At 52.9% G+C, this 57671-nt stretch carries 49 protein-coding genes, 6 tRNA genes and 1 pseudogene (1 of these 56 running past the window's edge); 40 read left to right on the top strand and 16 right to left on the bottom strand.

Annotated features, from left to right (window positions below):
- The first annotated feature begins 80 nt into the window (after nucleotides 1–80).
- From zipA to HB664_RS19465, 3 genes are all read left to right on the top strand, one after another.
- Entirely contained in the window at nucleotides 81–1064 is a 984-nt protein-coding gene (gene zipA, locus HB664_RS19475) for a cell division protein ZipA (RefSeq protein WP_023308727.1), read from the top strand.
- Nucleotides 1065–1133: 69 nt separating this feature from the next.
- Nucleotides 1134–3149: an NAD-dependent DNA ligase LigA gene (gene ligA, locus HB664_RS19470; protein WP_219940060.1), complete on the top strand. Its 2016-nt coding sequence runs from the start codon at nucleotides 1134–1136 to the stop codon at nucleotides 3147–3149.
- A gap of 1 nt (nucleotide 3150) precedes the next feature.
- Nucleotides 3151–3366 (top strand): DUF3820 family protein, encoded by a 216-nt coding sequence (locus tag HB664_RS19465; protein WP_003861328.1) that lies wholly within the window; start codon nucleotides 3151–3153, stop codon nucleotides 3364–3366.
- On the opposite strand, the gene HB664_RS19460 is transcribed toward HB664_RS19465, so the two are convergent.
- Nucleotides 3363–4358, bottom strand: coding sequence for a bile acid:sodium symporter family protein (locus HB664_RS19460; protein ID WP_047060698.1), 996 nt, complete (start codon nucleotides 4356–4358; stop codon nucleotides 3363–3365). The genes HB664_RS19465 and HB664_RS19460 overlap by 4 nt on opposite strands.
- Nucleotides 4359–4447: 89 nt before the next feature.
- Between HB664_RS19460 and HB664_RS19455 the strand changes: the two genes are divergently transcribed.
- Entirely contained in the window at nucleotides 4448–5383 is a 936-nt protein-coding gene (locus HB664_RS19455) for a LysR family transcriptional regulator (protein WP_033146568.1), read from the top strand.
- Here the strand turns inward: HB664_RS19455 and HB664_RS19450 are convergent.
- The 5 genes from HB664_RS19450 to HB664_RS19430 form a co-directional block, all read right to left on the bottom strand.
- A complete protein-coding gene (locus HB664_RS19450) occupies nucleotides 5380–5718 on the bottom strand; it encodes a FlxA-like family protein (protein ID WP_039263694.1) in 339 nt (112 codons plus the stop codon). The genes HB664_RS19455 and HB664_RS19450 overlap by 4 nt on opposite strands.
- A gap of 188 nt (nucleotides 5719–5906) precedes the next feature.
- A tRNA-Lys gene (locus HB664_RS19445) sits at nucleotides 5907–5982 on the bottom strand.
- A gap of 4 nt (nucleotides 5983–5986) precedes the next feature.
- Nucleotides 5987–6062, bottom strand: a tRNA-Val gene (locus HB664_RS19440).
- A gap of 29 nt (nucleotides 6063–6091) precedes the next feature.
- A tRNA-Val gene (locus HB664_RS19435) sits at nucleotides 6092–6167 on the bottom strand.
- 41 nt (nucleotides 6168–6208) lie between these two features.
- Nucleotides 6209–6284 (bottom strand) — tRNA-Val (locus tag HB664_RS19430).
- Nucleotides 6285–6542: 258 nt separating this feature from the next.
- Between HB664_RS19430 and gltX the strand changes: the two genes are divergently transcribed.
- The gene (gene gltX, locus HB664_RS19425; RefSeq protein ID WP_219940059.1) at nucleotides 6543–7958 is read left to right on the top strand and encodes a glutamate--tRNA ligase; all 1416 of its coding nucleotides are present in this window, start codon (nucleotides 6543–6545) and stop codon (nucleotides 7956–7958) included.
- A gap of 51 nt (nucleotides 7959–8009) precedes the next feature.
- On the opposite strand, the gene HB664_RS19420 is transcribed toward gltX, so the two are convergent.
- Together HB664_RS19420 and HB664_RS19415 are read right to left on the bottom strand one after the other, a co-directional pair.
- On the bottom strand, nucleotides 8010–8393 hold the full coding sequence (locus tag HB664_RS19420) for a YfeC-like transcriptional regulator (protein WP_219940058.1): 384 nt from the start codon (nucleotides 8391–8393) through the stop codon (nucleotides 8010–8012).
- A gap of 1 nt (nucleotide 8394) precedes the next feature.
- Nucleotides 8395–8757: a YfeC-like transcriptional regulator gene (locus tag HB664_RS19415; protein WP_033146143.1), complete on the bottom strand. Its 363-nt coding sequence runs from the start codon at nucleotides 8755–8757 to the stop codon at nucleotides 8395–8397.
- A 217-nt stretch (nucleotides 8758–8974) separates the two neighbouring features.
- Here HB664_RS19415 and HB664_RS19410 point away from each other — a divergent pair.
- The 3 genes from HB664_RS19410 (at nucleotide 8975) to HB664_RS19400 (ending at nucleotide 11572) form a co-directional block, all read left to right on the top strand.
- Nucleotides 8975–9050, top strand: a tRNA-Ala gene (locus tag HB664_RS19410).
- Between the two features lie 41 nt (nucleotides 9051–9091).
- A tRNA-Ala gene (locus tag HB664_RS19405) sits at nucleotides 9092–9167 on the top strand.
- 212 nt (nucleotides 9168–9379) lie between these two features.
- The gene (locus HB664_RS19400; RefSeq protein ID WP_048980092.1) at nucleotides 9380–11572 is read left to right on the top strand and encodes an EAL domain-containing protein; all 2193 of its coding nucleotides are present in this window, start codon (nucleotides 9380–9382) and stop codon (nucleotides 11570–11572) included.
- Between the two features lie 44 nt (nucleotides 11573–11616).
- Here the strand turns inward: HB664_RS19400 and HB664_RS19395 are convergent, their stop codons facing one another.
- Nucleotides 11617–12804, bottom strand: coding sequence for a NupC/NupG family nucleoside CNT transporter (locus tag HB664_RS19395; protein ID WP_008501591.1), 1188 nt, complete (start codon nucleotides 12802–12804; stop codon nucleotides 11617–11619).
- A 348-nt stretch (nucleotides 12805–13152) separates the two neighbouring features.
- On the opposite strand from HB664_RS19395, the gene HB664_RS19390 reads away from it, so the two are divergent.
- Nucleotides 13153–14391: an Nramp family divalent metal transporter gene (locus tag HB664_RS19390; protein ID WP_033146141.1), complete on the top strand. Its 1239-nt coding sequence runs from the start codon at nucleotides 13153–13155 to the stop codon at nucleotides 14389–14391.
- Nucleotides 14392–14423: 32 nt separating this feature from the next.
- On the opposite strand, the gene HB664_RS19385 is transcribed toward HB664_RS19390, so the two are convergent.
- Both HB664_RS19385 and mgrA read right to left on the bottom strand, forming a co-directional pair.
- Nucleotides 14424–14777 (bottom strand): DUF2502 domain-containing protein, encoded by a 354-nt coding sequence (locus HB664_RS19385; protein ID WP_023308717.1) that lies wholly within the window; start codon nucleotides 14775–14777, stop codon nucleotides 14424–14426.
- A gap of 127 nt (nucleotides 14778–14904) precedes the next feature.
- Nucleotides 14905–15903 (bottom strand): L-glyceraldehyde 3-phosphate reductase, encoded by a 999-nt coding sequence (mgrA, locus tag HB664_RS19380; protein ID WP_219940057.1) that lies wholly within the window; start codon nucleotides 15901–15903, stop codon nucleotides 14905–14907.
- Nucleotides 15904–16087: 184 nt separating this feature from the next.
- On the opposite strand from mgrA, the gene ipdC reads away from it, so the two are divergent.
- Complete coding sequence (gene ipdC / locus HB664_RS19375) at nucleotides 16088–17746, top strand: indolepyruvate decarboxylase (RefSeq protein ID WP_219940056.1); 1659 nt, start codon at nucleotides 16088–16090, stop codon at nucleotides 17744–17746.
- Here ipdC and HB664_RS19370 read toward each other — a convergent pair whose 3' ends face one another.
- A complete protein-coding gene (locus HB664_RS19370) occupies nucleotides 17747–18982 on the bottom strand; it encodes an ion channel protein (RefSeq protein WP_219940055.1) in 1236 nt (411 codons plus the stop codon).
- Between the two features lie 205 nt (nucleotides 18983–19187).
- On the opposite strand from HB664_RS19370, the gene glk reads away from it, so the two are divergent.
- Entirely contained in the window at nucleotides 19188–20153 is a 966-nt protein-coding gene (glk, locus tag HB664_RS19365; protein WP_219940054.1) for a glucokinase, read from the top strand.
- A 35-nt stretch (nucleotides 20154–20188) separates the two neighbouring features.
- On the opposite strand, the gene HB664_RS19360 is transcribed toward glk, so the two are convergent.
- Both HB664_RS19360 and HB664_RS19355 read right to left on the bottom strand, forming a co-directional pair.
- Nucleotides 20189–20914 (bottom strand): LytTR family DNA-binding domain-containing protein, encoded by a 726-nt coding sequence (locus HB664_RS19360; protein WP_023308712.1) that lies wholly within the window; start codon nucleotides 20912–20914, stop codon nucleotides 20189–20191.
- 3 nt (nucleotides 20915–20917) lie between these two features.
- Complete coding sequence (locus HB664_RS19355; protein WP_219940053.1) at nucleotides 20918–22624, bottom strand: sensor histidine kinase; 1707 nt, start codon at nucleotides 22622–22624, stop codon at nucleotides 20918–20920.
- 98 nt (nucleotides 22625–22722) lie between these two features.
- On the opposite strand from HB664_RS19355, the gene HB664_RS19350 reads away from it, so the two are divergent.
- Both HB664_RS19350 and alaC read left to right on the top strand, forming a co-directional pair.
- A complete protein-coding gene (locus tag HB664_RS19350) occupies nucleotides 22723–22992 on the top strand; it encodes a hypothetical protein (RefSeq protein ID WP_219940052.1) in 270 nt (89 codons plus the stop codon).
- 18 nt (nucleotides 22993–23010) lie between these two features.
- Nucleotides 23011–24249, top strand: a complete 1239-nt coding sequence (gene alaC / locus HB664_RS19345; protein WP_023308710.1) for an alanine transaminase — start codon at nucleotides 23011–23013, stop codon at nucleotides 24247–24249.
- A gap of 52 nt (nucleotides 24250–24301) precedes the next feature.
- On the opposite strand, the gene ypdK is transcribed toward alaC, so the two are convergent.
- Both ypdK and lpxP read right to left on the bottom strand, forming a co-directional pair.
- Complete coding sequence (ypdK, locus tag HB664_RS19340; RefSeq protein WP_099458937.1) at nucleotides 24302–24373, bottom strand: membrane protein YpdK; 72 nt, start codon at nucleotides 24371–24373, stop codon at nucleotides 24302–24304.
- Nucleotides 24374–24730: 357 nt separating this feature from the next.
- The gene (gene lpxP, locus HB664_RS19335; RefSeq protein WP_024907634.1) at nucleotides 24731–25651 is read right to left on the bottom strand and encodes a kdo(2)-lipid IV(A) palmitoleoyltransferase; all 921 of its coding nucleotides are present in this window, start codon (nucleotides 25649–25651) and stop codon (nucleotides 24731–24733) included.
- A gap of 12 nt (nucleotides 25652–25663) precedes the next feature.
- Here lpxP and HB664_RS19330 point away from each other — a divergent pair, with 12 nt between their 5' ends.
- The 27 genes and pseudogenes from HB664_RS19330 to HB664_RS19205 all read left to right on the top strand — a co-directional run.
- A complete protein-coding gene (locus HB664_RS19330; protein ID WP_162531704.1) occupies nucleotides 25664–25804 on the top strand; it encodes a hypothetical protein in 141 nt (46 codons plus the stop codon).
- Between the two features lie 632 nt (nucleotides 25805–26436).
- Nucleotides 26437–26934, top strand: a complete 498-nt coding sequence (tssB, locus tag HB664_RS19325; RefSeq protein ID WP_213729920.1) for a type VI secretion system contractile sheath small subunit — start codon at nucleotides 26437–26439, stop codon at nucleotides 26932–26934.
- 32 nt (nucleotides 26935–26966) lie between these two features.
- Entirely contained in the window at nucleotides 26967–28511 is a 1545-nt protein-coding gene (gene tssC, locus HB664_RS19320) for a type VI secretion system contractile sheath large subunit (protein ID WP_033146134.1), read from the top strand.
- 18 nt (nucleotides 28512–28529) lie between these two features.
- Nucleotides 28530–29867: a type VI secretion system baseplate subunit TssK gene (tssK, locus tag HB664_RS19315; RefSeq protein WP_101744635.1), complete on the top strand. Its 1338-nt coding sequence runs from the start codon at nucleotides 28530–28532 to the stop codon at nucleotides 29865–29867.
- Nucleotides 29864–30517, top strand: coding sequence for a type VI secretion system protein TssL, short form (tssL, locus tag HB664_RS19310; protein WP_143346641.1), 654 nt, complete (start codon nucleotides 29864–29866; stop codon nucleotides 30515–30517). Before tssK ends, tssL begins: the two co-directional genes overlap by 4 nt.
- Before the next feature lie 3 nt (nucleotides 30518–30520).
- Nucleotides 30521–32245, top strand: a complete 1725-nt coding sequence (locus HB664_RS19305; protein WP_172620505.1) for an OmpA family protein — start codon at nucleotides 30521–30523, stop codon at nucleotides 32243–32245.
- A 5-nt stretch (nucleotides 32246–32250) separates the two neighbouring features.
- Nucleotides 32251–32742, top strand: coding sequence for a type VI secretion system effector Hcp (gene hcp, locus HB664_RS19300; RefSeq protein WP_023325816.1), 492 nt, complete (start codon nucleotides 32251–32253; stop codon nucleotides 32740–32742).
- A 157-nt stretch (nucleotides 32743–32899) separates the two neighbouring features.
- Nucleotides 32900–35533, top strand: a complete 2634-nt coding sequence (gene tssH / locus HB664_RS19295; RefSeq protein WP_219940051.1) for a type VI secretion system ATPase TssH — start codon at nucleotides 32900–32902, stop codon at nucleotides 35531–35533.
- 25 nt (nucleotides 35534–35558) lie between these two features.
- A complete protein-coding gene (locus tag HB664_RS19290; RefSeq protein WP_126327524.1) occupies nucleotides 35559–36200 on the top strand; it encodes a hypothetical protein in 642 nt (213 codons plus the stop codon).
- 291 nt (nucleotides 36201–36491) lie between these two features.
- On the top strand, nucleotides 36492–39011 hold the full coding sequence (locus HB664_RS19285) for a type VI secretion system Vgr family protein (RefSeq protein WP_219940050.1): 2520 nt from the start codon (nucleotides 36492–36494) through the stop codon (nucleotides 39009–39011).
- A 1-nt stretch (nucleotide 39012) separates the two neighbouring features.
- Entirely contained in the window at nucleotides 39013–41019 is a 2007-nt protein-coding gene (locus tag HB664_RS19280; protein WP_219940049.1) for a lipase family protein, read from the top strand.
- Nucleotides 41012–41803, top strand: a complete 792-nt coding sequence (locus HB664_RS19275; protein ID WP_219940048.1) for a hypothetical protein — start codon at nucleotides 41012–41014, stop codon at nucleotides 41801–41803. The genes HB664_RS19280 and HB664_RS19275 overlap by 8 nt, the downstream gene beginning before the upstream one ends.
- Entirely contained in the window at nucleotides 41706–42323 is a 618-nt protein-coding gene (locus HB664_RS22900; protein WP_258235840.1) for a type VI secretion system tip protein VgrG, read from the top strand. The genes HB664_RS19275 and HB664_RS22900 overlap by 98 nt, the downstream gene beginning before the upstream one ends.
- Nucleotides 42271–42773, top strand: a pseudogene (locus tag HB664_RS22890) (DUF2345 domain-containing protein). The gene HB664_RS22900 and the pseudogene HB664_RS22890 overlap by 53 nt, the downstream one beginning before the upstream one ends.
- A 1-nt stretch (nucleotide 42774) precedes the next feature.
- Complete coding sequence (locus tag HB664_RS19265) at nucleotides 42775–44712, top strand: lipase family protein (protein WP_219940047.1); 1938 nt, start codon at nucleotides 42775–42777, stop codon at nucleotides 44710–44712.
- Nucleotides 44705–45472 (top strand): hypothetical protein, encoded by a 768-nt coding sequence (locus HB664_RS19260; RefSeq protein ID WP_219940046.1) that lies wholly within the window; start codon nucleotides 44705–44707, stop codon nucleotides 45470–45472. Before HB664_RS19265 ends, HB664_RS19260 begins: the two co-directional genes overlap by 8 nt.
- Before the next feature lie 66 nt (nucleotides 45473–45538).
- The gene (locus HB664_RS19255) at nucleotides 45539–46306 is read left to right on the top strand and encodes a hypothetical protein (RefSeq protein ID WP_219940045.1); all 768 of its coding nucleotides are present in this window, start codon (nucleotides 45539–45541) and stop codon (nucleotides 46304–46306) included.
- 2 nt (nucleotides 46307–46308) lie between these two features.
- Nucleotides 46309–46575 (top strand): PAAR domain-containing protein, encoded by a 267-nt coding sequence (locus HB664_RS19250; protein WP_143346648.1) that lies wholly within the window; start codon nucleotides 46309–46311, stop codon nucleotides 46573–46575.
- A 33-nt stretch (nucleotides 46576–46608) separates the two neighbouring features.
- Nucleotides 46609–47739 carry a hypothetical protein gene (locus HB664_RS19245; RefSeq protein WP_258235837.1) on the top strand — a complete coding sequence of 377 codons (1131 nt, stop codon included), beginning with the start codon at nucleotides 46609–46611 and terminating at the stop codon, nucleotides 47737–47739.
- 181 nt (nucleotides 47740–47920) lie between these two features.
- Nucleotides 47921–51136, top strand: coding sequence for an ImcF-related family protein (locus HB664_RS19240; protein WP_375156349.1), 3216 nt, complete (start codon nucleotides 47921–47923; stop codon nucleotides 51134–51136).
- Entirely contained in the window at nucleotides 51136–52731 is a 1596-nt protein-coding gene (gene tssA / locus HB664_RS19235; RefSeq protein ID WP_219940042.1) for a type VI secretion system protein TssA, read from the top strand. The genes HB664_RS19240 and tssA overlap by 1 nt, the downstream gene beginning before the upstream one ends.
- A 20-nt stretch (nucleotides 52732–52751) precedes the next feature.
- Entirely contained in the window at nucleotides 52752–54515 is a 1764-nt protein-coding gene (tssF, locus tag HB664_RS19230) for a type VI secretion system baseplate subunit TssF (protein ID WP_126327515.1), read from the top strand.
- A complete protein-coding gene (gene tssG / locus HB664_RS19225; RefSeq protein WP_126327514.1) occupies nucleotides 54470–55573 on the top strand; it encodes a type VI secretion system baseplate subunit TssG in 1104 nt (367 codons plus the stop codon). The genes tssF and tssG overlap by 46 nt, the downstream gene beginning before the upstream one ends.
- Nucleotides 55554–56090, top strand: coding sequence for a type VI secretion system lipoprotein TssJ (gene tssJ / locus HB664_RS19220; RefSeq protein WP_172620293.1), 537 nt, complete (start codon nucleotides 55554–55556; stop codon nucleotides 56088–56090). Before tssG ends, tssJ begins: the two co-directional genes overlap by 20 nt.
- Nucleotides 56083–56535, top strand: a complete 453-nt coding sequence (gene tssE, locus HB664_RS19215) for a type VI secretion system baseplate subunit TssE (protein WP_126327513.1) — start codon at nucleotides 56083–56085, stop codon at nucleotides 56533–56535. Before tssJ ends, tssE begins: the two co-directional genes overlap by 8 nt.
- Nucleotides 56536–56549: 14 nt before the next feature.
- The gene (locus HB664_RS19210) at nucleotides 56550–57020 is read left to right on the top strand and encodes a hypothetical protein (protein WP_143346653.1); all 471 of its coding nucleotides are present in this window, start codon (nucleotides 56550–56552) and stop codon (nucleotides 57018–57020) included.
- 103 nt (nucleotides 57021–57123) lie between these two features.
- Nucleotides 57124–57671 carry the start of a VasL domain-containing protein gene (locus tag HB664_RS19205; protein ID WP_219940041.1) on the top strand. 784 nt of this gene lie beyond the right edge of the window, so the window shows 548 of its 1332 coding nt (coding positions 1–548); the start codon lies at nucleotides 57124–57126; its stop codon lies beyond the right edge, outside the window.

Genomic DNA, 57671 nt, shown 5'->3' with positions numbered 1-57671 from the left:
GCACTTGACGTAAACGGCAAATACTCTTAGTGAGTAAATGTTTGCCGTGGTGGCAAGGTGTTAGAACAACAGAGAATATAATGATGCAGGATTTGCGTCTGATATTAATCATTGTTGGCGCGATCGCCATAATCGCTTTACTGGTACATGGTTTCTGGACCAGCCGTAAAGAGCGTTCCTCGATGTTTCGCGATCGCCCACTGAAGCGCATGAAGTCCAGTCGTGACGACGATGACAGTGAAGATGACATCGACGGCAGCGATGACGACGGCGTGGGTGAAGTTCGTGTTCATCGGGTCAATACTGCGCCCGGCGCAGGCCATGGGGAGCATGAAGCGCCTCGTCCTTCGCAGCACCAGTATCAACCGCCGTATGCTTCCGCACAGCCGCGCCAGCCAGCGCCGCAGCCTGTGGAAGAACCGGTGCGCCAGCCGCCGCAACAGCCTGTCTATCAGCAGCCTGCTGCGCCACAGCCGGTTCAACAGCAACCGGTGCAGCAGCCCGTGCAGCAACAGCCTGCTCAGCCGGTACAACAACCGCAGCAGCCTGTTCACGTACAGCCTGCGCCTCAGCCTGCTCCGGCTCCACACGTTGAGCCTGAGCCCGTTGTAGAGCCAGAGCCGGTTGTTGAAAAACCGCAGCGTAAAGAAGCGGTGATCATCATGAACGTGGCCGCGCATCACGGCAGCCATCTTAACGGTGACGTGCTGCTCAACAGTATTCAACAGGCAGGATTCAAGTTTGGCGATATGAACATTTTCCATCGCCATCTGAGCCCTGACGGTAGCGGTCCGGCGCTGTTCAGCCTGGCCAACATGGTTAACCCTGGCACCTTTGATCCGGAAATGACCGGTGATTTCGTGACCCCGGGCGTCACTATCTTTATGCAGGTGCCTTCTTACGGCGACGAACTGCAAAACTTTAAGCTGATGCTGCAGTCCGCTCAGCACATCGCTGACGAAGTCGGCGGCGTGGTGCTCGACGATCAGCGTCGAATGATGACCCCGCAGAAGCTGCGCGAGTATCAGGACCGCATCCGCGAAGTTAAGGAAGCTAACGCGTAATCGTCGCGTTTACTTCAACTCCTCCTCAACCCCCGCCTGTCGGGGGTTTTTTCTCATTGATGGTGCGATATGGACTCAATCGAACAACAACTCACTGAACTGCGAACCACGCTTCGCCATCATGAATACCTCTATCATGTTATGGACGCGCCGGAAGTCCCGGATGCGGAATATGACCGCCTGATGCGCGAGCTGCGCGAATTAGAGGCGCAGCATCCGGAGCTTATCACGCCGGATTCCCCCACCCAGCGCGTCGGCGCTGAGCCGCTGGGCGCTTTCAGCCAGGTGCGCCATGAGGTGCCGATGCTGTCGCTGGATAACGTATTTGATGAAGAGAGCTTCCTCGCGTTTAACAAGCGCGTGCAGGATCGCCTGAAAAGCAGCGACTCCCTCACCTGGTGCTGCGAGCTCAAGCTGGATGGCCTGGCGGTCAGTCTTCTCTATGAAAACGGCGTGCTGGTGCGTGCCGCAACGCGTGGCGACGGTACGACGGGCGAAGACATCACCACCAACGTGCGTACCATCCGCGCGATCCCGCTGAAGCTGCAGGGTGACAACATTCCCGCGCGTCTGGAAGTGCGCGGCGAGGTGTTCCTGCCCCAGGCGGGCTTCGAGAAAATTAACGATGAGGCGCGTCGCACCGGCGGGAAGGTGTTTGCTAACCCGCGTAATGCGGCGGCAGGCTCTCTGCGCCAGCTTGACCCGCGTATTACCGCGAAGCGACCGCTTACTTTCTTCTGCTACGGCGTCGGTATTCTGGAGGGCGGCGAGCTGCCGGATACGCACCTCGGACGCCTGCTGCAGTTTAAAGCGTGGGGCCTGCCGGTGAGCAACCGCGTTCAGCTCTGCGACTCGCCGGAAGCGGTGCTGGCGTTCTACCACAAGGTGGAAGAGGACCGTCCGACGCTCGGTTTTGATATTGATGGCGTCGTCATCAAGGTGAATTCACTGGCGCTGCAGGAGCAGCTGGGCTTTGTGGCGCGCGCGCCGCGCTGGGCGGTGGCGTTTAAGTTCCCTGCTCAGGAGCAGATGACCGTCGTTCGCGACGTGGAGTTCCAGGTCGGTCGTACGGGGGCGATTACCCCGGTCGCCCGTCTGGAGCCCGTGCAGGTTGCGGGCGTGCTGGTGAGTAACGCCACGCTGCATAACGCCGATGAAATCGAACGCCTCGGCCTGCGCATTGGTGACAAAGTGGTGATTCGCCGCGCGGGCGACGTTATCCCGCAGGTGGTTAACGTCGTGGAGTCGGAACGTCCTGCCGATACGCGCGAGATCGTCTTCCCGACCCACTGCCCGGTGTGCGGCTCCGACGTTGAGCGTGTGGAAGGTGAAGCTGTGGCGCGCTGTACGGGGGGGTTAATCTGTGGTGCGCAGCGTAAAGAATCGCTGAAGCACTTCGTCTCCCGTCGGGCGATGGACGTCGACGGCATGGGCGACAAGATTATCGATCAGCTGGTTGAGAAAGAGTATGTCCATACACCAGCGGATCTCTTCAGGCTGACGGCAGGTAAACTGACCGGTCTGGATCGCATGGGGCCAAAGTCAGCCCAGAATGTGGTTAACGCGCTGGAAGCCGCCAAAGAGACGACCTTTGCCCGCTTCCTGTACGCGCTGGGCATTCGTGAAGTGGGTGAGGCGACGGCAGCGGGCCTGGCGGCGTACTTTGGTACGCTGGAGGCGCTGGAAAAGGCAAGCATCGACGAGCTGCAGAAAGTCCCTGACGTTGGCATTGTGGTCGCCACGCACGTCTTTAACTTCTTCGCCGAAGAGAGCAACCGTGAAGTCATCGGCAAGCTGCTGGAAGAGGGCATTAAGTGGCCCGCGCCGGTAGTGGTTAACGCCGAAGAGATCGACAGCCCGTTCGCCGGTAAAACAGTAGTCCTGACCGGCAGCCTGAGCCAGCTTTCACGCGACGATGCGAAAGCGCGCCTGGTGGGGCTGGGGGCCAAAGTGGCGGGCAGCGTGTCGAAGAAAACCGACCTGGTGATCGCCGGGGAAGCGGCGGGTTCGAAGCTGGCAAAAGCCCAGGAGCTCGGCATTGCGGTTATCGATGAAGCGGAAATGATGCGTCTGTTAGGAGAGTAACGTGGAGAAAGAACAGCTCGTTGAAATAGCCAATACGGAGATGCCGTTCGGTAAATACAAGGGCCGCAGGCTGATTGATTTGCCGGAGGAGTATCTGCTGTGGTTTGCCCGTAAGGATGAATTCCCGGCAGGGCGGCTGGGCGAGCTGATGGCTATCACGTTACTGATCAAAACCGAGGGGCTGACCCAGCTGGTTCAGCCCCTGAAACGTCCTTAAGCCTTCGCGGCGCGGGTCTCTTCCTGCGCCAGCTTTTCGGTCTGGCGCTTGTAGCGACGCGCCAGCACCGCGCAGACCATCAGCTGGATCTGGTGGAAAATCATCAGCGGCAGCACCATCATCCCAATCACCGAGGTCGGGAACAGAATATTGGCCATCGGGATACCGTTCGCCAGGCTCTTTTTGGAACCGCAGAAGACAATGGTGATTTCATCCGCTTTGCTGAAGCCGCACCTGCGTGCCACAAAGACGTTTACCGCAATCACAATCGCCAGCAGAACGAGGCTGACCACCACGATAAACAGCAGCGAGCCTGCGCCCACCTTATGCCAGATCCCGTTCACAACCGCTTCGCTGAAGGCGGAATAGACCACCAGCAGAATCGACGACTGGTCGGTTTTTGAGATCCATTTCTTGTGCTTTGCCACGAACGCCCCGGTCCATGGACGGGATAGATGCCCCAGGACAAACGGCAGCAGCAGCTGCAGGCAGATTTTTCCAACCTGCTCGAGATTGCCTTCCGCGCCGTGCATGTTCATCAGCAGGCCCACCAGCAGCGGGGAAACGAAAATCCCTAACAGGCTGGATGCCGATGCCGAGCAAACCGCGGCCGCAACGTTTCCTCCGGCGAGAGAGGTAAAGGCAATGGCGGACTGCACGGTAGCCGGCAGAATACAGAGATACAGGAAACCGGTGTAGAGCGCCGGGTCGACGTTAACCGGCGCCCACCAGGCAAACAGCACCCCGAGGATTGGGAACAGAATGAACGTGCTGCACATCACCCAGAGGTGCAGACGCCAGTGGCTACCGCCGGCAATAATCGCTTCGCGCGAGAGCTTTGCGCCGTGCATAAAGAACAGCAGCGCGATGGCGGCCGTCGTCAGCCCTTCAAAAAACGGGACGAAGCCCCCGCGGGCGGGGAAGAACGAGGCCAGTAAAACGGTAACCACCAGGGTGAGCGTAAACGGATCAACAATACGAAATAGTTTCATAATGACTCCTGAAAACAGATGTCGCTATTGTGCTTTTTTCCATTTGAGAAATAAAATTGATTTATTGCATCCATTCATGAATGAAACAGATGAATTACTCCTTACGCCAGCTTCGTATTTTCGTCACCGTCGCTCACGCCCGCAGCTTTAGCCGGGCAGGGGAGATGATTGGCCTGAGCCAGTCGGCGGTCAGCCACAGCGTGAAAGAGCTTGAGAATCAGACCGGGGTGAAGTTGCTTGACCGCACAACCCGTGAAGTGGTGCTGACCGAAGCAGGGCAGCAGCTCGCCCTGCGTCTTGAACGATTGCTGGATGAGCTGAACAGCACGCTCAGAGACGTGGGGAGGCTGGGGCAGCAGCTTTCGGGGACCGTGCGCGTCGCGGCCAGTCAGACAATCTCTGCACACCTTATCCCGCAATGTATTGCCGAGGGAAGTCATCGCTACCCGGACATTGATTTTGTCCTGCATGACAGGCCGCAGCAGTGGGTGCTGGAGAGCATCCGCCAGGGAGATGTGGATTTTGGTATCGTTATCGATCCCGGCCAGGCGAGCGATCTGGCGTGCGAAAGCGTACTTTCCGAGCCCTTTTTGCTGCTCTGCCGTGACGACGACCCGCTGGCTACGTTGCCGGAAGTCAGCTGGCAGTCCCTGACGGGCGCGAACCTGGTTTTACAGGATTATGCCTCGGGCAGCCGTCCGCTGATTGATTCCGCGCTGGTGAATCAGGGCGTAAAGGCAACGATCGTGCAGGAGATTGGTCACCCGGCGACGCTTTTTCCCATGGTAGAAGCCGGCATTGGCATCAGCGTGTTGCCCGCCCTGGCGCTTCCCCTGCCGCAGGGAAGCCGGCTGGCCGTCAAGCGATTAACGCCCGTTGTTGAGCGAAAGCTGATGCTGGTGCGGCGAAAAAATCGCTCACTCTCGGGGGCGGCGCAGGCTATCTGGGAAGTGGTGCGTATCCAGGCACAACGATTAACCGAAGCCCGCATACGCGACCCACTGTTTAACGCATCAGAAGATTAGATGTAGATATCAATCTGATTATTGTCTGAAGGGTTATTCACACCTTCCACTTTGCCCAGCTTTTGATCCTGCTTCTTCTGGGCTTCTTCGGCCTGCTGGCGCTGCAGAGCGGCGAGCTGTGCCTGCAGCACTTTGAGCTGGGTCTGAATAAGTTCCTGCTGCTTTTTCTTCTCATCGGTGCTGATGGGGCTGTTCGCCAGCTCTTTTAACTGCTGAGTCAGCTTTTTGATCTTGTCGAGAATGCGGGTGATTTGCGTAGCGATATCGTTGCTGCTGGAAGTTCCACTCGCGCCGCTGGTTTGAATCTGTTGGGTTGAAGCCTGAATGGTCGTCATACTTTTTCCTCGCGTTATAAAACAGAGGTATCGGCACTAACGGGATTAGCTTGAGCAAAACTGCCATATCTGGCAGGGAGTTACATCGATACACAATCAGTATTAATGATGCGGTGAAAGTGTACTGGAAGGCGGAAGTAGACAAACTGCAGATAGCAAAAAGGCGCCTTTAGGGCGCCTTTCTACATTGGTGGGTCGTGCAGGATTCGAACCTGCGACCAATTGATTAAAAGTCAACTGCTCTACCAACTGAGCTAACGACCCGAAATGGTGGGCGATGACGGGCTCGAACCGCCGACCCCCTCCGTGTAAAGGAGATGCTCTACCAACTGAGCTAATCGCCCATTTCGGAACTGCTGCGATAAGGTGAGAATGGTGGGCGATGACGGGCTCGAACCGCCGACCCCCTCCGTGTAAAGGAGATGCTCTACCAACTGAGCTAATCGCCCAATCTCAATTCTTATCTACACTGCGGGCCTACCGAAGTAGATGGTGGGTGATGACGGGCTCGAACCGCCGACCCCCTCCGTGTAAAGGAGATGCTCTACCAACTGAGCTAATCACCCCCGCTGTGTGGAGTCGCATTATAGGGAGAGTTGAAAATGAGTCAACGCATTTTCTAAAGTTTTTATTCGTTCGTCGTAAAATTAAACAAAACGATCGCGAAACGGGCAATGACGCATGATTTCTAAACAAAAATCGCAAACTCGGTCACGATAAAGGGATCAACATTGAGGAATCCCCCCACAGTGATAGAATATTGCCCATCGTTTTTTCCCCAGGATTTGCCGATTGCCGGCATCTTTATAACGTAAGGCCATTTCATGAAAATCAAAACTCGCTTCGCGCCGAGCCCGACAGGCTATCTGCACGTCGGTGGTGCACGTACCGCTCTCTATTCCTGGCTTTTCGCACGCCACAACAAAGGTGAGTTCGTGCTGCGTATTGAAGACACCGATCTTGAGCGCTCCACGCCAGAAGCAATTGAAGCCATTATGGATGGGATGAACTGGCTGAATCTGGAATGGGATGAAGGTCCTTACTTCCAGACCAAACGCTTTGACCGCTATAACGCCGTCATTGATGAGATGCTGGTCGCGGGCACGGCGTATAAGTGCTACTGCTCTAAAGAGCGTCTGGATGAACTGCGTGAAGCGCAGATGGCGAACGGTGAAAAGCCGCGTTATGACGGCCGCTGCCGCCACGACCATAGCGAGCATGCTGCAGATGAGCCTTGCGTGGTGCGTTTTGCTAACCCGCAAGAGGGCTCGGTGATCTTTGACGACCAGATCCGTGGCCCAATTGAATTCAGCAACCAGGAGCTGGACGATCTGATCATCCGTCGTACCGACGGTTCTCCAACCTACAACTTCTGCGTTGTGGTTGACGACTGGGATATGGAAATTACTCACGTTGTCCGTGGTGAAGACCATATCAACAATACGCCACGTCAGATCAACATCCTGAAGGCGCTGAACGCCCCTGTGCCAGTTTATGCGCACGTCTCCATGATCAACGGCGATGACGGGAAAAAACTGTCTAAACGTCACGGTGCGGTAAGCGTTATGCAGTATCGCGACGACGGTTATCTGCCGGAAGCGCTGCTGAACTATCTGGTGCGTCTGGGCTGGGCCCACGGTGACCAGGAGATCTTCAGTCGCGAAGAGATGATCGAACTGTTCTCTCTGAGCTCTGTAAGCAAATCAGCGAGCGCCTTTAATACCGACAAGCTCCTGTGGCTGAACCATCACTACATCAACACCATGCAGCCAGAATATGTGGCGACGTATCTGCAGTGGCATATTGAGCAGGCAAATATTGATACCCGCACTGGCCCTGAGCTGGCGGATCTGGTGAAACTCCTCGGCGAGCGCTGCAAAACGCTGAAAGAGATTGCCGAAAGCTGCCGCTACTTCTATGAAGAGTTTGAAGAGTTCGACGCGGACGCCGCGAAGAAACACCTCCGTCCGGTTGCGCGTCAGCCGCTGGAAGTGGTGCGCGACAAGCTGGCGGCCCTTACCGAGTGGACCGCTGAGAATGTGCATCACGCCATTCAGGCGACGGCAGACGAGCTGGAAGTCGGTATGGGTAAAGTCGGTATGCCACTGCGCGTTGCGGTGACCGGGGCGGGTCAGTCTCCGACACTGGATGTGACGGTTCACGCCATCGGCAAGTCACGCAGCGTGGCGCGCATTAACAAGGCGCTGGACTTTATTGCTGAACGCGAAAATCAGCAGTAATTACGCCTCAGATAAAAAACGGCAGGTTAACCTGCCGTTTTTTTATGCCTTTTATTCCGTGAGACCGAGCCGCGTTAGAAAGCCGTGTATGCCTTCGCGTTTCAATAAGGCGTCCAGACGCCTCTGCTCTGGCTGAGTCATACTCTCCAGCGTCTCAATAATGCCCGGAGACAGGTTTGAAGAGAGTTCATTGTATGAAGCGGTGACCTCAGCGAGATGGTAAGCCGCCTGACGGTTACGGATCGCCGGAAGGCTCATAATATGTTCCTTCACGCGCGCATCAATATGAATGAGCCGCGCGCGACCACCCTTTACACCGTTGAGGCCTTCGGTTTTCCATCCCTGCTGGCGTATCCAGCGATTAACCGTTTGTCTGGCAACGCCCAAACTCTCCGCCAGCTCTTCCGTGGTCATTTTGCTGCGTAATTTTTTCATATCAGTTCTGATCGCGAATTCCTAAACGTTGCAACAATCCGGTAATCCCTTCCCGCATTAACAGCGATGTCATCTGCTTCTGCTCTTCCGGCGTCATTTCATTGGCCAGAGTCAGGAGCAGCGTGTGAAGCGAACTATCATGACTGACGCCTTCTGGCAGTTCGGACGTTTCAGTTGCCCGACGTGCGCTGCGGATAAAGTCACGGACTTTTTCGTTCACATGTACCAGGCGAGCTTTCCCGCCCTGGACGCCTGGTTTTGGTGATGTAATCCAACCCTCTTTGCGTACCCATTTATTGATGGTCTGGCGGCTATAGCCAGTGAGGAGGGCTAACTCTTCTGGCGTCATTCGTTCCTTGATCATGCAATTTCCTGAATATCAGTGGGGTTAATTAACGGCTCATTTTATAGCACCGTTTTACGTGAAAACGTGACAGGCTTAACTCCTGACTGCGAGCAGGCTCGCAAAGTGATTCATTTGCATGAATTTTCGGCGATTGAATGGCTGGGATTGATTTTGCCGTTGACACTCCGCGGTGGAATTCATATTATGCCGCCCGTCAACATGACAGCTTTACGATGGGGCTATAGCTCAGCTGGGAGAGCGCTTGCATGGCATGCAAGAGGTCAGCGGTTCGATCCCGCTTAGCTCCACCAAACTCTGAACCCAACAGAGTGCGGTCAGTAAAGTCACATGTGGGGCTATAGCTCAGCTGGGAGAGCGCTTGCATGGCATGCAAGAGGTCAGCGGTTCGATCCCGCTTAGCTCCACCAAAATTGTAAACCCTCGTCGAAAGACGAGGGTTTTTTTATGTGTTTGTAACACCCTCCACCGTATTTTGTTATCAAAAAGAAGGTATTCCCGTACCTCACCTCAATCGACATCAATAAACCAGTCTAAAAATAGACTTGAACTTGATTCGTGCAATTAATAAACCTATTATCCATCCGGTCAATAATTCTCTCGGAAAATAACGCCCAGGTTAATGAATAGAAAAACTTACAATAATGTAAAGATATTTATGATTGCTCTGGCTTTATGCCTGATTGCGGTACCTGTCTCCCGTTATCTCTCTCCCCGCGCAATTGTTAATGGTCACGACGTTTATTTAGCATGGTTACCTTTAAGCGTAATGCTGGCGGTAATTCTGCTATTTGGGCGCAGGGCTATTCTTCCCATTTTGTTAGGTTTTACTGTCACTAATTTATTCTATGTAAATTTAGCACCGCTACAATATTCAGTATTACTGTTCTGTCAGACCTTTGCGTTGTTCGCGGCGTGCGGCCTTCTGCGCATCATGCTGGGTAAGCGTTGGCGCCACTCCATCCCTAACAAGCACATCGGATTGCGGATATTCTGGCTCGGTTTTATGGTGCCAATAGGGATTAAGCTGTCGATGTATTTGGCGGGCTATTTGTTTGATTTTCCGGTGACAATTTCGACCTTTTTCGGCGAAGGGACGGTAATTTATAACGTTGTGGATATACAAAGCCTGATATGTGCGGCATTGATTTTTACCATGATGTTCTATTACCCGTTAAGAATGATAATTAATCCTCGTTATGCAATAAATTTCTGGCGACGAAGCGTGAAGCCCGTGTTTTTTCACAAGAATTCATTATATATTTTTGCCTGGCTGGTGCTATTAAGTTTCATTCTCGTCATTTTATGTGGTCCTTTTGAATCTCCCGTCATTGCGGGCTATTTGATGCCGCTGATTTTTATTCTTTTTACCTTAGCGATAAGCCGACTGACCTATGCGTTGATTTCTCTGCTGTGGGCTGTATCTGCGCTGCTGCTGTTAACCTACAACTACAACTTCCTTAACGGGGTGGAATCGGGCCATTCGCTCTCTTTTATTCTGTCAGTGCTTATCTCGTTCGCGATCTGCCTGCTTTACATGTCGCGTATTTACCAGCGCAGCGAGTGGCTTAAGCGGGGCTGGCAGGGGAGGGCGCTCACCGATCCGCTGACCGGATTGCCCAATATTCGTGCGCTGGAGGATTATCTTGAGATTCACCCGGATGCAAAAGTGAGCATTCTGCGTATGGATAACCTGGAATTTTTGAGCCGCCACTATGGGATCCTGATGCGGGTCCATTGCAAACGTACGATCGCCACGTCGCTGCAGCCTCTCCTGCAAAAAGATGAGACGCTCTTCCAGCTCCCCGGAAGCGAGCTTGTGCTGGTATTACTGGGTCCGGGAACCGCTGAGCGCCTCCAGCATATGGTTGATCGGCTGAACAGCCGTAAGATTTTCTGGAACAACACCGGGCTGGATATTGAATTCGGTGCGTCCTGGGGAATGGTCGAAAACGGCGAAAAACTGCACCACACGCTGGGGCAGCTGAGCTGGCTGGCCGAGCAATCCTGCGGAACAACAAACAACGTGCTTGCGCTCACGAATAGCCTCGAGGCGGCATCAGGGCAAACGACAGAGCGAGTCCTGATGCTGGCGCGGATTAAGCATGCCCTGGAGGCGGGCCAGTTCCATTTGTACGCGCAACCGATCCAGAAGGCGGACGGGAGCGGCTACTACGAAATTCTGGCGCGTATGGAGAGCGAGGGCGAGATCTTCACTCCTGACCGCTTTATTCCGTTGATTGCCCAGTTCAACCTCAGCCACCGGTTTGATATGTGCGTCATGGAGAAATTACTGCTGTGGCTGCGCGATCACCCTTCAACGCAGGCTGGCGCTCGTTTCTCCGTTAATCTGATGCCGCTTACGCTGATGCAAAAAGAGGTGGCGTCCGAGATTTGTGCGCTCTTTGAACGCTACGGCGTTGCGCCTCAGTCCGTCGTGATTGAGATTACCGAAGAGCAGGCCTTCTCAAATTCAGGCAGCAGCATCCACAATATTCAGCAACTGCGGGATTACGGTTTCCGGATTGCCATAGATGATTTTGGTACCGGCTACGCCAACTACGAGCGCCTCAGACGCCTGCAGGCAGACATCATTAAAATTGACGGCTGCTTTATTAAAGACATTTGTACCGATGATATGGATGCGATGATCGTGCAGTCGATGTGTAATCTGGCGAAGACGAAATCGCTGTGCGTCGTAGCGGAATACGTCGAAACACCGGCGCAGCGGGAGATGCTGCTTCGCTTCGGCGTGGATTACCTGCAGGGCTACCTGATAGGCAAACCCAAACCGCTGGAAGAATTGCGGGCATAAAAAAACCGGGAGTCAGGCTCCCGGTTTTTGTTTAACGCTAAACGTTAGAGTACCAGTGCCGCGATAGAAGCAGACAGGACGCTCACCAGCGTAGAGCCGTAAACCAGCTTCAGGCCAAAGCGAGAAACCACGTTGCCCTGTTCTTCGTTCAGACCTTTAATCGCGCCCGCGATAATCCCGATGGACGAGAAGTTCGCGAAGGAGACCAGGAACACGGACAGAATGCCTTCCGCGCGCGGAGAAAGCGTGCTGGCAATTTTCTGCAGATCCATCATCGCAACGAATTCGTTAGAAACCAGTTTGGTTGCCATGATACTGCCCACCTGCAGCGCTTCGTGAGCCGGCACACCCATCACCCAGGCAACCGGGTAGAAGATGTAGCCCAGAATACCCTGGAAGGAGATACCCAGCACCGCGGCGAACAGGGCGTTCAGCGCAGAAATCAGCGCAATGAAGCCGATCAGCATGGCGGCAACGATAATCGCTACTTTGAAGCCCGCCAGAATGTACTCACCCAGCATTTCGAAGAAGCTCTGGCCTTCGTGCAGGTTTGACATCTGAATGTTCTCTTCGCTTGCGTCAACGCGGTACGGGTTGATCAGCGACAGAACGATAAAGGTGCTGAACATGTTCAGAACCAGCGCCGCAACAACATACTTTGGCTCCAGCATGGTCATATACGCGCCCACGATAGACATGGACACGGTAGACATTGCGGTTGCCGCCATGGTGTACATGCGGTTGCGGGACATTTTGCCGAGAATATCTTTATACGCGATGAAGTTCTCAGACTGACCGAGGATCAGGGAACTGACGGCGTTGAAGGATTCCAGCTTGCCCATGCCGTTCACTTTGGATAACAGGAAGCCAATTCCACGAATAACGAACGGCAGAACGCGGATGTGCTGCAGAATACCGATCAGCGCGGAGATGAAGACGATAGGGCAGAGAACCTTCAGGAAGAAGAACGCCAGACCTTCGTCGTTCATTTTACCGAAGACAAAGTTGGTCCCTTCATTGGCGAATCCGAGCAGTTTTTCGAACATTTCGGAGAAGCCTTTCACGAAGCCGAGGCCTACGTTGGAGTTCAGGAAGAACCACGCAAGTAAAACTTCAATGACCAGCAGCTGGACAACATAACGGATACGAATTTTTTTGCGGTCTGTGCTGACCAGCAATGCAAGTGCAGTAACGACAACAAGTGCCAGGACAAAATGAAGGACGCGGTCCATATTTGCTCCAAATATGAGGCAGGTTTAATTTTCGTGCACATTCTATGTAACAAGCGAAAAGAAAACGAGATCGAGGACACACTATAGTTACATCCTGTGACGAGTCTCAAAAATAGTGATCCACAATACATTTTTGTTATGTTAGGTAAATGAGTGAAAAGTTAAGTTTGTGTGCTAGTCTTCACAAAAGCGCGCGCGATTTCAGTTTCTGTTAGATCGTCCCACTTACCCGCCCGTCTATCGTTCAAAGCTATCAGAGAAATCACTGTAAACATCACAAATGATCTTGATAATCATTCTCATTTTGATAGCATTAAACATAGCAAAGGCTATATTTCAGAGGCAGAAATGACAAACAGTCGCGTAGAGGGTAGCAGTGGCAGAGCCGCGCGCAAGTTGCGGTTCGCATTAATGGGACCTGCGTTCATCGCTGCCATTGGCTATATCGATCCAGGTAACTTTGCGACCAATATTCAGGCCGGGGCCAGCTTCGGCTATAAGCTGCTGTGGGTGGTCGTCTGGGCTAACCTGATGGCGATGCTGATTCAGATGCTCTCCGCAAAGCTGGGGATTGCCACGGGTAAAAACCTGGCGGAGCAAATTCGCGACCATTATCCGCGTCCGGCCGTCTGGCTCTACTGGGTCCAGGCGGAAATCATCGCCATGGCCACTGACCTCGCTGAATTTATCGGCGCAGCGATCGGCTTTAAGCTGATTCTGGGCGTGTCGCTGTTGCAGGGGGCGGTACTGACCGGGATTGCCACTTTCCTGATCCTGATGCTGCAGCGTCGGGGTCAAAAGCCGCTGGAGAAGGTTATCGGCGGTCTGCTGCTGTTTGTCGCGGCGGCCTATATCGTCGAGCTGATTTTCTCACAGCCGAATCTGGTGCAGCTCGGCAAAGGTATGGCAATCCCAAGCCTGCCAACCTCGGAAGCGGTGTTCCTGGCCGCCGGGGTATTGGGGGCGACTATCATGCCGCATGTGATTTACCTGCACTCCTCGCTGACTCAGCATCTCCACGGTGGGACGCGCAAAGAGCGTTACTCCGCCACCAAATGGGACGTGGCGATTGCCATGACCATCGCGGGGTTTGTCAATCTGGCGATGATGGCTACCGCAGCCGCCGCTTTCCACTTTAACGGCCACACCGGTATTGCCGATCTCGACCAGGCCTATCTCACGCTTGAGCCCTTACTGAGCCATGCTGCCGCCACGATATTTGGTCTCAGCCTGGTGGCTGCCGGTCTCTCTTCTACGGTAGTGGGCACGCTGGCAGGCCAGGTGGTGATGCAGGGGTTTGTCCGCTTCCATATTCCGCTGTGGGTTCGTCGCTCCGTCACCATGCTCCCGTCATTTATCGTGATTCTGATGGGGCTTGATCCTACGAGAATTCTGGTCATGAGCCAGGTGCTGCTGAGCTTTGGTATCGCGCTGGCGCTGGTGCCGCTGCTGATCTTTACCAGCAACAAAACCCTGATGGGCGAACTGGTTAACTCAACGCTGGTGAAACGGACCGGGTGGGCCATCGTGGTGGTGGTGGTGGCACTGAACCTGTGGCTGCTTATTGGCACCGCATTGGGACTCTAAAAGAAAAAGGAGCCGGGAGGCTCCTTTTTGCATTAATGGTGACCGTGGCCATGACCGTGGCCGCGTCCTTTCCCGCCGCGATCCCAGCCGCCGCGACGGTCGTCACGATCGTTCCAGCCTTCACGGTAGCCGCGCTCATACGCGTTGTCTTTATACCAGCCGCGGTGTCTGCCGTTATCATGTTTCCACCAGCGGTCTCCGCGCCACTCATAGTGACGGTTCCAGTAGTCACGGTCGCGCCAGTAGCCACCGTCCCAGTATCTGCCGTAGTCGTCACGATCGCCAATTTGTAATTTTACTGATGGCAACAGGGTGATTTCGCCCGCATTGGCGATCAGCGGGGCTGAAGCCAGTAATACCGCTGCAAGAATCAGTGACCTGAACATACTCTTTCTCCTTCACGATCGGGGCCCTTCTGGGGCCTGTTAACGCAATATTACGAGTTGGTAAAGCCTCGTTTCATCGCCTCAACTCCGAATTCCTGAGTGAGAGCACTTTTTGCTAAAAGTGATTCTATTTTGAGCTGTTCAGAATCGTGTCAATACGGACAAGTTCTTCCGCAGAGAAATGGCGGTTTTCCAGCATTCCCACGGCATCATCAATCTGGGCCGTTTTACTTGCCCCAATCAGCACTGACGTCACGTTCTCATGGCGTAATACCCAAGCCAGCGCCATCTGGGACAGCTTCTGGCCGCGCTCTTCCGCCATGGCGTTCAGCTTTCTTACCTTCTCCAGCTTCTCTTCGGTGATCTGGTCAGGGTTGAGAAACTGACTGCCGCTTGCCGCGCGTGAGTCTGCCGGAATGCCGTTCAGATAGCGGTTGGTCAGTTGTCCACCGGCCAGCGGCGAGAAGGGAATGCAGCCGACCCCTTTTTCCTGCAGCACGTTTAGCAGCCCCTCTTCCGGCGCACGTTCAAAAAGGGAGTATTTCGGCTGGTGGATCAGGCAGGGCGTACCGAGATCGTCAAGGATATCAATCGCCTTGCGGGCCAGTTCTGCAGGGTAGTTGGATAACCCGACATACAGGGCTTTTCCCTGGCGCACCGCATGGTCAAGCGCTTTCATGGTTTCCAGCAGCGGCGTTTGTGGGTCAGGACGGTGATGATAGAAGATATCCACATACTCCAGCCCCATGCGCTTCAGGCTCTGATCCAGGCTTGCCAGCAGATATTTGCGTGACCCCCAGTCGCCGTAAGGGCCATCCCACATGGTATAACCTGCTTTGGTAGAGATGAGCAGCTCGTCGCGCCAGGGCAGGAAATCCTCCTGCAAAATACGGCCGAAATTACGTTCGGCCGATCCCGGCGGCGGGCCATAGTTGTTGGCAAGGTCGAAATGCGTAATGCCCAGATCGAACGCGCGCTGTAAAAGTTGACGGCTGTTTTCGATAAGCGTGGTGTCGCCAAAGTTATGCCACAGCCCAAGCGAGATGGCGGGCAACCTGAGTCCGCTTTGCCCGCAGCGACGATACTCCATTGTCCGATAACGATTTTTGTCCGGCTGATAACCCATTCTCATCACCTCTGGCGCTGAAGAAAAAATCAGTGTATGCGTTTACATTAACGCGAAAAAAAGCAGCATAGCGCAGCCTTTTTTGTAAAGCATTCTTTCCATGATCTTCTTATCGCCAATTCTGGACAGTCATCACGCTTATTTAATACTCAAGGTGAGGTCAACATTAGAAGGATACCTGTTCATGCGTACCCCATACTGCGTCGCCGATTACCTGCTGGACCGTCTTACGGATTGTGGAGCCGATCATCTGTTTGGCGTGCCGGGCGACTATAACCTGCAGTTTCTCGACCATGTGATAGACAGCCCGGATATCTGTTGGGTGGGCTGTGCCAACGAGTTAAACGCCTCCTATGCCGCGGACGGATACGCCCGATGTAAGGGCTTTGCCGCGCTGCTGACGACATTTGGTGTAGGAGAATTAAGCGCCATGAACGGCATTGCGGGCAGTTACGCTGAGCACGTTCCAGTACTGCATATTGTGGGCGCGCCGGGTACGGCGTCACAGCAAAGAGGAGAGCTGCTGCACCATACGCTGGGCGACGGTGAGTTTCGTCATTTTTACCATATGAGCGAACCGATCACCGTTGCACAGGCGATCCTGACCGAACAAAACGCCTGTTACGAGATTGACCGGGTATTAACTACCATGCTCCGGGAGCGTCGTCCCGGCTATCTGATGCTGCCTGCGGATGTGGCAAAAAAAGCCGCCACGCCTCCTGTAAACGCTCTCACTCTCAAACACGCGCATGCCGATAGCGCCTGCCTGAAAGCGTTCCGGGATGCCGCTGAGAACAGGCTGGCCATGAGCAAGCGTACTGCGCTGCTGGCCGATTTCCTTGTCCTTCGCCACGGCCTGAAGCATGCCCTACAGAAGTGGGTCAAGGACGTGCCGATGGCACACGCCACCATGCTGATGGGTAAAGGCATATTTGACGAGCGTCACGCCGGTTTTTACGGCACCTACAGCGGTTCGGCGAGCGCCGGTGCGGTAAAAGAGGCGATTGAAGGGGCAGACACGGTGCTGTGCATCGGGACGCGATTTACCGATACCCTGACCGCCGGCTTCACGCATCAGCTAACCCCGTCACAAACAATTGAAGTTCAGCCTCATGCCTCACGCGTCGGTGACGTCTGGTTTACCGGCATCCCCATGCTTCAGGCAATCGAAACGCTGGTAGAGCTGTGTAAACAGCACGTGCACGATGCGCCGGCACCGTCGTCTCAAAGCGCGATGGAATATCCGCAGCCGGATGGCTCGCTGACGCAGGAGAATTTCTGGAAAACGTTGCAGACGTTTATCCGCCCTGGAGACATCATCCTTGCGGATCAAGGCACCTCGGCCTTCGGCGCGATCGACCTTCGTCTGCCGGCTGATGTGAATTTTATCGTCCAGCCGCTGTGGGGATCGATCGGCTATACCCTGGCCGCAGCGTTTGGCGCGCAAACCGCCTGCCCGAACCGGCGCGTGATTGTGCTGACGGGGGATGGCGCGGCGCAGCTCACCATCCAGGAGCTTGGCTCGATGCTGCGGGATAAACAACACCCGATCATTCTGGTCCTTAACAACGAAGGGTACACGGTGGAAAGAGCGATCCACGGGCCGGAACAGCGATATAACGACATTGCGCTATGGAACTGGACGCAAATCCCGCAGGCCCTGAGCCTTGATCCTCAGGCCCAGTGCTGGCGGGTCAGTGAAGCGGAGCAGCTGGCGGATGTCCTTGAGAAAGTGGCGCACCACGAGCGGCTCTCGCTGATTGAGGTGATGCTGCCGAAAGCCGATATCCCGCCGCTGCTGGGGGCGATTACTAAAGCGCTGGAAGCGCGCAATAGCGCCTGATTACTTGTCGTTTCGCCAGGCCATCATCATCGGTTTGCCCGCCAGCAGGAGCCAGGCGGGCAACATCACGATACAGAGCAGGGGGAAAAGCGTCGAATCGGGTACCACTACCGCCGCCATAAATAGGCTGAGCCAGGCGTCACGCGTAACCACCAGAACCAGCCCCAGAATAGAGCAGGAGATGGTAATGGCGGCAGGCACCGCATCGACGTGTTCGTGCAGCATCAGCCCCAGCGCTACGCCGACAAAGACCACCGGGAAGATGCGTCCTCCGCGGAAACCGCAGGCTGCAGCCACCACCAGCGCGGCCAGCTTAATCACGGCAAACAGAAAATAGTCGGAGACGCTAAACACCTGGCTGAAGGCCAGCTGCTGCATCTCGTCCAGACCTTTGAACAACGTCACCGTCCCGCCGATTGCCCCTAAAATACCGAGGATCAAACCACCAGCCCCCAGAACTAACACCGGGTGTTTGAGTTTATGCATCAGCCGGTGCAGGCGAGGAAGGCACCATACCGCCACCATTCCCAGCGCGATGGCGATCGCGACGACGATGGCGCCGCTGAAAATATCGGCTATCTGCATCTGGCCGTAGTGGGGGAGAGAGAGTGAGAAGTGGGGATGGAAAAACAGGCTGGTCGTCAGCGCGCCAGCGGCTGCTGCCATCAGCGGCGCAAAGAGTTTATCCCACAGCGGGACGTCGTTATTGCTGCTGAGCGTCTGAGAAAAGATCAGTGCGGCAGCGACGGGCGTGCCGAAAAGTGCCCCGATGGTGCCTGCGGAGGCGAGGATGGTCCAGTCCAGCGCGCCGACGCGGGGCAAAATGCGTGAACCGAGGAAAACCGCCAGGCCAATATTCACCGCCATAATCGGATGCTCCGGCCCCAGGCTGACGCCGCCGGCCAGACCGATAATCAACGCAATGAGCAGCCCGGGCAGTGCCGAAGGGGGAACCGGGGCGCCAATCAGCGGTTCCTGCGCCGGATCGGGGCCGGCATGGCCGGGACTGAAACGGATCACCAGGCCTACCGCAATACCGGTCAACGTCAGCATCACAACGATCCAGGCAGGGGAATCAGCATTGACCCCCAGTTTTGTCGGAAGCGCTGTCCATAACATGGCTTGCAGCACCGACGCGACTTTCATCACGACAATGAGCACCAGACTTGAGGCCACGCCAATAATTAGCGCCGGAATTGCCAGCAACAGCATGGTTCTGGCTCGCGGGTGGAGCATGATGATTTCCTTGTACAAAACGGTATTACGTTACTTTGCACATTAAGCTTTATGGCAATAGTGCAAAAGGTGCTGAAACGGTAAAGTTATTCTGTGACGAAGATCGATAATCCATGGGCATTCACCTTATGGCCGTTGTTGTTATCACGCCTTGAATTTACAGTGTCCCAAAGATTTATTCTGACTTTAGCGGAGCAGTAGAAGAATGACAAAGTATGCTTTGGTAGGTGATGTGGGCGGCACGAACGCGCGCCTCGCATTGTGCGATGTTAGTAGCGGTGAGATTTCCCGGGCGAAAACCTATTCCGGGCTGGATTATCCAAGCCTTGAGGCTGTTGTCCGCGTCTATCTGGAAGAGCATCAGGTGAGCGTTGAAGACGGCTGCATCGCGATAGCCTGCCCGATAACAGGCGACTGGGTCGCAATGACCAACCATACCTGGGCATTCTCTATCGCCGAGATGAAAAAAAACCTCGGTTTTTCACATCTTGAAATCATCAATGACTTCACCGCGGTGTCCATGGCGATCCCAATGCTGAAGCCAGAGCATCTGATCCAGTTTGGCGGCGCTGAACCGGTCAAAGGCAAGCCGATTGCGGTGTATGGGGCCGGTACCGGCCTCGGCGTGTCGCATCTGGTGCATGTTGCTCAGCGCTGGGTGAGCCTGCCGGGTGAAGGCGGCCACGTAGACTTTGCGCCAAACAGCGAAGAAGAGGGCATTATCCTCGAAGAGTTACGCGCTGAGATCGGCCACGTCTCCGCCGAGCGCGTTCTTTCAGGTCCGGGGCTGGTGAATCTGTACCGCGCGATTGTGAAATCAGACGGTCGTCTGCCGGAAAACCTGCAGCCGAAAGACGTCACCGAACGCGCGCTGGCGGACAGCTGCATTGACTGCCGTCGTGCCCTGTCGCTGTTCTGCGTGATCATGGGACGTTTCGGCGGCAACCTGGCGCTGACGCTGGGCACCTTCGGTGGAGTCTATATCGCGGGCGGGATCGTACCGCGCTTCCTCGACTTCTTTAAAGCCTCGGGCTTCCGCGGCGGGTTTGAAGATAAAGGGCGTTTCAGAAGTTACGTGCAGGACATTCCGGTTTATCTGATCGTGCATGATAACCCGGGACTGCTGGGTTCCGGGGCCCATCTGCGTCAGGTTCTCGGTCAAATCCTCTGATGCAGAGCCCTCTCCCGCGGGAGAGGGCGTTTTCTTTACAGGTGCATCAGCTGACGAAACTCTTTCACCTTGCTGCGGCTTACCGGCACCTGAAAATCCAGATCCTTCAGACGCAAAATGTAGGTGTTGTTAAACCACGGTTCGATCTCGCGGATTTTGTTTAAATTTACGCAAAACGACCGGTGGCAGCGGAAAAAGTGGGCAGCCGGGAGCTTGCTGCAGAATTCGGTAATGTTCATCGCCATCACGTACGATTCCCGTCGGGTATAGACAAACGTCATCTTTTCGTGCGCTTCGGCGTAGTAGATATCGTTGACCGGGGTCACGATGATGCGCTCGTCTTTGACCAGATTTATGGTGTCGTTTTCGCGTACCGTCGGGCTGGCGGGGGCGGTTTGCTGCTGCCAGGCGGCCTCCAGCTTTTGCAGCATGCTGACAATCCGCGACTCCTGATAAGGCTTAAGAATATAGTCAAACGCCTCCAGCTCGAAGGCCTCTACGGCGTGCTCTTTCCAGGCGGTAACGAACACAATAAACGGCTTATGGGCAAACTGATTGATGTTTTGCGCCAGCAATACGCCATCCAGCGACGGGATATTGATATCCAGGAAAATCGCATCGACCCGGTTATGCTGCAAAAATTTCAGCACGTCCAGACCATCATCAAACGTGCCCACAATCTCCATCTGGCTGTGGGTTTTGATAAGCCAGGTGAGCTCCTGCTGAGCCAGGAATTCATCTTCTACAATGATAACTTTCATGGGTTACTCCACCTGGGGCAACAGTGATGTCGTCGTATGCGCGCGCGAGCGCTCATTCGGGACGAAAAAAGCAATTTCGGTACCCGGCTCAAGACGTTGAATATGCAGCCCGTCGCCGTAAAGCAGCTTGACCCGGTGGTGCACGTTCAGCAGACCGATTTTATTCCCCGGCATCTCGTTAGACTCCACGCGCTCAATGACTTTTGGATCAATCCCGTGGCCGGTATCGCGCACGGCAATCCGCACCCGGTTGCCGCTTTCGGTGACGCTGATGGTGACGACGCCTTTGCCTTTACAGGGCTGAATACCGTGAACAATCGCGTTTTCAACCAGCGGCTGGATAAGCAGGCTCGGGATCTCGCAGTTGACCTCTTCATCAATATCGTAAATGACCGTGAGCTTGTCGCCAAAGCGGGCCTGCTCAATCGCGATGTAGTCCTTGATCTGATAAAGCTCTTTTTTGATGTCGATCTGCTCGTCATCTTTCAGCTCGATGTTGTAGCGCAGATAGCGCGACAGGTTAAAAATCAGCTGGCGCGCGGTGTCCGGATTAAGGCGAATGGACGAGGAGATAGCGTTCAGCGCGTTAAACAGGAAATGGGGATTAATTTTACTCTGCAGCGCGCGCAGTTCTGCCTTATTTGCCATCTCGCGCAGCTGTTCCGCCCGCGAAACCTCAAGCTGGGTGGAGATAATCTGCGACAGGCCGATGGCCATCTCCTGCAGCGTGGAGGTGATCTGATGCGCGTGGCAGTAATAAATTTTCAGCGTGCCCGTCACGACGCCTTTCTCCCACAGCGGGATGACCAGCATCGAGTGAATTTCCGGCGTTCGGTGGGCTTCATCATTGTTTTTAATAATGATTTTACCGTAGTTAATCGCCTGTCTGGTGGTCGGGCTTATGGTGTCATCGTTGTCGCGATAGTTGTGCTCCCCGACGCCAACGTAGGCCAGCACGTGGTCAATATTGGTGATGGCGACGGCGTCAGCGTGGATGTCATGGCGAATGATCTCGCAGACCTGACGCAACGATTCCGCGTTAACGTGGCGGAAGAGAGGCAGCGTTTTGTTGGCGATATCCAGCGCCAGCTTGGCCTGACGGGCGGCGCTGGCCTCTTTTTCCCCTTCAACGCTTTGCACCAGCAGCACGATAAAACCGATGCACACGCTGCCCAGGATCATCGGAATACCGATTTTCGAGACGATATCCAGCCCCAGCGCGGTGGTGGGGGGCCAGACGACGACCAGGATCATGGTCAGCGTTTCGCACACCATGCCTGCGACGATCCCGGCACGCCAGCGCTGTTTTTTCGGGATTTTGCGGCTGATCCAGCCGGAAAGCACCCCGGCGATAATGCTGGTGATAAAGCACGGCACCGCCGTTACGCCACCGATATCAATCAGATAGCGGTGCGTCCCGGCAATCAGACCGGTGATGACGCCCACCCACGGACCAAACAAAATCCCGCCGGACATGACGGCGATAATGCGCACGTTAACCAGCGAACCCTCTACCGGCACGCCGGACCAGGTGCTGAACAGGGCGAACAGCGAAAAGATGGCGGTAACGGCCAGCAGCTCTTTTGGCGAGTGGGCTGATTTGTGCAGCAGCTCGCGAAACAGGCGAATGCGAATGAGGAAGAACAGGCAAATCAGCATTAATGCCGCACGGTCAAAAACCGCCAGCAGCATAGTGAATATTTCGTGCACGAGTAGACCTGGGAAAACGGGAAAGAACCATGATAAAAAACCTGGCGCGTATTGACCAGCTATCCGTCAGGTTTATCAAATGAGGAAAAACCATAATTTTGAAAGGGGATTATCTGGCGATGACCGAGGCGTCCTGTTTTTTTCTTATCGGCGCATCGTCAGGTAACTGGTTTGATATCATCCTGTTAAATAACAGCTATCAGACAGCCGTTCCCGAAACAGGGGCTTCCGCTTTTAGGCGCAGCGGGGTTCCGGTTTTTAGTCGAGCGCTTTTTTTTCATTTCCCTCTCGACAGCATGATTTTTTTCAGGTTATTTTCTAATCATGCCACATCGGTGGCAGCGTCGCTCGGACGGTCCGGGCGCTAACGTTAATCTGAGGAATCTATGGCTGAATTCAGTCCTGAACGCCGTTTTACGCGTATCGATCGTCTCCCCCCCTATGTTTTCAATATCACTGCTGAACTGAAAATGGCTGCGCGTCGGCGCGGCGAAGATATTATCGATTTCAGCATGGGTAACCCTGACGGCCCAACGCCACCGCATATCGTTGAAAAGCTCTGCACGGTTGCCCAGCGCCCGGATACGCACGGCTACTCGACCTCTCGCGGTATTCCCAGGTTACGTCGCGCGATCTCGCGCTGGTATCAGGATCGCTATCAGGTTGATATCGATCCGGAAAGTGAAGCGATTGTCACCATCGGCTCGAAAGAGGGGCTGGCACACCTGATGCTGGCCACGCTGGATCATGGCGACACGGTGCTGGTGCCTAATCCAAGCTATCCGATCCATATCTACGGTGCGGTAATTGCCGGGGCGCAGGTCCGTTCTGTGCCGCTGGTGGAAGGTGTCGATTTCTTTAACGAACTGGAACGTGCGATTCGCGAAAGCTATCCGAAACCTAAGATGATGATCCTCGGTTTCCCGTCGAACCCAACGGCGCAGTGCGTGGAGCTTGATTTCTTCGAGAAAGTTGTCGCCCTGGCCAAGCGTTATGACGTGCTGGTGGTTCACGATTTAGCCTATGCAGATATCGTCTATGACGGCTGGAAAGCCCCGTCGATTATGCAGGTCCCGGGCGCGCGTGATGTGGCGGTAGAGTTCTTTACCCTGTCGAAAAGCTACAACATGGCGGGCTGGCGCATTGGCTTTATGGTGGGTAACAAAACGCTGGTGAGTGCCCTGGCGCGCATTAAGAGTTACCACGACTACGGTACCTTCACGCCGCTGCAGGTCGCCGCTATCGCTGCCCTGGAAGGCGACCAGCAGTGCGTCCACGAGATTGCCGCCCAGTATAAGCGCCGCCGCGACGTGCTGGTAAAAGGGTTGCATGAAGCGGGCTGGATGGTGGAAATGCCGAAGGCGTCTATGTACGTCTGGGCAAAAATTCCAGAGCCCTATGCGGCGATGGGATCGCTGGAGTTTGCTAAAAAGCTGCTTCAGGATGCAAAGGTGTGTGTCTCGCCTGGCATTGGATTCGGTGATTATGGCGACACCCATGTGCGATTTGCCCTGATTGAAAACAGCGACCGTATTCGTCAGGCGGTGAGGGGCATCAAGAGTATGTTCCGGGCCGACGGTCTTCTGACCTCAAAGAGCGTCGCTGAACATCCCGCGTCGTCATGACATAAAAAAACAGGAGCCGATGGCTCCTGTTTTTTTGACTGCATGTTCTTCACTAGATCATCAGGGCAAAGGTTCCGGCCCAGACTAAAACAATCACCGAAATGCCCATAAAGAAATATTTCACGTTTCATCGCTCCGCGTATCTTGTGGTACGCATTTAAAAACAGAGTCCACCTGATTATAGAGAACTGAAATCCGGTCAAAACGGAAATGAGAATTTTCCCGTTATGCCGTTAACTCCAGCTCAGAATTCTGTGCTTTCCTGTTGCCAGACGGCGTTAATGTACGCTTAAAAAAGAGGGGTGACAAGAGGGATTTTTTTAAATAATTTCCGTTACTTACGAGTGTCGTGGAACGGCGACAGTTTGATTTCACTTCGCAATAAATTCACTTTGGGCGACGCATTGAAAGACAATTACTCAGCGGGAAGACAGGTGATTGAAAAGGTTAGTTTCTTAGCGAAACTAACCTTCATGAAGGGCTAAATATAGAGCGAGGCTTCGCCAAGAGGGCGGGTTTTGAAACGACGATGCATCCACAGATACTGCTCTGGCGCGCGCATGATTTCAGTTTCGATGACTTTATTGATAAACGCTGCCGCTTCGCACTCGTTTTCCGGATAGTTAGCCATTTCAGGGGAGATGTGCAGGCGGTAGCCTGACTTATCTGCTTTTCTCACCATCGTCACGGTCAGCATAGAGGCACCAGACAGACGCGAAATGACAAAGGTGCCGTTAGTCGTCGCAACGTCTTTCACCGCAAAGAAAGGCGCAAAGCTGCTGCCTTTACGTCCATAATCCTGATCGGGGGCAAACCAGACGGCCTCTCCTTTCTTGAGAGCACCGACCATACCGCGCAGGTTATTACGGCTGATCATCGCCTTATTGGAACGCATACGGCCTCGCGTCTGCACCCATTCCATAAGCGCACTGTTGTGCGGTCTGTAGGTTGCCATCATTGGCTGGCAAAGCCCCATCACGCGGCCGCCCAGCTCCAGCGACATAAAGTGAACGCCGACGACCATCACGCCGCGTTTTTGCATCTGCGCGCGTTTAAGGTTATCCAGGCCTTCCACGTCAAACCATTTGCGGACACGTTCATCTGGCCAAAACCATGCCATGCCGGTTTCAAGCAGCGCCATGCCGATAGACTTGAAGTTTTCAGCGATGAGTTTCTCACGCTCCTCTGCATTGTACTGCGGAAAACAAAGCTCAATATTTTTACGCGCGATGGATTCGCGACGTTTCAGGAAAACGCGGGAAGCGCTGCCCAGTTTTGACCCCAGCAAGCGCAGGACAGGGTACGGAAGTTGAACCAGCAACCAGAGTACGCCAAGGCCAAACCATGTAAACCAGTAACGCGGGTGTAAAAACGCACGTTGAAATTTGGATTGAGACAAAATAGTAGAACCTATGTGAAGCCTGTAAAGGTAGCGCAGAGTTTGCGATACGACGTGCCGATAAGACCGTTCTTCAAGGTGATGGTTGCAGGCTTTACCGAACTTTACGGCGGCGTTGCCTGGCCACTGCTGATTTGGGCGGGCGGCGTAATGTAGCACCGTTATACGATATGTGCTATTACTCGTTTTTGATTAAAAAAGCGGCGATCCGGGAGGTGTTTGATTTTACACTGTATAAACTCCAGAAGGGAGAGCAGTTCTCATGCCTGAGAGGAGAACTGAAGTCTTTGCGCAAAGAGGAGTGGGCCGACAAAAGAGCAGCAGTGTTTATTTTCGGACCCGCATCTACATTTTATTTTCCTTCGAATAATAAATAAGAATTTTCTTTGTGAAAATTCTTATTTATTATTCATGTTATCAATCAATTCGTCACTCTTCTTCATTCATTAACCTCTGTCATTTATCTGCTTGCAATAACCTGTTGCCGTTCATTCATCTTTTTTTAATATCATGTTGTGATGCAAATCAAAACAAGATTGTTTTATTAGCATCTCTCTGGCTGCGATCCTTCTTACGGTACAAATATTCGCTTTGCGTGAAAAAAGCAGTGTCTTTCCCTGAGCTGAACGGATAATCCGTAATAATATCTTAGTGGGAAATTCTTAAGAAATTTCTCATTACGGATAAATGATCTGTGTATTTGATTTTGCATCGATCATTATTCTAATATTGCGCATCAAGAACGATACCGTGAAGTTGGCGTAGCAAAAACAAAGAGGGATGATGAGATGGCTGACAGTTTTCAGAATGAGGTGCCTAAGGCACGTATTAACCTGAAGCTTGACCTGCATACAGGCGGGGCAAGCAAGAAAATGGAATTACCGCTGAAATTACTGGTTGCGGGTGATTTCAGTAATGGGCAAGAGTCTGAGCAAATATCTGAGCGTGAGAAAGTTAACATCACGAAAAATAATTTCGACAGTGTTCTTTCTGAATACTCCCCAAAACTTAATCTAACCGTTAAAAATACGCTCTCTGATGATGGTGGTGAGGAAAATGTTCAGCTGACTTTCCAGAGCATGAAAGATTTCACGCCAGAGCAGGTGGCTGCTCAGATACCGCAGCTGAAGGCGATGTTGGCGATGCGCAACTTGCTTCGCGATCTGAAGGCCAATTTGCTGGATAACCAGACTTTCCGAAAAGAACTGGAAAAAATCCTCCTGGACCAGTCCCTTAGTGCTGAACTGCGAAACGAACTATCCGCACTGGCATCAAGAAAATCGTAACCATCACGCTGTTTTAACGGATTAAACAAGGAATGCTCATGTCTGTACAAAATAATATTGCCGGTAGTGAAAGCGTGGTGCTGGAACGTCCTGCTGCGGGTGGGGTTTACGCCTCCCTGTTTGAGAAAATCAATCTCAATCCTGTCTCCGAGTTGAGCGCGTTAGACCTCTGGCAAGATGCGCAGGCGATGTCAGATGCAACCGCTGATGAGCGTCTGACTGCAGGTATGCAGGTTTTTCTGGAATGTCTGACCAAAGCAGGCGCGAAGGTCGAAAAACTGGATAAAAGCCTTATCGATCATCACATCGCTGAGCTCGATTACCAGATCAGCCGCCAGCTGGACGCGGTTATGCACCATGACGAGTTTCAGGCGGTCGAAAGCCTGTGGCGTGGGGTGAAATCACTGATTGATAAAACAGATTTTCGCCAGAACGTGAAAATTGAGCTTCTGAGTATGTCCAAAGAAGACTTGCGGCAGGACTTTGAAGATACTCCGGAAATCATCCAGAGTGGTCTGTATAAACACACCTACATTGATGAATATGATACTCCAGGCGGCGAGCCGATTGCGGCACTGATTTCCGCTTACGAGTTTGATGCTTCAGCGCAGGATGTCGCTCTGCTTCGCAACATCTCCAAAGTATCCGCTGCTGCACATATGCCGTTTATCGGCTCAGCAGGCCCGAAATTCTTCCTTAAAGAGTCCATGGAAGACGTCGCGGCGATTAAAGATATTGGTAATTATTTTGACCGCGCAGAGTACATCAAGTGGAAATCGTTCCGCGATACTGATGATGCTCGCTACATCGGCCTGGTCATGCCGCGCGTATTGGGACGTTTACCGTATGGCCCGGACACCGTTCCGGTTCGCAGCTTCAACTATGTCGAAGAAGTCAAAGGTCCCGATCACGACAAATACCTGTGGACCAATGCATCGTTTGCCTTCGCGTCCAACATGGTGCGCAGCTTTATCAATAATGGCTGGTGTGTACAAATCCGTGGCCCGCAGGCTGGTGGTGCGGTTCAGGACCTGCCTATCCATCTGTACGATCTCGGTACCGGCAATCAGGTAAAAATCCCGAGTGAAGTGATGATTCCTGAAACCCGTGAATTCGAATTCGCGAATCTGGGGTTCATTCCTTTGTCCTACTACAAAAACCGTGACTACGCGTGCTTCTTCTCAGCCAACTCCACTCAGAAACCGGCGCTGTACGACACCGCTGATGCGACGGCTAACAGCCGCATCAACGCCCGTCTTCCGTACATCTTCCTGCTGTCGCGTATCGCCCATTACCTGAAGCTGATTCAGCGCGAGAACATCGGTACCACCAAAGACCGCCGACTGCTGGAGCTGGAGCTGAACACGTGGGTCCGCAGTCTGGTGACCGAAATGACCGATCCGGGCGACGAGTTGCAGGCTTCTCACCCGCTGCGCGACGCGAAGGTGGTAGTGGAAGACATCGAAGACAACCCGGGCTTCTTCCGCGTGAAGCTGTACGCCGTGCCGCACTTCCAGGTGGAGGGCATGGACGTCAATCTGTCGCTGGTTTCCCAGATGCCGAAAGCGAAATCGTAAGGCGAGAGGAAATCAGGGATGAAAATTTACCGCCCGCTTTGGGAGGATGGGGCCGCTCTGGCCCCGCAACAGTTCCAGCAGCAGGTTCGCTGGAATGAGCACGTTGCCGACATGGTCGCCCGGATGGGTATTTCTCATCCCTGGGGCGTGGTTGCGGCAGAATTTGATGATGCTGCACTGGCGCTCTCTCGCCTGAATGCCATCCGTCTGGTGGTACGCTTTCAGGACGGTACTCTTGTGGATACCGACCTGGCAGATACGCTTCCTCCGGTCTGTGACTTGTCTGTTGCAGCCGGCAGTGAATCTGTTGAGGTGGTTGTCGCACTACCGCTGCTGAGTGCCAGTGGTGGCAACCTGGATAACGGCCAGGACAGTGAGCGTCCGCGTCGCTGGAAAGCGGAGCGTGTGGTAGTGCAGGAACTGGCCGGGTATGAAAGCGGGGAGTTGGCCATTCTGCGTAATGCGCTAACCTTGCGTCTATCCAGTCAGGAAAACACGGCATACCTGACCTGTCCGGTGGTCCGTTTGGTGCGCAATACGCAGGGGCAGTGGAGCCGGGATCCGGCTTTCATTCCGCCAATGCTTTCCATTTCTGCAAGCCCGCCGCTGACCATCGAACTGGGTGACCTGCTGGTTCGTCTGCAGGCCCGCCGCCGTCGCCTGATGACCATGCGTCGTGAAAGCAATGAGCGGATGGCCGACTTTGCGGTCGCGGATGTGTCTCTGTTCTGGCTGCTGAATGCCCTGAACAGCGCCGAGCCGGTGCTGACGGAACTGCTGGAGACACCGGCTCGTCACCCGGAATTGCTGTACCGCGAACTGACTCGTCTCGCTGGCAGCCTGCTGACCTTCTCACTGGAGCACGATGCCGGGGACATTCCTGCTTATCAACACGATGCACCGGAACGGGTATTCCCGCCGCTGCTGGCACTGCTCGATAAACTACTGGAAGCGAGCCTGCCGTCGAGGGTGGTGAGTATCCACCTGGAGCATCAGGACCAGATCTGGAGAGGTGCCCTGCACGATGCGCGTCTGCGCGAAGGTGCTGACTTCTACCTATCCGTACGCTCCTCTATGCCGAACCATGAGCTTCAGACGAAATTCCCGCAGCTGTGTAAGGCGGGCAGCTTTGAAGATGTTTCGGATGTGGTGAATGTGGCTCTGAGCGGGATGGTTATCAAGCCGCTGACCCATGTGCCGACCGCTATCCCGTTACGTCTTGAGAACCAGTATTTCTCGCTGGATCTGAGTAGTGAGGCAGCGCGGGCGATGCTGGAAGCGGGAAGCTGCACCTTCTATACCCCGCGCTCACTGGGGGATGTGAAACTTGAACTCTTTGCGGTGCTGCGCACATGAATACATCAGAAATAAGTCAAATTGAGCGTATTTTCTACCCCAGCTGGCTGATGGCCAGCCAGCTGCGGGGTGGACAGGAGGTTCGTGACGGGGAAGGTCTCTATCGTCGGGCCTGCCGTCTGGTGCAGGAGGCAAAAGCGGCGCTCACGGAGGCAGGTTACAGCGACATCAGCCGTGACCATATGGTGTATACCCTGTGTGCACTGCTCGATGAGAGCGTGATGAATCGGGGGACCACCGATGATGGCTACCTGATCTGGCGCCGGGACCCGCTGCAGGCACACTTCTTTGGCACCCTCAATGCCGGTGAGGAACTGTGGGAAAGGATCCGAAGCCTGCTGAAAGAAACTGCGCCTGATACCGCTGTCCTGACCTGTATGTATCGGACTTTGCAACTGGGGTTCGTCGGTCAGTATCGCGCTCAGGATGATGAGCGTCGGGAAGATATTGTTCGCGCTCTCGCAGAACGGGTGCCCACCTTCACGCTGGCACAAGACGCCCCCATCGTTGCCCGCGCATCGCGCCTGCGCAGCGGCCGTCGCTGGTACTGGCTGAGCTGGGTTGTGGCTGTCGCCGCCCTGGTTGCGCTCTGGTTCTTCCTTTCGTCTTCGCTTACCGAGCTGGTAAGCCAGATCGTCAGGCCGGAGTAAGCGATGCGGGATACGTACCGAAGTCTGTTAACTGCCCTGGGTACCGTACTGGCGCTGTGGCTCATTCTGGGATTCTGGCCCTTGTCCTCAGGTAGTCGTGTGGCAATCAGCCTGCTGGTTGTTCTGATGTCCGGGGTGATGTTATGGCGTCAGCGTCGGGCTACTCAGGCACGGGCGGCCGCTGTCCGGGATATTGTGGATGAAAACCTGCCGCCGGAAGATTTTCAGGGGGCGGTGATCCTCGCATGTGGCGACAACACTCCGTTGTTTGCGTCCGGCTTCCATCGCCGGGAAACCCGGCAAGGTTGGTATCTGCGGGTGAAGGATGCGGAACAGCTTCCCCTCTTTGCGCAGCACCTGAGTTTGATGCGTCCAGCCCTGGCGTCGCAAATCTCCGTCATGCTGGCGGCGGTACCTGAACAGCACACTTCCGGCGATGATTTTACCCAGTCCCTGCGGGGCTGGCAGCGGGCTGTCGTGCAGTGCCGTGCGGCATTTGGCACGATCCCACCGCTGTGGACCGTGACCTGGGTATCGCCTCCTGTGGCCTGCGCGGAAGCTGAACCCGTCTGGTTTAGCACAGTCAGCCCGCGAAGCGGCATTCAGGTGTATCAGCCCGGTCAGGGCAATGTGTCACTGACAGAGTGGATCCGGGAGAGTGGATCTGACGGGCGTCTTTCGCGTCTGAGTCAGGGGCTGTGGCTGGACAGCCTACTTGCGTGGCAGAACAGCGCAGTCAATGACCTGCTGTCGGTGCGCCAGGGCGAACTGCCGGTGATGAAGCCTTGTGTACAGGGCATGTGCATAGTGCCGGTGAGCGGTATCGAGGGCAATCTCTGGCAGCAGCATATCACTACCGTGACGGCGCTGCCACCAGATACCGTTGTGACCACCGAACCACTACCGTTGCCTGAACTGCTGCTGCCGGCGCTGCCGCGCCGACGGGGCGTCAGCCGCAGAATGGTGTTCTGGCGTTACGCCGGGTTTCTGGGCGGGATTTTCCTGGCACTTGCCATGCTGGCATCTTGGATGAACAACCAGCGTCTCATCCGTAATGTGGGCGATCACCTTGCGTTGTATCACCAACTGACGGGAAAGCCTGTGGCACCGAAACTGCGCGCACAGCAGCGCCTCAGAGCCGATGGCGCATTGCTGAACGACTGGGCGCGTCGCGGGGAGCCACTGCGTTATCGCCTGGGTTTGTATCAGGGGCTGCGCCTGGTGCCGCCTGTTGAGGCCGCCGTCAGCGACTGGGCCCCGCCCCCACCGCCGCCACCGGTCATCAAGAAAATCATTCAGGGTCCGAAAACCCTTCGTCTTGACAGCATGTCGCTGTTCGATTCTGGCAAGTCGGCGCTGAAAGCCGGTTCGACCAAAATGCTTGTGAATTCTCTGGTCGGCGTGAAGGCGAAGCCCGGCTGGCTGATTGTCGTGTCAGGGCATACCGATAACACCGGCAATCCGCAACTAAACCAGGCGTTGTCTCTGAAACGTGCCGAAGCGGTGCGCAGCTGGATGCGTGACACCGGCGACGTGCCGGAAAGTTGTTTTGCGGTGCAGGGCTATGGCAAAAGCCGCCCTGTCGCAACCAACGACACCCCGGAAGGGCGTGCGCTTAACCGCCGTGTCGAAATCAGTCTGGTACCGCAGGCAAATGCCTGTCAGATACCCGGCAAACACATGGCGCCATCGCAGGATGATGGCGTCTCAGAAAATAAAACGGAGTAATTAACATGGCAATTCCTGTTTATCTTTGGCTGAAGGACGACGGCGGCGCGGACATCAAAGGGTCTGTTGACGTTCAGGATCGTGAAGGCAGCATCGAAGTGGTTGCACAGGAGCATAACCTGTACATCCCGACCGACAACAATACCGGCAAGCTGACCGGCACCCGCATCCACACGCCGTTCCTGTTCACGAAGGAAATCGATTCCTCCAGCCCGTACCTGTACAAGGCGGTGACCACGGGTCAGACCCTAAAATCCGCTGAGTTCAAGTGGTACAAAATCAACGACGCGGGCCAGGAAGTGGAGTACTTCAACACCAAACTGGAAAACGTGAAGGTAGTGAAAGTGAATCCTGAAATGTATGACATCAAGGATCCTTCTAAAGAGAAGCACAACCACCTTGAACGCGTTGAACTGCGTTACGAAAAAATCACCTGGACCTACAAAGACGGCAACATCATTCATTCCGACTCCTGGAACGAACGCGCCACGGCGTAATCCTGATGCGGGCAGGTTTTCCTGCCCGCAGTTTTTGCTGAATGCCTGAGATGCGGGCACTCAGCAAAGAAAAAACAATCTGCCTGCCTGACCTTATGCGCTTTGGTGAACAGCGAGGGGCGGTAGCGTGCCCAGGAACCGACAAAGAGAGAATCTCATGGAAAATCCAGCCATCCTGTTACGTCGTCTGAACCCTTACTGTGCCCGTGCGATGGAAGGCGCGGCGTCGCTCTGCCAGACCCGCGCCCATGCGGAAATTTTGCCGGAGCACTGGCTGCTAAAACTGCTGGAGCAGGGGGGAGGTGACCTGACGGTGTTGGCGCGTCGCTATGAATGGGATATGGATGGCATCTGGCAGGATTTGCTTGGCTGGCTCGACAGACAACCTCGCTCCGTGCGCTATCGCCCCCAGCTGTCTGATGCCATTCAGACGCTGATGCAGGAAGCCTGGATGATTGCCTCCCTTAACAGCGAAGAGCACATTCGCAGCGTCCATCTGCTGATGGCCCTGGTGGAAAAACCAAAACTGGCACGTTGTGACGGCCTTTGGCCGTTGTTAACGCTTGCTCAAAGCCAGCTGGAGCGCCTGCGGCCTTTGCTGGATGCGCAATCGGATGAACGTCTGGAAATGCAGCGCGAAGCAGAACTGGCGCAGAGCCATGGTGGTGAAATGGAATTTGTCGGGCGTCCGGCTGGTGTGGAAATGAAAGAGGGGGAACTGAGCCCTGCACTGCAGAACTCGCTGGATAAATTCACCCTCGATGTCACTGCCAAAGCGAAGGAAGGGAAGATCGATCCTGTGTTTGGCCGCGATACAGAAATCCGCCAGATGGTGGACATCCTTTCCCGCCGCCGTAAAAACAACCCGATCCTGGTCGGCGAGCCGGGCGTGGGGAAAACTGCACTGGTTGAAGGTCTGGCGTTGCGTATAGCCGAGGGTAATGTGCCGGAATCCCTCAAAACGGTTACCCTGCGCACCCTTGACCTGGGTCTGCTGCAGGCTGGCGCGGGCGTGAAAGGTGAGTTCGAACAGCGTCTGAAAAACGTCATCGACGCGGTGCAGCAATCGCATGTACCTGTTCTGCTTTTTATTGATGAAGCGCATACCATCATTGGCGCAGGTAATCAGGCGGGTGGTGCAGATGCGGCCAACCTGCTGAAACCGGCGCTGGCGCGTGGCGAACTGCGTACTATTGCGGCCACCACCTGGTCTGAATACAAGCAATACTTCGAGCGTGACGCCGCCCTGGAACGTCGTTTCCAGATGGTAAAAGTGGATGAGCCTGACGATGACACTGCCTGCCTGATGCTCCGTGGCCTGAAATCCCGCTATGCCGAACACCACAATGTGCATATCACCGACGATGCGGTTCGTGCGGCAGTTACTCTTTCACGTCGTTATCTGACCGGGCGTCAGCTTCCTGATAAAGCGGTCGATCTGCTGGATACCGCTGCCGCTCGCGTGCGTATGAGTCTCGATACGGTACCGGAACAGCTAACCCGCCTTCGCGCGAGTATCGCTGCGCTCGACATGGAGAAGCAGGCGTTACTGGAAGATATCGCCATTGGCAATCAGTGTCATGCCGAGCGTTTGAGCGAGATTGAGCAGGAAGAGGTGCGCCAGATAGTGACACTCGACGAACTGGAAACCCAGTACGGTCAGGAGATGAAACTTACCGAGCAGCTACGCGAAAGCCGTCAGGATATATCACGCCAGCGTGAGACTCACAGGCTGCAACAGGAGCTTAACGAGATGCAGCGCAGCAACCCGCTGCTCTCCCTGGATGTGGATGTCCGCACCGTTGCCAACGTGATTGCCGACTGGACAGGCGTGCCGTTGTCATCGCTGATGAAGGACGAGCAGACCGAACTGCTGACTCTGGAAAATGAAATCGGTAAACGTGTGGTTGGGCAGGATGTGGCGCTTGAGGCTATCGCCCGACGTCTGCGTGCGGCAAAAACGGGTCTCACCTCCGAGAATGGCCCACAGGGCGTATTCCTGCTGGTGGGACCGAGCGGGGTGGGGAAAACCGAAACCGCGCTTGCGCTGGCCGATGTCATGTACGGCGGTGAGAAGTCACTCATTACGATTAACCTCTCAGAATACCAGGAGCCGCATACGGTTTCCCAGCTGAAGGGCTCGCCGCCGGGCTACGTGGGTTACGGTCAGGGCGGTATCCTCACCGAAGCTGTACGCAAGCGTCCGTACAGCGTGGTGCTGCTGGATGAAGTGGAAAAAGCCCACCGCGACGTGATGAACCTTTTTTATCAGGTGTTTGATCGCGGCTTTATGCGTGATGGCGAAGGGCGTGAAACCGACTTCCGCAACACCGTTATTCTGATGACCTCCAACCTCGGCAGCGACCACCTGATGCAGTTGCTGGATGAAAACCCGGAAGCCACGGAAGCAGACCTACACGAACTGCTGCGCCCAATCCTGCGCGATCATTTCCAGCCCGCGCTGCTCGCACGCTTCCAGACGGTCATTTACCGTCCGCTGGCTGAAGCTGCCATGCGTACCATTGTGGAAATGAAACTGTCACAGGTTAGCAAGCGCCTGCATCGACACTACGGCCTGACCACGCACATTGATGAGAGCCTGTATGACGCCCTGACTGCCGCCTGCCTGCTACCGGACACCGGCGCACGCAACGTCGACAGCCTGCTGAACCAGCAAATCCTGCCGGTGCTGAGCCAGCAGCTGCTCACGCACATGGCCGCGAAGCAGAAGCCACACAGCCTGACGCTGGGCTGGGATGACGAAGAAGGGATTGTGCTGGCGTTTGATTAACTGGTTTATCTAAAGGGTAGCAATTATGGACAGCGCAAAAGAGATTGCCAAAGATATGCTTGAGGCCATTCATATCGATGGGTCTGGGTTTATCGGTGCTGTGGCGAAAGGTGTTATTTCCTTACCCATCAGCCTTGCCTATCTTGGCTATGATTTTATAGATACGGAACACCGCAGAGAGAATCAGGATGATAAATTTCGGTTAGCAGCACTGGTTAAAAAAGTAACTTTTAACGATGAGGTTATTTATAAGGTTATTAAACCATTTATAGATGATTTTGTTTCTCATGTAGACATGCATAAAATCTCACATTTTTCAAGAAATATATCTGGAAGTGTTATAGGTAAAATGATGTTCTCGCAGTTTACGGGGGTTAACCTCGGAAGGGCGATTATATCTCAAGGAGTTGGTGCCTTTTTTTCTGGTTCTGTTGCTGGTGGTGTATTGGGAGTTGGCGCTGAAGCATCAAGATCTATTTATACATCACGGTACTTACGTGAAAGAAACCCCATAATGTATGAGAAATTAAACAGTATGGGTGATTTTGATCTTTTATTTTATCTTGTTGAGGACATTGTTAGGCCTTATGAGACGGCTTGTGAAATTGCAAAGATAAACTCTGAAGAGTTTAATAATGTCTGCGAATACTTCTTTGGAGGTTTATGAATATAAAAGATTTTATACTTATCATTGTTTCACGGATCGTAGCCAGTATCGGGATGACGCTAGGAACTATCAGTATGATTTACTCTTTCTACTGTTTCTTTTTTTCAGCCAATCCTTACCGCTTTATTCTAGGTGGGGCAAGTATAGTAGCCTATCTCATAGGTTATGGGCTTTATAAATTCGCCTTGAAATACATTTATGATGAATGGGAACATTATAGATAGTATTCATCATATTTGTTGAGTTTGGTTCTATTTAATATCATTCTAACCCAGGACAGGAATCATAGAAATGGAAAATATATTTAAAATGACAGAGGGTATCCTTAATCGCTATAAACTGGATATTCCTTCCTGCCCTTATCCATTGGATGTGGAACGTTTTGATGGTTTAGAACAAATGAGTACTCTCTATCATTACACCATTCGTTTTACCAGTTCACATCCGGATCTTACGGCTGAAATGATGTTAAGTAAAACCGCTACGCTGAGCATGGGGGTGGGGAAACTATTAGATTCTGTTGTCGGTAAAATTGTTCATGGTGTGGTGACAAATTTCCGACGCTTGGCCGGTTCACGCGATCAGGTTACGTATGAAATTATTCTGGAACCTTTTATATCCTTACTGGATAAGCAGTTTCGTACTCACCGTTTCTTCGTCAACAAATCAGTGCCGGAAGTGGTAGAGCAAATTCTTGGCGAGCATGGTTTGAAGGGGTGGGAATATGAATTTAAGCTTAAACAAACCTACCCAAAACGGGAACAGATAAATCAGTACCAGGAAAGTGACCTCGCGTTTATCGAACGCCTGCTGGCGGAGGTGGGGATTTTTTACTTCTTCACCCTGCAGCCTGATACTCAGACCGAAGTGGTGCACTTCGCCGACAAGCAGAGTGCCTGGTCGTTTGGTAAGAAACTGCCCCTGAACAGCCCGTCAGGGGCGAATGACAATGCGGCCGACTCGGTGTGGGATGTACATGTCTGGCATAACGTGGTGGAGCGTTCAGTTACCGCCAGTGACTATAACCACCGTGAAGCCCAGAACGTCCTGACTTCGGTGCCAGCGGACATGACCCGCGGCGACGGGGAGGGGAATACTTACGGCGATGTGTACCATTATCGCCCGCGTCACCTTGAGCGTGGTGACAAAATTAACCCGACAGCGGAAACCGGTAACTTCTGGGCGCGCCTCGAGCATGAACGCTTCCTTTCTGGGCAGACCACGGTGACCGGCAGCAGTACAGACTACACTCTGGGTCCGGCACAGGTACTGACCATCACGGAAACGGCTATTCCGCCAACGCTGCCCCCGGAAACGGAGAATGGTGTTGTTATTATCCGCACTGGCTACTACGGCAGCCGTAAGAATGCCTTGAAAGTGACATGGGTAGCGATGCCGTACTACGAGAACCGCTGCTGGCGTCCTGCTGCTAAAAAGCGTCCAATGGTCAGCGGCACCCTGATGGCGCGTGTGACCAGTGCCAAAGATAATGACATCTACGCCTGGCAGGATGCATCCGGCATGTACCGGGTGAAGTTTGATGCCGACCGTGATGACAAAAAACAGGGCATGGAAAGCATGCCGGTGCGTTTTGCCAAACCTTACGGTGGTGATAATTACGGCTTTCACTTTCCCCTGATACAGGGTACTGAAGTCGCCATTGCGTTCCATGAGGGCGATCCGGATCGCCCGTATATCGCCCATGCCCTCCACGACTCCCGCCACGTCGACCATGTCACTGAAGCCAACAGCACGCGCAATGTTATCCGCACGGCTGGCCTGAACAAGATGAGGATGGAGGACAAACGCGGCGAAGAGCACATTAAGCTCAGTACCGAATACGGGGGTAAGACCCAACTGAATTTAGGGCACAACGTCAATGCTTCCAGGGTTCTTCGTGGTGAAGGCGCAGAACTGCGGACTAACGACTGGGTCAGCGTTCGTGGTGGTAAGGGCATTCTGCTTACTGCAGATGCTCAGCCTGACGTCGGCAGTAAAATGCTTGAAATGGACAGGGCTGTAGAACAACTGGAGCAGGCACTCACGCTGGCAAGAAGCCTCCAGGCTGCTGCGAAAGGGGCACAGGCAACAGTATCTGACATCGACAGCCAAAAGGCGCTAAACAGCTCACTAAAATATCTGAAAATGCCAGGATTGCTGGCCAGTGCTCCCGCTGGAATAGGCATTATCAGTCCTGAGGCTGTCCGGCTTGCTTCAGGTGGGGCAAGTATTGGCCTTATGTCAGGTAAAAACACGGATATCAGTACCGGGCAATCATTCACTGTAGCGGCAAGCGAAGCTGTAAGTTTGTTTGCACAGGCCGCAGGAATGAAAATGTATGCTGGTGCTGGGAGGGTTGACATTCAGGCGCAGGCAGATGCCATGAATGTCTCAGCATTACAGGACATCACTGTCGCCAGTGGTCAGGGGAGCGTGAAGGTAAATGCCAGCAAGGAACTGATTTTAAGTTGCGGTGGTGCTTATATAAAGCTTAGTGGCGGGAATATTGAGCTGGGATGTCCGGGAAATATTTTGCTGAAAGCGGCCAATGTTAATCAGACCGGTCCTGCCAGTTTAGATACACCGCCTGTAACTTTTCCTAAAGGGTACAGTGAAGGGTTTATCACAACATCATCGGCCAGCGGAGCAGTCAAGCCTTTCACCACATATAAAATTACAACGGCTGAAGGGGAGGTTTATGAGGGCATTTCCGGTGCAGAAGGAGAGACGTCTCCAATATTTACGTCTGTGCCATCGCAGTTAAAAATCGAATATCCGCGCAATATTGCTGATAGCCAGGAGGGCGAATAACATGACTACCGCTGTATCCTCACTCTGCCGTAAAAACCCCCATGCTCCATGCGAAGAGCAAATGCCCTACTGGGTCGAATTTCAACTGGTTGATGAGCAGGGCGAACCTGTGGCGAATATGCCATGGACTGCTGAAAGTTCACACCCTGTTTCCGGGCCAGTCGATAACTTTACGTATATAGGTCAAAGTGACTCAGATGGGCTTGTTCGGATTGATATGCCGCATGGACTTGAATTGACTCTAAAATTAGAATCGAATGCTTTAATAAATGAAATGGAGAAGAGAGCGCTTCGCCCAGGTAGAGATGCAGAAACCGATTCTTTAGTTAGACAGCCTGCAGTAGATGTCGGTCATATCTGGCATTACGCCGTAGTCGGTGAACTTAGTTCAGGTTATCCTAATATCGAATTGCATAAAGGCGAAACCTTACCATCCTTCCATTTTCCACCTAACAAGTCTTTCAAAGGACTTACCGTCCGGACAAATGAACTTGAAAAACGGCATATTATTGAAATTTGCCCTTTTAGAGCATGGGAGTTGGTATTGCATCACCAGGATGAATATTCAATGGCAAACGCTTTCAACCTCGGAGCAAGTGCCTCTCTAGCTTATGCCGATGATAAAGCACTCCGGCCGGAATCAATAACACGATTTTATATAAACCAGTGCCAAGATTTATCGCGTTTACCTCAGCTCCATAAAGGCGGTTTTAGTTACAATACACTAGTGCAGGATGTACCATTTAGCGAGCGATATAATCCTCCGGTTTTCATGGATACCTCTAGAGACACCTCAAAGACTGATAATAAAAGTGGCAGCACCTCTGGAGGGGGTAATTCAGCAAAACCAGAAGGCGATACTCAACTGTATTATGTTTACAATACAGATAAAGTCATTGTCGCATGGAGAGGGACTGCAGGGTTGTATGATGTCGGAACGGATCTGTCATTTAGTCCTATTAGCACTGAGGTATGTGATGTAAATAAAAATATGTGCACAAACTTGAGTCCTGCTGGAAAAGTGCATGATGGATTTCTAAGTGGATATAGTAGATCTGAACGGCTTTTTTCTTCTGAGTTTGATGAGCTCTTAACTTTAATTAGAGCACGAAATTTATTTGTTTGCGGCCATAGTTTGGGGGGAGCGCTTGCATTAATTTACTCTGCTGCACTAAAGTCTGAAAAACCTTTGCTCTACACATATGGTATGCCCCGTACCTTTACCAAGGAGGCAGTTCAGCAGTTATCCGAAATCACCCATTTCCGTCATGTAAACGATAATGATCCCGTTCCAGCAGTTCCACCCGAAGCGAGTCTAGATAATGCGTTATATAACCTCTGGGGACCACTTGGGAAAACTTTAGGGATGCTGTGGTCTGTTGGAGAACTTCTGGCTTACCAAGCTATATCTTGGGGGGATTGCTTTTGGCACCATGGTAATCCAGTTGTATTTCTAACTGCGACACAAAGTCGTGAGTGGCAAGAATGTAAAACAAGTTTGCCCGAACCTGCTGGTTGCATAAATTTAAAAAGGCTTCTTCCGATAAAAGCTAAATTATATCTTGTTCCTTCTTTGTCGGACCAAGAGATGCAAACTGCAGGCCGTAAACAAAAGGAGTTCAGAAGGTCACTAACGGCTAGCAAGCTGGAAGAGATTTTTCCTGACGGACAAAACCCCGACCGTGGAGCAGATTTAACATTTGGCGATCATTTCATGACTTCGTATATGCCTTACATGAATAATAAATTATTGGAACTAATAGATAACGAAGGATTGGTTGATAACCGGAATTTTACTGAGCATCTATATAATGTAGATCGTTTTAAAGAGCAAATGTCGGAACATAAAGATGAAACTCCTGAAAAGGAATATGAAAGAAATGAGATATTCCTTGACATAGAAGGGTTATTGAAGGCATCACTATCTCCCACTCTGTCTGAATCTTATGGGAATGATGCGCTAGTTCGATTCGCCATTTATGGTGACGAGGTGATTGAAAATGCTTGATAAAAATAAATTCATTTTTTTACCGCTTGTCTTTTTTATAGTCGGAGGTTGTAGTCATGCTACAAGCAATGCAATTTCCCCTCCAGCGGATACCAAATGGGTGACTGTGGAGGTTAGTAATCCTTCAATATACACAAGACCATTTCCTCTTGAAATTAGATATATTTCACGTGAATGCCAGAAAAAAAGAGTGAACAGATTTGATGGTTCTGTGGAAGCGGAATCAAGCTATAACGTTATTAAAGTACCTTTGCAGCAGCAGAATGGTGATAAATGGAAAGGTACAGTCGCTATGACTAGCAGGGGGGAGTGTGTATGGAGCTTAAGTTCAATCAATGTGGGTGTTGAATATATAGATGCTACACATCTTGGGGATGATTTAGTACCTGGAACTGCGGTTGGTGTAACTATTGCTTTTGATGCTGATGCTGCGCGGAATGGACAATTTGATACAGTGGCGGGGAACGATTTTAATTACACTCCAAAATACTATCCTTTTATAAAAAAATGGAATGATAGCCCACAATCTACTATGCGGGATAAATTATATCTCTTCGGTAAGGAAGATGCGTTTTGGAAAGTGAAGTTAGACTATAAACCTAACGAAAATGTTTTAATAAATTACAACCCCTCTATAGACGAAAGTAAAAAAGTATTGATGATATTCCCTAATAAGAAGGGGAAAGATGCCATGTACTCTTTTGTCTATCCAGATGGGAGCGTCATTTCATCAAAAAACACAACACCTGATTTTAGTAAAGTCGACAGGACGAGAGGGGAATAATCAGCTAACCAAATTCGGGCATAACGTCAACGCGAGCAGGGGGCTTCGTGGTGAAGGCGCAGAACTGCGGACTAACGACTGGGTCAGCGTTCGTGGTGGTAAGGGCATTTTGCTTACTGCAGATGCTCAGCCTGACGTCGGCAGTAAAATGCTTGAAATGGACAGGGCTGTAGAACAACTGGAGCAGGCACTCACGCTGGCAAGAAGCCTCCAGGCTGCTGCGAAAGGGGCACAGGCAACAGTATCTGACATCGACAGCCAAAAGGCGCTAAACAGCTCACTAAAATATCTGAAAATGCCAGGATTGCTGGCCAGTGCTCCCGCTGGAATAGGCATTATCAGTCCTGAGGCTGTCCGGCTTGCTTCAGGTGGGGCAAGTATTGGCCTTATGTCAGGTAAAAACACGGATATAAGCACCGGTAAGCACCGGGCAATCGTTCACTGTAGCGGCAAGCGAGGCTGTAAGTTTGTTTGCACAGGCCGCAGGAATGAAAATGTATGCTGGTGCTGGGAGGGTTGACATTCAGGCGCAGGCAGATGCCATGAATGTCTCAGCATTACAGGACATCACTGTCGCCAGTGGTCAGGGAGCGTGAAGGTAAATGCCAGCAAGGAACTGATTTTAAGTTGCGGTGGTGCTTATATAAAGCTTAGTGGCGGGAATATTGAGCTGGGATGTCCGGGAAATATTTTGCTGAAAGCGGCCAATGTTAATCAGACCGGTCCTGCCAGTTTAGATACACCGCCTGTAACTTTTCCTAAAGGGTACAGTGAAGGGTTTATCACAACATCATCGGCCAGCGGAGCAGTCAAGCCTTTCACCACATATAAAATTACAACGGCTGAAGGGGAGGTTTATGAGGGCATTTCCGGTGCAGAAGGAGAGACGTCTCCAATATTTACGTCTGTGCCATCGCAGTTAAAAATCGAATATCCGCGCAATATTGCTGATAGCCAGGAGGGCGAATAACATGACTACCGCTGTATCCTCACTCTGCCGTAAAAACCCCCATGCTCCATGTGACGAGCAAATGCCCTACTGGGTAGAATTTCAACTGGTTGATGAGCAGGGCGAACCTGTGGCGAATATGCCATGGACTGCTGAAAGTTCACACCCTGTTTCCGGGCCGGTGGAGGGATTCACTTATTCTGGTCAGAGCGATGCTGACGGGCTAATCAGCATTGATATGCCACATGGTCTTGAGCTGAAACTGACACTTGACAGTAACCAACTGACAGAGGAAATGGAAAAGCGCTCTCTTCGCGTGGGTAGAGATCCTCTAAAAGACTCAATTGTTCGTCCAAAAGCAGAGAAAAATGGCTATGTGTGGCACTACGCCGTTGTGGGCGAATTATGCCATGAGCAACCTGATTTACAATTAAGAGACGGGGAAGAGTTACCCTTATTTCATTTTCCAATCAGTAGTTCATTTAAGGGCGTTAAGGTCAGAACAAATGAACTTGAAAAGCGCCATGTGATAGAAATTTGTCCGTTCAGAGCCTGGGAGCTAGTGCTCCATCACCAGAATGATTACTCTATGGCCAATGCCATCAATTTAGGGTTGGCCTCTGATTTAGCATATGATGATATAGATATCATTACGAAGTATTTTATTAATAAATGTCAGGACCTGTCGACGATACCATCCAGAAAGATTGGTCAATCGACTATTAATGCTTTAGTTGTTGATGTACCGTATTCTGATAGGTATTTTCTTCCAATAGATATTGATTCGACCAAAGCTGATGATCCTGAAGGAGATACGCAGCTTTATTATGTCTACAACAACAATAAAATAGTCATAGCATGGCGTGGGACTGCCAGTCTGACTGATGGGATAACGGATGCTTCTTTCAGACCAGTAGCGCCCGATAGTTGCAATATCAAATCGGAATGTACTTCATTAGTTCCTGTTGGGAAGGTGCATACTGGTTTTTGGGCAGGCTATACCTTAATAGAACGAAAATTTGAAAAGGAACTTACTGAACTAACGAGAATAATACCGGGTAAAGAGTTATTCATTTGTGGGCATAGCTTAGGAGGAGCGCTGGCATTAATTCATTCTGCTAGGTTAAAAAATAGGAACCCACTTCTTTACACATACGGTATGCCAAGGACGTTCACTAAAAATGCTGTAGATGCATTATCAAGTATTATCCACTATCGGCATGTAAATGATCAAGACCCAGTACCATCAGTTCCACCTGAAGCTGATCTGGATAATCAGTTATATAAACTATGGGGGCCATTGGGAACAACGCTTGGTTTTTTATGGTCGGTCGTTGAGCTTACCGCCTGGCAAGTCGTAGAGTGGGGGGACTGCTTTTGGCACCATGGGAATACGGTCGCATTTTTAACCACAACTCAAAGTAGAAAGTGGCAACAATGTAGTATTGAACTTCCTTACCCAAGAAATTGCATGACCATTCAGGCGAGGCTTCCTGAAAAGGTTAAACTTTATCTTGTTCCTTCGCTGGCGCTTCAGGAAGCCAGGCAATCAGGGCAAGATCAAAAGGCATTTAAAGCTTCACTTACTAAGGAAGATCTTCAAGAATTTTTCCCCGAAGGCATGAATCCAAATAGAGGGATGCCTGCGAATGTTGGAAATCATCTTCTGACATCATATATACCCTATATAAATAATAAATTGATAGGGTTAGCTTATGAAAAAGGGCTAAGCGATGGAAAGATCTTCACTGAGCATGCCGATAAAGTAGCATCTTTTAATTTACAAATGGACCACTATTCAGGTGAAATCCCTAAGAATGAGTTTGACAGGAATAAAAAGTTTCTTTCGCTCGAGGATTTGCTAAAAAATTCGCTTAGCTCAACCATCTCTGCCGCATCCGGTTCCGATGCTCTTAAAAGATTTGGCCATTATGGTGAAGAGGACATAGAAAATGTATAAGAGATTAAATTCATTCGTCTTGATCCAGTTTGCTTTATTGCTAAATGGATGCGCTCAAGCAACTGACAGAACATTATCACCACCACTAAATACTGGCTGGGTTAGTATTGAGATTAAAAATCCTTCTGCGTATACAAAGCCTTTTCCTCTTGAAGTGTTGTATGTATCAACAACGTGCAAGCGTGAGTTGATGAGTATGCGAGATGGTCAACATTATGAGAAAGTGGGACTCAATCCAATAAAAATACCGCTTCAGGAAAAGGACTCATCCGGTGTATGGATTGCAAAAATAGCAAAAGATGGCGGCGGTAAGTGTAACTGGAAACTGAGTGAATTCAATTTGGGTATTGAATATATTGATGCTACTCACCTCGGGAAGGGGTTAGTTCCGGGAACTGCAGTTGGTGCAACAATTGCGTTTGATGACAATGCAACAAAAAATGGTCGATTTAAGGTGTTTACAGGTTCCGAGCTTGTTTTATCTCCCATGTACTACCCTTTGATAGATAGTAATAAAGATATAAGTGTGAATGATACGTTGAATTTATTTGGTCAGGATGATTTTTTACTGAAAAAGATAGTATCTTCAGAAAAAAATGTTCAAATTAAATTCGAACCGACAATTGATGAGTCTAAAGTCGTCAGGATGATTGCTCCAACAGAACAAAAAGTTGGGGTAAACTATAAAATTATCTACCCTGATGGCACGGTTGTGTCTGATGGATCAACTCACCCTGATGTAAACAGGTTGAAGGATTAATCTCAGCAGCATCCGGTTCTGATGCTATTAAAAGATTTGGTCATTATGGTGAAGAGGACATGGAAAATGTATAAGAGATTAAATTCATTCGTCTTGCTCCAGTTTGTTTTATTGCTAAATGGATGCGCTCAGGCAACTGACAGAACATTGTCACCACCATCGAATACTGATTGGGTTAATATTGAAATAAAAAACCCGTCTTCGTATACAAAGCCTTTTCCTCTTGAAGTGTTATACGTATCAACGACGTGCAAGCGTGAGTTGATGAGTATGCGAGATGGAAAGCATTATGAGAAGGTAGGGCTTAATCCAATAAAAATACCTCTTCAGGAAAAGAACTCATCCGATGTATGGATTGCAAAAATAGCTAAAGATGGCGGCGGTAAGTGTAACTGGAAACTGAGTGAGTTCAATTTTGGTATTGAATATACTGATGCTACTCATCTCGGGAATGGTTTAGTACCGGGAACTGCTGTTGGTGCAACAATCGCGTTTGATGACAATGCAACAAAAAATGGCCTATTTAAGGTGATTCAAGATTCTGAGCTCGTTTTATCACCTGCGTATTACCCCTTGATACAAAGTAATAAGCGCATCAGCACAAATGATATGTTGAATTTATTTGGTGAGAAAGACTTTATGCAAATAAAGATGATTTCCTCTGCCAAAAGCATTCAGATAAAATTCATGCCAACTCTTGATGAATCTAAGTTGGTTAAAATGATTGCACCAAAAGAGCATAAAGTCGGAGAGTTTTACAAAATTGTCTACCCTGATGGCTCAGTTGTATCTGATGGATCAACTCACCCTGACGTAAGCAGACTGAAGGATTAAACATGACAAAAGGCTTAGTTTTGCTTGGTGACAAAACCTCTCACGGCGGAAAAGTGATCTCCGCCTCTTCCAATATTACTGTCGACGGAAAAAAAGCCGCATTAGTTGGTGATATGGTTAGTTGCCCGGTAGAAGGGCATGGAACTAATCCTATCGTGGAAGGATCACCGCACCGGACATTTAACGATCGCGCTGTTGTCGTCGATGGCTGCAAATGTCAGTGCGGTTGTACTGTAATTTCAAGTGCTCAGAACAGCACTGTAGGATAATCAATGGGCTGGGAAAGGACGAAAGCAACAACAATGACGTTGCCTCCTGAGCCATCTTTTACGGGATGGCTGTTGGCAGGGGGGGGGGCCGCGGTTGTGGGGATTTTGCTGTTTATCCTGCATGCGTCAGACATGGTTAAGGCACTGGCTGTATTCAATATCTGGTGGCTGGCATCCAGCCCGGTTCTTGGCTGGTTTTTCCTGTTTTGCTTGCGGGGGTGGCTGTGGGGCAGAACAGTCAATGAACATCAGTTTTTGCAGAAGGAGGCTGAATACGGGCAGCAACAGTGGGAAGCCTGGGCTGGACGCTATCTGGCCGTACTGGGAAGCTGCATACTGCTACCTTCCGGAGTGACCTCTGACGCCATTGCTAAATCAGATGCTGCAGATGCGCCGCAATTGCTTTCACTGACCAGCCATTTTGATGAGAAATCGACGACGCCCACCTCCTTGCTAGAACTGGGTCTGGCCGGTGTACAAGAGGCGATATCAATGTTGCCTGCGACAGTACCATTCAACGTCACCATAATGAGCGACATGATTTCGTCAGACTTCGAGACCCGGTTTCGCAAATCATGGGGGAAAATTTATCCTGGGCGTGAGCTAACAGGTTCGATCTCATGTTGTGAAGCCCTTTCTTTTGACTGGCTCGAGGAGCGCCTTAAAAATCCCGTTTTCGATATTGATTTGATCCTGATATTGCAGAGTCAGGGTGCTGAACAGTATTCCGATGCACTCGCAGCGATGGTACTTACCAGCGATGATGTTGCTGAAAAATACCAGCTTTCACACTCCGCCCGCATATTGCGACCGATGCCGCTGGACATGACAAATTTCAGGGCTGATATGGGGTTGTTCCTCGAAACACAAACGATCGCCTGTCAGACGTCAAACGTGTTCTGTGATTACGGGCACTGGAATGACGGGTTTGCTGATCTAATGACCGCGTCTCAATCACTTCTGACACCGTGGGTGCCCCAGGAAATTGATGTACTGGAAAAATATAACGGAATTCCAGGGGGCGGGAGTGCGTGGCTTCTAGCCACATTACTGGCCGACATCATGTTCGTCAGCAACAAACCTGTTTTAGGACTGTTTACCTCAGGTGCTGATCGTTTTGTCAGTACTGTTACCTCAGGGAGTGAAAATAATGATGCCGGGTAGTACATGGAGCAGGGGAGGGCTTGCCGGCATAATAGCCTGCATCTCAGCGATTATAGTAGCCTTGATCCTTCATTTCGGCCCCTCGCATGGCCTTGATACCCGACTGAAGCAAGTGCTTGCATTTGTTGCCGTATGGATAGTCTTGCTGATTGTTTTCTATACACCGTTTATGTTCCGGTTTATGAAGGAAAAGTATCATCGCTGGCGAGAGCAGAAGAACAATGCGCTGCCTTCTGATGAATCAAGAGTTGCCCGGACTCCGCCACGCAATGTCACCGTTGATACTATCCGTGACGCCATGCGTAACCTCTATGGTCGGCGCTGGGGACGTAAAACACGCATTCTGCTGGTCACTGGGACAATATCTGAGGTGGAGCAGTTGACTCCGGGTCTTACGGGCCAGCTCTGGCAGGAAGACCGCGGCACACTGTTGCTGTGGGGCGGTGATCTCAATACCCCAGCCGACAGTGCCTGGCTGACCGCGTTACGTAAGCTGCGTCGCCGTCAGGTGGATGGCCTGGTGTGGGTCACTTCGGCCTTTGACCAGCTCTCAGCACCAGGGCTGGAGCCGCCATTGCCGGTGCCGTCTGAAAGCACCATGGATGCCCTGTCTCACGCCATCAGCGCGCGTATGGAAACGATTGGCTGGAAACTTCCTCTCTACGTCTGGTCCCTGCACCCGCGTGCCGGTAAGCCGGAAGGGCGCATTTCGCAGGCGACCGGTTGTCTGTTGCCTGCCGGGTGTCATACCGAAGGGCTGGCAGAGCAGCTCTCCGCCCTGACACCGGATTTGATATCACAGGGTTTGCAGCAGACCTGCGGTGAAGTGAAACATAACTTCCTGCTGACGCTTGCCGACCAACTGATTCGTGAGCCGGAAAGCGTGACCGCACCGCTGTCGGTGATGCTCAATCCGTACCGCCCGCTGCCGCTGGCTGGTGTGGTGTTTAGTCAGCCCTCTGCCGGTGCCGAACGTGCCGTGACGCACCACTGGGGCATGGATAAGCGCTGGGATATTCTGCCTGAATCTGTCCGGATGCTTCCTGCTGGACTGCGTCCGCGCAAGCCGGGCGTTCCCTGGCGCAAAGTGTTTGCGTCAGTTGTCGCCCTGGCGATGGTGGGCTGGGCTGCGTGGATGAGCATCGCGTATGTCACCAACCGCAGCCAGATTGACGGCGCGAATGCCCAGGCAGCACTTGCCGCCCGACAGAACCAGCCGCTGGAGCAGCGCCTGCACGCGCTGTCTGAACTCCAGAAAACGCTGGCCCGTCTGCAGTACCGGGCTGAGCACGGCGTGCCATGGTATGAGCAGGCCGGGCTGAGTCAGAATAATGCCCTGCTGACCGCACTTTGGCCACGTTACCGCGACAGCGCACTGCCATTGTTGCGGGATGCGGCCGCAGACCACCTGCAGAAGCAGATCAGTGCGTTTAACGCGCTGCCGCCGGGCAGTCCGCTGCGTGAGCTGATGGCAAAAGCTACCTATGACCAGCTCAAACTCTACCTGATGCTTACCCGTCCGGAACATATGGATGCGGCCTGGTTCAGCTCGGTGCTGCTGCACGACTGGCCAAAACGTGATGGTGTGAAAGACGGTGTCTGGCAGGGCGTGGCGCCGTCACTGCTGTCGTTCTATGGCGCACAGCTGGTTGCGCATCCTGAGTGGAAGCTCCGTGCTGATGAAAGCATGGTCAGCCAGGCGCGTTCCTTGCTGGTACGCCTGATGGGCGTGCGTAACAGTGAATCGACCCTGTACCAGAAGATGCTCTCCAAGGTGGCTCATCTGTATGTCGATATGCGCCTTGAAGATATGACTGGCGATACTGATGCATCCCGTCTGTTCAGCACCACGGAAATTGTACCTGGCATGTTCACACGCCAGGCCTGGGAGCAGGCCGTCCAGCCCGCCATTGACAAGGTGGTGAAAGCGCGCCGGGATGAGCTCGACTGGGTGCTCACTGACAGCAAGCAGGTGAATAAACAGAATGAGACCTCACCGGAAGCGCTGAAAAAACGCCTGACGGAGCGTTATTTCGCGGACTTTGGCGGGGCCTGGCTGGAGTTTCTGAACAGCCTGCGCTGGAACCAGGCGCCCACGCTGTCGGATTCTATTGACCAGTTGACCCTAATGGCCGACGTGCGTCAGTCACCGCTGGTGGCGCTGATGAATACCCTGAATGTACAGGGTCGTACCGGGCAGACAGGCGAAGCTATTTCGGATTCGCTGGTTAAATCAGCGAAAAACCTGCTCGGTGGTGACAACAAAGATGCCATTGACCAGAGCGTCGGTGTTCACGGCCCGCTAGATGCGACCTTTGGTCCTGTGCTGGCGCTGATGGACAAGAACCGCACGGGGGCACAGGAGCTAAGTTTGCAGTCGTTCCTGACCCGTATCACACAGGTGCGTCTGCGTTTGCAGCAGGTAACGAATGCTGCGGACCCACAGGCTATGACCCAGACCATCGCCCAGACAGTATTCCAGGGCAAAGCGGTAGACCTGACTGAAACTCGTGACTACGGCAGCCTGATTGCCGCCGGTCTGGGTCAGGAGTGGAGCGGATTTGGGCGGACAGTCTTTGTGAGTCCGATGGAGCAGGCCTGGCAGCAGGTGCTTATCCCAGCGGCCAATAGCCTCAACGCCCAGTGGCAGCAGGCGGTGGTTGCTGAGTGGAACAGTGCCTTCGGCGGACGCTATCCGTTTAACAATTCCAGCAGTGATATATCCCTGCCGCTGCTGGCTAAATACCTCAATGCAGATTCCGGGCGTATTGCACAGTTCCTGCAGAACCGCCTCAAAGGCGTGCTGCACAAAGAAGGCAATCACTGGGTGCCGGACAGCATCAACTCGCAGGGGCTGGCCTTTAACCCTGCATTCATGAATGCCATTAACACCCTGAGTTATATCTCCGATATCGCCTTCACTGAAGGCAATGCAGGGATGAACTTCGAACTTCGTCCGGGTACTGCCGATGGCGTGATGCAGACCAACATGATCATCGACAGCCAGAAGCTGACTTATGTTAACCAGCTCCCGGCATGGAAGCGCTTCACCTGGCCTGCTGATACTGAAGCTCCGGGGGCGAACCTGAGCTGGATAAGCACGCAGGCGGGCACCCGCCAGTACGCTGATATCCCAGGTGCATGGGGCTGGATCCGCCTGCTCGATAAAGCCGTCGTCAGTGCTTACCCGGGCGTCGGCAGCAGCTACAGCCTGAGCTGGAAAGCACAGGATGGTCGCACCCTCAATTATACCCTTCGTACCGAAGCTGGAGAGGGGCCGCTGGCACTGCTGAAGCTGCGTAATTTCCGTCTACCGGAAACCATCTTCAGTACCTCCGGTGCAACACTATCAGACCAGGTTATCAGTGCAGGAAATGCTACAGAGGACGTATATTGATGAGCACGCTCTATGCCTTACTTAATGCCTGCCAGGCTGATCAGGGGCCACTGCTTGCCGCCACCCGTGAGCGTGTGGCGCAGTGGGACAGCTGGCTGCAGCCGCTGTCTGGGGCGTCACCCGCTGGCGAAGACCCAGGTTATGACGACGATTTCCAGCAGATTCGCGAGGAAATTAATAAGCTCTCTGGCGCCAACATCGAGCTTATTTGCCTGCATGCAGAAAAGATTTTAACCACCGTTGCGAAAGATATCCGTGTCGCAACCTGGTACTGCTGGGCGAAGCTGCACCGCGAAGGTGAGCAGGGGCTGGGTGAAGGACTTGAACTGCTGGCCGGTCTGCTGGAGCGCTTTGGTACACAACTGCACCCGCAACGTGATCGCAGCCGTAAGGCGGCGCTGGAATGGCTGGCAGGATCGCGCATGACTGACTCTCTTTCCCTGTACCCGGAAGTTGTTAGGGAAGAAGCGATGCGTACCACCGGAGCGCTGCTGCTGATAGCCGGGCTTACTGAAAACGAACCAGATGTAATCCGTCCGGAACTCAATGCGCTGTACGGTGCCCTGGAAAGTCGTTTGCAGAAAGCCGGGGGGATGGATGCGGTGGTACCGCAGAACGCCAGAACCAGCGAAACCCCTTCATCTGTCAGCCATAGCGATGCCCCGGCCATCGGGCGAATCACTTCAGGCCAGGATTTGCTGTCCCAAGCCCGCATACTCACCGAATACTTGCGCGAGCAGCCTGACGGCTGGTTGTCAGCGCATCATCTGATGAAGAGCCTGCGTCATGACACCCTGCGGGCCATCCCGGCCCCGGATGCGCAGGGACGTACGCGCATCGAACCGCCAAGGGCGGATCAGCGCGCGTTACTCAAACGCCTCTACCTGCAGCAGAACTGGGCTGAAATGCTGGAAACGGCCGACAGCACCTTTTCCCGCGGAGCCAATCACCTGTGGCTGGATTTGCAGTGGTACATCCACCAGGCGTTGACGAAATCAGGGCAGGACACCCTGGCTGACATTATTGCTGCCGATCTGAAAGGGCTGTTGTCGCGCCTGTCCGGGCTGGAGACGCTGGCTTTCAGTGACGGCACGCCGTTTGCGGACGAAGTGACTCTGAACTGGATCCAGCAGAGCGTGCTGGACACCGTCGGCGGGTGGGGCAATGAGACCCCAGCCGCTCCGAGCACCGCCGGTAACGATGACATTCTGGCGCTGGAGCCGGAAGCCGTGGCACTGGCCGACAGCGAAGGCCCGGATGCCGCGCTGGGCTGGTTGCAGACCCGGCCGGGCATGACCACCGATCGTCAGAAGTGGTTGTTGCGCCTGCTGATGGGGCGCATTGCCGAGCAGTACGGTAAAAATGACCTGGCGGTGCACCTGTTTGCAGAGCTGGGTGATCGTGCCAGAGAAGTGACCCTCAGCAGCTGGGAACCTGAGCTGTTGTTCGAGGTACAGGCCCGCCATCTGAAACTCCTGCGCCTGAAAGCCGGTCGCAGTGAGGCTGATAAGGCCCGCCTTACGCCGGTAATGGACCAGTTACTTGCCGGACTGATCGCCGTCGATCCTGCCCGTGCCGCCGTGCTTTGCGGTTAAATTCACAGGAACAGAAATAAATGGAAGATTTGACCCTGCGCTATTTCGATGCGGAAATGCGCTACCTCCGTGAAGCGGCCAAAGAATTTGCCCGAACCCACCCGGACCGGGCCGCGATGCTTGACCTGGATAAGGCCGGCACACCCGATCCGTATGTTGAACGCCTGTTTGAAGGCTTTGCTTTCTCGATGGGGCGGCTGCGTGAAAAGATTGACGACGATCTGCCGGAACTTACCGAAGGTCTGGTCAGTATGCTCTGGCCTCACTACCTGCGTACCATTCCGTCACTCTCGGTGGTGGCGTTCACGCCTGTGCTTCAGGCCGTGAAGATGGCGGAAGTCATGCCCGCGGGTCTGGAAGTGTACTCCCGCCCGGTAGGGCCGAAGAACACGGTCTGCCGCTACCGCACCACCCGCGATGTGATGCTCAATCCGCTGAACATCTCAGGGGTAACCATGACCACTGAGCCTGACGGGCGTTCGCTGCTGCGGATGCGTTTTGCCTGTAGCACACAGGCGGACTGGTCCCATGCGGACCTCAGCCACCTGAGCCTCTATCTCGGCGCAGATGCGCCAGTCAGCAGCCAGCTACACCTGATGCTGACCAGGCGGCAAGCCGCCCTGTATATGCGTCTGCCTGGGCAGACTGACCGTATTCGCCTGGACGGGTACTTTTCGCCGGGAGGATTTGCGGAGGAAGACGGGCTGTGGCCGAAGGGGGATACTGCCTTCAGCGGCTACCAGCTGCTGCTGGAGTATTTCACCTTCCGCGACAAGTTTATGTTCGTCCACCTCAACGGTCTGGACGGGATTACGCCGCCTGCGGGAGCAGAGTACTTCGACATCGAAGTCGTGTTCAGTACGCTGTGGCCATCAGACCTGCCGGTCACCGATGACGCGGTTCGTCTGCACTGCGTGCCGGTGATTAACCTGTTCACGCTGGAAGCTGACCCGCTCACCATTACGGGGCTTGAAAGTGAGTACCTGCTGCGCCCTAAACGGCTGCAGGACGGACATACCGAGATTTATGCTGTGGATTCGGTCATAGGCTCAAACCGGACCGGTGACGCGGAGTATGTACCGTTCAGCAGCTTCCGTCACAAGGGCGGTATGATGCGTCGTCACGCCCCGCCACGCTATTACCACACCCGCGTTAAGCGGGGCGTTACCGGGCTGTATGACACCTGGCTGATTCTCGGTGGTCACCAGTGGGAGGATGACAGGCTGTTTGAGCGTGAAGCCGTTTCGCTGCAAATTACCGGCACCAACGGTCAGTTACCGCGCCGGGCGCTGCAGAGCACGCTGCTTGACCGCTGTGAGCAGGTGGTGCAGACGCCACTGACGGTGAAAAACCTCTGCAAACCCACGCTGCCGGTTTACCCGCCAGCAGAAGACCGTTTTCACTGGCGGGTACTGAGCCACCTCGGCTCCGGGTTCCTGAACATGATGAGCACCGCCGAAGTGCTGCGCGGCACGCTGGCACTCTATAACTGGCAGGAGGATGAACTGAACACCCGCCGTCTGGAGGCGATTCAGCATGTGGAGCACCACCGCCTACAGCGTTTTGAGCAGGGTTACCTGTTGCGGGGGCTGGATATCGAAGTGACCATCGACAGCAACGGCTTCACCGGTGAGGGCGATATTCACCTCTTCGGTGAAATGCTCAACCGGTTCTTTGCGCTGTATGCCGATATGAACCAGTTTAACCAGCTCACCCTCATTGTTCAGCCAGAAGGAAAATGCATCCGGTGGAAAGAGAATCACAGTCCGCGTCTGCCCGGCTGATAGCGCAACTGGGGGACCGGCTGCCATATATCAACTTTTACCGCTTCTGCCAGCTGCTGGAGCAGAGCCAGCCGGATAAACCGGTCACTGGCAGCACCTGGCTGGTACGACATGAACCGGTACGCTTCCGGCCTCATCCAGGCATGGGATTTCCGGCATCTGAAATCAAAGGAATTGAGCAGTCTGAACATTCCCATCTGCCGCCGAATGTGCGCATCACTTTTATGGGGCTCTACGGCGTGGAGTCCCCTCTGCCGACGCACTATATCGATGACATTACCCAGCGGCGGGAAGGGTATGAGGCCACTGCGGATTTCCTCGATATTTTCAACCACCGGTTGATTGCTCAGTACTATCGCATATGGCGTAAATACTCGTACCCGGCGACCTTTGAAGAGGGTGGGAAGGATAAAATCTCGCAGTACCTGTTGGGGCTGGCGGGACTCGGCATTGACGGCTGTGCACAAAACATTGCCACCCCGGCCTCACGCTTTCTGGCGCTGCTGCCGGTCATGTTGCTGCCCGGACGTACCGCAGAGGGTATGACCTCACTGGTGCGCCTGCTGGCACCCAATACACGGGCGAAAATCTGGCACCATGACAAACGCCGCGTGCCTCTGAAGAAACCTTTGGTTATGAGCGTCAGCCAGCCAGTCACCCTGAAAAACCGTCCGGTGATGGGTAACTATGCCACCGACGTAAACAGCCAGGTGCTGATGCGCCTGACAACCACTGACTCAACTGAAGTGCTGGGCTGGTTACCGGGCGGGGAGCTTCACTCGGACCTGATGACGCTGCTGTATGTGTATCTTGGGACTCGCCTGGATGTCCGTCTGCAGCTATCCGTCGACCGTAGCCTGCTGCCGGACGTGACGATGAACATTAAGCCCGATGCCGGAGCCGGGCAGCTGGGCCGCACCGCCGTGATGCGGCCGCTGAATGCAGCGAACACCGTCACGCACTCAAAAACCATAACCATCAATCTTGGCCGCTATGAGCGGGTACAGGAAAATATTCACCGCAGGGAGACCGATGAAGATGGCGATTATCGCTGGTAAATTTCCTCTGGCAGCTCTGGCCGTAGGTATCACACTGATACTTGCTGGCTGTGGGCTGACTCAAAAAGTCACAGATGGCACCGTTGCTGTGACCAAATCGATTTTTTATAAGCAAATAAAGACCCTGCATCTGGATATTCGTGCCCGTGAGGCCGTTAACAGCAATGCTGGCGGCGTGGCACTGTCGACGGTGGTGCGCATCTACCAGCTTAAGGATCGCAAAACGTTCGACAGTACTGACTATCCGTCACTGTTTAAAGAGGACAGTCAGGTCATCAAAGCAGACCTGCTGGTGGAGAAAGATATCCTCCTGCAGCCGGGCGGGGCGGTCACGGTCGATATACCAATGGAGGAAAATGCGCAGTACGTGGCGGTGGCAGGAATGTTTATGTCACCCGACCAGGAGAACAATACCTGGCGTGTGGTAATGAGCCGCGATGACCTCGATCCGGATAAGGCACGCGTCATTGAGGCGGGGAACAACCGCCTGACCCTGAAGGCGCTGAAAGATGAATGAGACGCCCCGTTCCTCGATTTACGAGACGCTATTTGGCAATTTTACCGGTGGGTTCGATCTGCATCAGGTCAGTGAAGAAAACCAGGTCATCCTTTCGGTTCTGGATAACATGCAGCGCGTTCTCAACTGTCGCGCCGGCACGCTGGCGCATCTGCCTGATTACGGGCTGCCCGATATGACGAAAATCCTGCAGGGCATGCCGGGAACGGCCCATGAGCTCATGGGCACATTGTCTGCCGTCCTGCTCAAATATGAACCGCGCCTGAAAAAGATAGACGTTGTTCTGCTGGAGCAGAACATTCCCGGCGAGCTGCGCTATGCCATTGACGCTGAACTTAAAGGGATTGGCCTGGTGCGCTACGGGACTGAGTTTATGCCCGAAGGTCGGGTCCTGTTGCGGCATCTCAGGCAACAGCAGTATCTCGACACAACACCTCGTATATAAGGTCAGTTAACACCATGTCAGTAAAATCACAGTTCCTGAAGAAGTTGCAGGCGCGACAACCTTCACCCGTTCCCGCAGTTAGCAAGAGTCAGGCCGATATTGCAGAGTTTCGCATGCGAATGGCTCAGCTTCAGGAGCAAATGGACGCCTGGCTGTCAGATACCGGACTGAATGCAGAGCCACTGACGGTATACGTTCCTGACCTGCTGGTGGAGGGCGGGGCTTTTGATATTTCCGGTATCGTCCTGCGTTATGGTAACCGGGCGGTTAAGTTTATGCCGATATTTCTGTATGGACAGGGAGTTGCAGGCTGTGTCGAGGTGACTTTTTTTTCCGGGTACAGCGCGATTTCTCAAGGACGCCTGTTCATGCGGGTGGGGAGCGTAAATGACTGGATGTTTACTCCCCCTGATACATTACCTCAGTCAGGAAAATTATTTGATGAAGGTGTTTTTTTCGATCTGATTTTAGCGCTGCTGTCCTAGCAATAACATTCATTCCTTTATTCGTCATTGCGTTTCTACACGCAAAACTGCCTTACACATCAACTGACGAAATTAACCGACACGGATATGCAGGCCCTGCAGAATGACCACACATATAACGTTAAAAACCGGCGGCGACCCGCGTACGCTGCCAGATTATGCCGCCCTCCGCGACGAACTCAGTAAGCTTACACATCCTGCTCGCCCTGATGTGAACTGGCAATATGTCCAAAGACTCTGTCTCTCAATGTTTGAACAGAACGGTGTGGAGTTGCAGACAGCAGCCTGGTACACCCTTGCTCGTACTCACCTGTCTGGATTAGCTGGCCTGAATGAAGGGCTGGCGATTCTGGAGGCCCTGATTAGCCACCAGTGGGACACCTTATGGCCGAAGACACAACACGCTCGTATGGAAATCCTTAGCGGCCTTAGCCAGCGCCTGCAGCAGCGCATGCGTATGCTTCCATTCAACAGCAGCCATCTTAGTGAGCTTTATCGTGCTGAAGCATTACTTACCAGCCTGAGCGCGGTGCTCCAGCGCCTTGAGCTTAAACACCTTAGCCAGTTCGATACGTTACGAACGTTGATACGTTCAAGTGCTGAACGGCTGGAAAGCAGTAATGACACGTCCGATTTGAATGTGAACATGAA

Source organism: Enterobacter sp. DNB-S2, from assembly GCF_019443845.1.
Lineage (GTDB): Bacteria > Pseudomonadota > Gammaproteobacteria > Enterobacterales > Enterobacteriaceae > Enterobacter > Enterobacter asburiae_B.
This window is presented reverse-complemented; position numbering and strand designations above follow the sequence as displayed.

Bases quoted from the DNA above. Each gene is read 5' to 3' on its own strand.
- tssH (WP_219940051.1), top strand. From the start codon at position 32,900: ATGGAAAATCCAGCCATCCTGTTACGTCGTCTGAACCCTTACTGTGCC.
- HB664_RS19390 (WP_033146141.1), top strand. From the start codon at position 13,153: ATGACAAACAGTCGCGTAGAGGGTAGCAGTGGCAGAGCCGCGCGCAAG.
- HB664_RS19455 (WP_033146568.1), top strand. From the start codon at position 4,448: ATGAATTACTCCTTACGCCAGCTTCGTATTTTCGTCACCGTCGCTCAC.
- HB664_RS19360 (WP_023308712.1), bottom strand. From the start codon at position 20,914: ATGAAAGTTATCATTGTAGAAGATGAATTCCTGGCTCAGCAGGAGCTC.
- tssG (WP_126327514.1), top strand. From the start codon at position 54,470: ATGCATCCGGTGGAAAGAGAATCACAGTCCGCGTCTGCCCGGCTGATA.
- tssE (WP_126327513.1), top strand. From the start codon at position 56,083: ATGAATGAGACGCCCCGTTCCTCGATTTACGAGACGCTATTTGGCAAT.
- HB664_RS19255 (WP_219940045.1), top strand. From the start codon at position 45,539: ATGTATAAGAGATTAAATTCATTCGTCTTGCTCCAGTTTGTTTTATTG.
- zipA (WP_023308727.1), top strand. From the start codon at position 81: ATGATGCAGGATTTGCGTCTGATATTAATCATTGTTGGCGCGATCGCC.
- tssA (WP_219940042.1), top strand. From the start codon at position 51,136: ATGAGCACGCTCTATGCCTTACTTAATGCCTGCCAGGCTGATCAGGGG.
- glk (WP_219940054.1), top strand. From the start codon at position 19,188: ATGACAAAGTATGCTTTGGTAGGTGATGTGGGCGGCACGAACGCGCGC.
- alaC (WP_023308710.1), top strand. From the start codon at position 23,011: ATGGCTGAATTCAGTCCTGAACGCCGTTTTACGCGTATCGATCGTCTC.
- gltX (WP_219940059.1), top strand. From the start codon at position 6,543: ATGAAAATCAAAACTCGCTTCGCGCCGAGCCCGACAGGCTATCTGCAC.
- ipdC (WP_219940056.1), top strand. From the start codon at position 16,088: ATGCGTACCCCATACTGCGTCGCCGATTACCTGCTGGACCGTCTTACG.
- HB664_RS19305 (WP_172620505.1), top strand. From the start codon at position 30,521: ATGCGGGATACGTACCGAAGTCTGTTAACTGCCCTGGGTACCGTACTG.
- hcp (WP_023325816.1), top strand. From the start codon at position 32,251: ATGGCAATTCCTGTTTATCTTTGGCTGAAGGACGACGGCGGCGCGGAC.
- HB664_RS19285 (WP_219940050.1), top strand. From the start codon at position 36,492: ATGGAAAATATATTTAAAATGACAGAGGGTATCCTTAATCGCTATAAA.
- HB664_RS19400 (WP_048980092.1), top strand. From the start codon at position 9,380: ATGAATAGAAAAACTTACAATAATGTAAAGATATTTATGATTGCTCTG.
- tssF (WP_126327515.1), top strand. From the start codon at position 52,752: ATGGAAGATTTGACCCTGCGCTATTTCGATGCGGAAATGCGCTACCTC.
- HB664_RS19395 (WP_008501591.1), bottom strand. From the start codon at position 12,804: ATGGACCGCGTCCTTCATTTTGTCCTGGCACTTGTTGTCGTTACTGCA.
- HB664_RS19420 (WP_219940058.1), bottom strand. From the start codon at position 8,393: ATGAAAAAATTACGCAGCAAAATGACCACGGAAGAGCTGGCGGAGAGT.
- HB664_RS19260 (WP_219940046.1), top strand. From the start codon at position 44,705: ATGTATAAGAGATTAAATTCATTCGTCTTGATCCAGTTTGCTTTATTG.
- HB664_RS19250 (WP_143346648.1), top strand. From the start codon at position 46,309: ATGACAAAAGGCTTAGTTTTGCTTGGTGACAAAACCTCTCACGGCGGA.
- tssJ (WP_172620293.1), top strand. From the start codon at position 55,554: ATGGCGATTATCGCTGGTAAATTTCCTCTGGCAGCTCTGGCCGTAGGT.
- HB664_RS19265 (WP_219940047.1), top strand. From the start codon at position 42,775: ATGACTACCGCTGTATCCTCACTCTGCCGTAAAAACCCCCATGCTCCA.
- HB664_RS22900 (WP_258235840.1), top strand. From the start codon at position 41,706: ATGCCATGTACTCTTTTGTCTATCCAGATGGGAGCGTCATTTCATCAA.
- HB664_RS19370 (WP_219940055.1), bottom strand. From the start codon at position 18,982: ATGCTCCACCCGCGAGCCAGAACCATGCTGTTGCTGGCAATTCCGGCG.
- HB664_RS19415 (WP_033146143.1), bottom strand. From the start codon at position 8,757: ATGATCAAGGAACGAATGACGCCAGAAGAGTTAGCCCTCCTCACTGGC.
- HB664_RS19240 (WP_375156349.1), top strand. From the start codon at position 47,921: ATGAAGGAAAAGTATCATCGCTGGCGAGAGCAGAAGAACAATGCGCTG.
- HB664_RS19460 (WP_047060698.1), bottom strand. From the start codon at position 4,358: ATGAAACTATTTCGTATTGTTGATCCGTTTACGCTCACCCTGGTGGTT.
- tssK (WP_101744635.1), top strand. From the start codon at position 28,530: ATGAAAATTTACCGCCCGCTTTGGGAGGATGGGGCCGCTCTGGCCCCG.
- HB664_RS19210 (WP_143346653.1), top strand. From the start codon at position 56,550: ATGTCAGTAAAATCACAGTTCCTGAAGAAGTTGCAGGCGCGACAACCT.
- HB664_RS19245 (WP_258235837.1), top strand. From the start codon at position 46,609: ATGACGTTGCCTCCTGAGCCATCTTTTACGGGATGGCTGTTGGCAGGG.
- HB664_RS19280 (WP_219940049.1), top strand. From the start codon at position 39,013: ATGACTACCGCTGTATCCTCACTCTGCCGTAAAAACCCCCATGCTCCA.
- tssB (WP_213729920.1), top strand. From the start codon at position 26,437: ATGGCTGACAGTTTTCAGAATGAGGTGCCTAAGGCACGTATTAACCTG.
- HB664_RS19275 (WP_219940048.1), top strand. From the start codon at position 41,012: ATGCTTGATAAAAATAAATTCATTTTTTTACCGCTTGTCTTTTTTATA.
- tssC (WP_033146134.1), top strand. From the start codon at position 26,967: ATGCTCATGTCTGTACAAAATAATATTGCCGGTAGTGAAAGCGTGGTG.
- HB664_RS19290 (WP_126327524.1), top strand. From the start codon at position 35,559: ATGGACAGCGCAAAAGAGATTGCCAAAGATATGCTTGAGGCCATTCAT.
- mgrA (WP_219940057.1), bottom strand. From the start codon at position 15,903: ATGGGTTATCAGCCGGACAAAAATCGTTATCGGACAATGGAGTATCGT.
- ligA (WP_219940060.1), top strand. From the start codon at position 1,134: ATGGACTCAATCGAACAACAACTCACTGAACTGCGAACCACGCTTCGC.
- HB664_RS19450 (WP_039263694.1), bottom strand. From the start codon at position 5,718: ATGACGACCATTCAGGCTTCAACCCAACAGATTCAAACCAGCGGCGCG.
- tssL (WP_143346641.1), top strand. From the start codon at position 29,864: ATGAATACATCAGAAATAAGTCAAATTGAGCGTATTTTCTACCCCAGC.
- HB664_RS19385 (WP_023308717.1), bottom strand. From the start codon at position 14,777: ATGTTCAGGTCACTGATTCTTGCAGCGGTATTACTGGCTTCAGCCCCG.